The organism is Mycobacterium persicum, assembly GCF_002086915.1.
In the GTDB taxonomy this organism is placed as follows: Bacteria; Actinomycetota; Actinomycetes; order Mycobacteriales; family Mycobacteriaceae; genus Mycobacterium; species Mycobacterium persicum.
The window spans coordinates 5868657-5926327 of the sequence record NZ_MWQA01000001.1 but is presented as its reverse complement, the minus strand read 5'-3'; the positions used below and the strand labels follow the sequence as shown (position 1 = coordinate 5926327).

Here is a 57671-nt window from a genome sequence, read left to right as displayed (position 1 = left end):
ATGATGGGCGTCCGGCTGTTGGACGAGCGGCAGACACTCGCGTTCGAGTCCGCATGCTTGTCGGCGGGAGCCCGGTTCTGCGGTGGCGTACTCGCTATGTCGGCAGTTGCCGAACATGAATTGACCGGAACCGACGAGTTTCACGCCATCGTCCCCATCGACATTCGCCGCACCCAGACGGATTTCATGACGACGGGTTGGTTCACCGGCTTCGTGCCGCTCACCGTCCCCACCACCGGATCGTCGTTCGGTGAAATCGTCAAGGCGGCTCAGGAATGCTTTGATTCCGGCCGGGAATTGGCCGAAGTGCCGTTGGACCGCGTGCTGGAACTGGTTCCGTGGCTGCGGAAAGGCCAATGGGGAGCACCATTGCTCTTCTACCTCGACGCCGGCATTCCGCCGCTGTCGGCTCTGGCCAACTGCCACGTGGAAGGCCTACACGCCCGGCTGTGCCACGACGGCGGAATGATGGGGCAAATCGATATCCGGATTAACCGGTTCGAGAAAGAGACCCAGTTAACGGTGTTGTTCCCGGACAACCCGGTCGCCCGCGAGTCGGTCACCCGCTACGCGGAGACGCTGAAGGCAGCCTATGTCCGGGTAGCCGAGGGACGCGAAGTGATGCCGGCCCGGCGCCACAACGGCAGTCAGCTGCACCTCGCCTATAGCCGGCGCGCCTACGAACCCGCGACCGCGGTCCCCCCCTTGACCACCTGGCGCACCGGCTAGGCCGGAAATCCGGGTTTTACCAGGGAGTTTCGAATTGGCACGTTCTTCGGCCATGACGGACAACAGGATCGCCTTTCTCGACCACGCAGCCTTCCTTCGGTTGCGCGCAACCGGCGTTGACACCGTCGGCCAAGTTACCTGGATCTACGATCGTCCGGTTGACTTGGAAGCGTTGCGCCGGTTCAACCGCAACCTCGGCCATGGATGGCTCGGGCGCCGAATCGAACGTTCCCCGTTACCGTTTGGCCGTCCCCGCTGGGTCGCATACCGCGATGCGCCGGACATCGACGTCGCCCCGGCACCCCGATCTCGCGCTGAAATCATGGGCTGGCTGGATGAGCGTGCGCAGATTCCGGTCGACCCCGAATACGGTCCTTGCTGGCACCTGGGGGTCCTCCCGCTCCACGACGGTGGGACGGCGGTAACCCTAATCACGTCGCACTCGGTGGTGGACGGCGTCGCGTTGCATCTCGCTATCCACGAGGCCGTCAACGGCATCACCCGCGATTTCGGCTATCCACCCCCACGATCGCGCAGTCGTGGACGAGCACTGTTTGTCGATGCGTGGGACGCCGTTCGCGGATTGCCCCAGGTTTTTCGGGCGCTGATCGCCGGCATCATGCTCGTCCTCAACCGCGGCTCGAGTGCGAAGGCACCAACAGGCGCACCACCGGCTGCGTCGGGCCGCAGCGACGAGCCAATTGTCGTACCTTCTGTCGCATTTTCCTGTGGGCTGGCTTCGTGGGATGGCCGGGTACTCGAACTCGGCGGGTCCAGCAATTCGCTTTTCGTTGCTTTCGCGACCAGGCTCGCGCAACGCATGGGACGGCTGAGCCCGGCTGATAACGCTGTCACGATAACAATGCCGGTCAATGAACGCACCGCAGGTGATTCACGGGCAAATGCGCTGACGGCCATTACCTTCCAGGTCGACCCGGACCGCGTGGCGACGGATTTGCAGCTCATCCGCAACGAGATGAAACAGAGCCTGGCCGCACTCCACGAAACCCCAAACGAGCTGCTCAAACCGCTGCCGCTGGTCCCTTACACACCGAGGTGGCTGGCCAGGAAGATGGCAGCACTAGCCCTGGGTAGTTCGGATTTGCCGGTTTGCTGTTCGAATGTCAGGAACCTTAGTCACGATTTGAACCGTATCGACGGCACCGATGCCGACCATTTCTCCGCACGTCTGTTCAATCAGGGTGCGGCCAAACAGAATATCGAGCGGGAAAGCGGCCAGCTGTACCTGTTCTCCGGACGTCTGAATGGAAAAGTTTTCATCAGCGTATCCTCTTATCAACGTGGCGCGGAGAATTCGAACCGGCAGCTGCGCGGATTGATAGAACAAACGCTTGCAGATTATCGGCTAACCGCTGAGGTATTCGGATAGTTCGCAGTCACCGGACTGAGGTCGCCCGGGGGGCGGGAAGCAAAAGGTAGGGGACGCTGATGAAGTTCGCACTGGCGATCAACGGCACCCGCGGCGATGTCGAGCCCTGCACGGCCCTCGGTCGGGAGCTGCTGCGCCGGGGGCACGAAGTTCGCCTCGCGGTGCCGCCCAACCTGATCGATTTGGCCGAAGCGGCCGGACTGGATGCGGTCAGCTACGGACCGGACACTCAGGCGCTGCTGGACGACGAAGACAACTTGCACGAATTTTGGAAGCCGCAGACTTCGGTCAAGTTGGTGCGCGAAGGTATCGCGGACCTGCGTCAGGCCTGGGCCGACATGGCTGCGACCCTGAGATCGTTGGCAGCCGGCGCGGATCTGGTGTTGACCGGCATGATCCACCAGGGCATTGCCGCCAACATCGCCGAGTATTACGACATTCGGCTGGCGACCATGCACTTCATGCCCGCGCGGGTCAATGGCCAGCTCTTGCCAATCCTGCCGGCGCCGTTGAATCGCTCTCTAATTTCGGCGCTGTGGTGGGTGCACTGGCGCATCACGAAGAGCCCTGAAGACGTGCAGCGGCGAGAACTGGACCTGCCGAAGACAACCGCGTCGTCGTCGTCGCGCATTCTGGGCCGCCGGGCGCTCGAGATCCAGGCGTATGACGAGCTGTGCTTTCCCGGCCTGGTTACCGAATGGGCGCAATGGGCTGACAGGCGGCCGTTCGTCGGAGCGCTGACCCTGGAACTGCCAACGGATTACGACGACGAGGTGTTGTCGTGGATCGCTGCCGGCACGCCGCCGATCTACTTCGGCTTCGGCAGCATGCCGGTGGATTCGCCCGTCGACACCATCGCCATGATCAGCGCCGCCTGTGCGGAATTGGGCGAACGCGCGTTGATCTGCACCGGCCAGAACGACGTCAGCACTCTCGGGTGCGCGGACCACGTCAAACTGGTGCCCGGGGTAAGCCACGCCGCGGTATTTCCGGCCTGCCGCGCGGTGGTACACCACGGCGGCGCCGGAACGACCGCGGCGGGCATGCGAGCCGGCATCCCTACCCTAATCCTCTGGATCTGGATAGAGCAACCGATTTGGTTAGCCCAGATCAAGCGGCTCAAGATCGGCTCTGGACGCCGGCTCGCGGCCACCACGAAGGAGACGCTGGTCAGCGACCTCCGGGCAATTCTGGCCCCCGCGTACGTCAATCGGGCCCGCGAGATTGCAAATCAGATGACCAAACCTGGCGAAAGCGCCACGCGGGCAGCTGATCTTCTGGAAAATGAGGTGAGCCGGAATCAGTCCAGCCCGCAATTTCGTGACTGACTCCGGTGCGCACCGCCCACTCGAACAGGACGACATGACCGCGAAATGCTTCTTCAACGACAGAGCCCCGGGCGGTCGCCACCGCTTCCTATGCGTTGACGCAGTGTCGGTCAGCTGAAAGACGCGAACGGGAGGAGGGGGCAGATGTGGACCACAGTACTGATCCTCGCGCTGATCACAGCGACTGAGCCGGTGCGTCTGGGCGTTGCCCTCTTCTTGATCTCGAAGCCGCGGCCAATGGTCAACCTACTCGCTTTCTGGTTCGGCGGAATGGCGACGGGCGCAGCCGTCGCACTGGGTGTTTTGCTTCTGCTGCGCGACTTCGCACATGCCCTCGCCGACAATGTGACCTCCCTGGCGGCAAGCTCCACTGTCGGGCACATCCAAGTCGCGCTTGGTGTCGTGGCATTAGTGGTGGCCGCGCTGGTCGCCGCCGGAGTCTCGGTCCGTTCGCCCGCGCTGGTGTCCACCGGCGAGTCCTCGACGGTGCTGGTGCAGGAGCAGCCCTCCCGATTCTCGCGGCTGATGGCAAACGCCCAGAGTGCACTCGAGGGCGGATTTCCCTGGGTGGCGTTTGTGGCCGGCCTGAGCTCGGCGGGACCACCGCCGGTGGAGTACCTGGTGGTGCTCACCGCCATCGGCGCGTCGGGTGCGGCGTTCGGCACTCAGCTCAGCGCGACCGTCGCCTACCTTCTCGTGATGCTCGCGATCGTCGAGATCCCGCTTGTCAGCCATCTGGTCAACCCTGACAAGACCGAAGCCACCATGTTGCGGCTGCGCAACTGGCTACGGACGCATCGGCGCCAGATCCTCTCCGTTGCCTTCGCCGCGGCCGGGATCGCCCTGCTGGCAAGCGGCATGAACTGAACCCAGCATGCGGGGTTGCCAGCTGAGCCGATGACACCAGAACCCGGCCGCCTCGCGCGGTACTACCACCAAGCAGCGGCAGAGACGTTGCGGCTCATACCCACCGACGCACAACGGGTGCTCGATCTCGGCTGCGCGGATGGGTCGTTCGGCGTCACGGTCAAAGACCGAACCGGCGCCGAACTCTGGGGCATCGTGTCCGATGAGCACACCACCCGGCCCGCCAGCGCCGTCACCGAACGCGTCCTCACCGAAGACCTGGAGCGGGAGATCGCCCAACTGCCCGACGGCTACTTCGACGCGGTGATCTGCGTCGACGTATTGGAGCGGCTGGTGGAACCGGGCGCGGCGCTACACAAGCTGCGCACCAAGCTCAAGCCCGACGGCGTCGTCGTCGCCGCGGTTCCCAACTTCCGCTTTCTTCCCGCGCTGGGCCAGGTGCTGTTCCGAAAAGACTTCCCGCAAGAGGACTTTGGCCCTTTCGACCGCACCTACCTACGTTTTTTCACCCGCCGGAGCATTGTGCGAATCTTCAAGAAGGCGGGCTTGCGGATACAGCGGATCGAGGGCATCAACGCGTGGCCCGGCCCGCTGGGCGTGGCGATTGCCGTAGCCAGTTTGGGGTTCTTCGCCGACGGCCGATATCTCCACTATGTCTGTGTCGGGTCGCCGGCCGCGCCGAGGCCGGGGCTATTGACCGTGTTCAAAGCGGGCGCCCGCCAAGCTACGTGAAGCGCGTCGCACCGCCTCGGACGGGATCGGTCATCGGACGACCTTGTAGCCGCGGCGTTTTTGCAGCCGCCGCGGCAATATTTCGAAAGATGCCCACTGGAAATAAAGCCTCCAGTAACCAGTCGCATCGAAACGACGTGTCGAAGTGTAGACCGTAGGTGTCGGTACGTAGAAAAACTTTCCTAGTTTGCGCGCCTCCTTGATAAGCCGGACATCTTCTCCCATGATGAGATGCTCGTCGAATCGGAGTGCGGGAAAGAGTGATCGCTTCGCTATCTGGATGGCGTACGATCCACCCAACCGGTGCAATTGGTCGTAAATCGCGAACCAAATACGTGCGTCACGGCCGCCGCCGAGAGGCAAGACCTTGGTGGTGCCCACGGAGAGCGGCTTGCGCGATGCTCGCAGCCGAGCGTCCAGATCGAGAAGGAAATTGGGTTTCAGAATCGTATCCGCGTCCAAGAATACTACCCAGTCGCTACGAGGTGAAAGCCGGTCAATGCCGAGGTTCTTGGCGGCGGATACTCCCGCCTTATCATTCTCGAAGACGCGAACATTGCCGCCCTCGAATTGCTTTGCGATGTCAAGGGTGCGGTCCGAGGAGCCGTTCTCGACCACGATGACCTCAAACGATTCCTCAGGATAGGAAAGGCCTGTGGCGTGTTCGAGTGTGGCTCCGATATATTCCTCTTCATTGTGCGCAGGAATAATGATAGAAAAATACAGCTTCTGACCGCTGGCCATATCGGTATTACCCCCGGTTGAGACGTCACCCAACACGACACGATCGTAGCAGGGTTCGCATGGCGAAACGTGGATAACGGGCGCCCAGACCGCTCGGCGGTCCATTCTCGGGAACAGTTCGCGTGACAGGACGGCCAGGCATGCGCATCACAAGACAATCGCAAAATTGGACCTCGGATTACCATCCACACCGCCAGAGATGTTGCGGTCCGACGGCTGGGCAACGCGTACTTGACCTCGGCTGCGGGGTAAGGTGATATCACTCTAGCTGGTAAGTCGTATACGCGATCGAGTGTCGCGGTACCGCTTGCGGCAAGGTCCCCGGTGGAAATTGCTTGCGCCAATTACGACCATGCAATCGCCGCATTGCCCGCTCCATTGTCGAGTTTGCACCCAACAAATATCGAAATCTGCCAAAATGTGTATTGGCGGTCCTGCGGCCGAAGTGGTTGATATAACTCATCTCTGTTGTGTATAGCCCGAAATTAGCGGCTCGAGCCCGCAATGCCAGATCGAGGTCTACCCCCCACCCGTAGCGGCCGAACGTTCGCAGGTCCATTCCGCTCACGATCTGCCAGCATTCGCGAGATATCATGAGCGCCGTCCCCTCGACAGCACTTACCGCCCGATATTGCGATCGGGGAATGTAGTTAGCGGCGTCCGGCTTCTCGTCATCCTCCGCGCAGGGGAACCCATGATCGAACATCGGCCCAACAATTCCAGCATCAGCGGGCAGGCGTGGATCGAGCAGGCCGGCGATAAAACCCTTCGAGATGCGGGTGTCGTTGTTGAGTGTCATCGCGTGGGAGTAACCTTCGGAGAACGCAATTCGGAATCCAAAGTCGCTCCCCCCAGCCCAGCCGAGGTTTTCGCCGAAGGTCATGACACGTTCATTGCTGATCTTGGGATAATCGCCCCGGTTATCAACGATTAGATATTCAGCGCCTTCGCGCTCTAGGTCGTCGACGAGGGCATGGGTATACTCATGCTGCCCAAACACCGGGACAACAATCAGTACGGACATGAGGTTGACCGTACACCGGCGGGGGCCACCTCCCGAGCCATTCCGGGCAAGAGCGATGACGGAAAGCCGGTTCCGGCATGCTTGAACGTCGACGCCTCGGTGGAGGCCGTATACCGCAACGGGGCAACGGTGCAGCCAGGTTCCGGGGGGCTCAGTTGCTGATTCACGCAAGAATCGAAAAGATTAGTCGCCGTACAAGTTTGGGCTCCCAGCAGTAAACACACGCTGCTGGCCACCGGAGGGGCACTGGGGCGGTCACGTCAACGAAGCGATACGGCGGCTGGTCGGCCAGCCCGAGAGAAGCGCTCGCATCGGAGGCGCCGGCCAACACACCTGGCCGGCTTGCTGCGACGAGGCAGGCATTGGCCTCACTTCAGCCGGTGAGCCGACATTTCGTAACCGCCAGGGGCTCCAAGGTTTTGCCCAGCCGCGGAACACAGATAACTACGTCTGTTGCCGGCCAGCCCCTTGGAGCCAAGCGTCAGCCACGCCCGCTCCTGTGCAGGTCGAATACTTGCTATCCACCGGACTAGGCCCGGACTTCGAGCACACCGATCCGCCACAGCGCGGCGTAGACGTGCCGAATCGGAATGGTCAGCATGCGTGCCGCCCCGTCGACGAGGGGGTCTCCACCGGCGCCGAACGGCGGGTTGGCGACCCGACGCGCCACCTTCGCCTTCGCGGGCGCGGGCGTGGGCGTCTCAATCGGGGCACCCTCGCGCACCACCCGCAGCCGGGGAGCGGGGGTTGTGGTTACTACTTCGTCGTACAGAACAGCGGTCATGATCGGCTCCTAGAGGGGAAATCAAAGCTATGGACTGTTGGACAGACTTCGACAGGGGTAGTCCCGTCCCGTAGCGGTTCCGATCCAGCGGGGCTGATCTAGGTTTGACGACTCAGCACAGTACGTCGCGCCGGCGATCGGATCGGGACGAAACAGAGCCCGGATATCGGTCCGGACTGTCACCGGAACTCATGGGTCCCTCACCTCCTCGCGGTCGCGGCACGCGCGGCTAACCGCACGTTCTACGTGCACAACGGAGTATCGGAACGCCGACGATCGTCGGAACCCGCACCCCTCTCGTCAGAGCTTTGGCACCACACGACGTGTCCGGTATTCCGGAAGCCACCTGGGCTCAACCCTTAAGCCGGGAGGAGCTGTCCTGACCCGGGGCGTCTTTCGACGTTCGGGGTCAGTGGCCTGTGTTCGTGTAGCCGCCTCACCTAACGAGGTGCTTACCCGACAGATGATGCACCACCGATGCGAGTCGGTCAAACGAACCTGGCGCCCGTGTCCGAATCTTTACGCATTCACCATGGGCGTTGACAGGAATTCAGCAGGTTTACCTACTCTGAACTGGGCTTATACGATCCAAGCCGGCGTCTGTGGCGATGCGTCCGTCCGGCACCCGGCGCGGCCGCAGCCCGTCGAGCACCAGGGAAACGACGAAGTCCGCCACTTGCGCCGCGCTGACCCCGTCGTCGGTGCTCAGGCGCCGGTGCGCCAATTGGCCCACCAGCGCGGCCAGTGTGTAGGCAACCATCCGGGGCGGGGCCGCCACCACTTCGCCGCGCTCTTGAGCGGCGACGATGACGGTTTCGATGTCGTCGATGAACCGTTCGTAGATCCCGCCGAGGTGCTTTTCGAACCGGTCGCCGAGCGCATGGGCGTCGCGGAACAACAGTTTGACGGTGGCCTTGTCCGCTTCGAAGAACTCGAAGGTGGCCTGCACGCCGGCCCGGAACAATCTCTCTCCCCCGGCGCTGTCGGCGGACCCGCCGGCCGCGACCATTGCTTCGGCGAGATGCGTGCGCAGCGCATCCTCTTCGGCAGCCATCAGCGAGTGGAACAGGTCATCCTTGGACTCGAAATACCAGTAGATCAAGCCATACGCCAGGCCGGCCTGTTTGGCGATGTCCGCGATCGTGGTGGCGTGAAAACCGTTACGGGCGAATACTTCTTTGGCCGCGGCCATGATCTGGTCACGCCGTTGCGACTTGTCCTCGTCACTGACCGCCCGGCGCCGCCGGGTGGTGCTCACTTGTCGACCAGCCCCTCGAGCCGAGCGATGGTGTCGATGAATTCCTCGACCATCTCGAGCACCACCGCGCGGGTCGGCCGCACCCGGTTGAGCGAGCCGACGACCTGACCGACGAAGTAGGTTGCCAACTCCCCGGCCCGGTTGCCGGGCTGCCCGGCCGCTTGGTTGATGCGCAGCTGCGCCTCACCGATCAGGGCGGTCTGCAGCGGCATTCCGAGCGGATCGGGATTTTCCGGGCGCGCCCACTCGTCGGTCCAGGCGGTGCGCAACATCCGCGCCGGTTTGCCGGTCATCGACCTGGACCGCACGGTATCCGTGGAGCCGGCGGCCAGGAACTTCTCCTTGACCACCGGTGGCGTCTCGGCTTCCTCGGTGGTCAACCAGACCGATCCGCACCACACGCCCTCGGCGCCCAGGGCCAGGGCCGCAGCGATCTGGCGACCACGGGCGATCCCGCCGGCGGCCAATACCGGAAGCGGATCGACGGCATCGACGATCTCGGGGACCAGCACCATGGTCGCTACCTCGCCGGTGTGACCGCCGGCCTCGGTGCCCTGAGCGACGATCAGGTCGACACCCGCCGTGGCGTGCCGGCGCGCGTGTTGAGTGGTGCCGGCCAGCGCCGCCACCACGACGTCATGACCGTGAGCCCGCTCGACGAGGTCTGCGGGCGGCGGTCCCAGCGCGCTGGCGATCAGCCGGATGTCGTGGGCGAAAGCCACCTCGAGCAGCGGTTCATAACCCTTGGGTGAGATGTTGAGCCCTCCCCCGGGCGTCCGGGTTTGCTGCCCGGCGGGCTGGGTGATGCCGTAGCGGACCAGCAAGTCGTCGACGAATGCGCGATGCTCGGCCGGCAGCAGCTCGGCGACCTGCTGCCGGTCGATCCCGCCCTGCTCGGCGCCGACATACTTCGGCGGTAGCAGCAAGTCGACTCCATACGGTTTGCCGCCGGTCTGCTCCTCGATCCAGGTCAGCTCGCTGTGCAGCCGCTTGGGACTGTGCGCCACGGCTCCGAGGACCCCGAACCCGCCGGCGTTGGTCACCGCGGCAACGACATCGCGGCAATGGCTGAAGGCACAGATTGGAAACTCGACACCGAGCATTTCGGCGACTCTGGTCCGCATTTTTGTGACGCTAGGAGCTATTGATTGATATGTCAATCTAATGCGGTAGCCTAGCCGCCATGGCCGAGCCGTTGACCGCTGAACAGCAACACCAGCGCCGCCAGGCGGTGCGTGACCTGATGACCAGCACCCCGTTCATGGGCGGGCTGGGCATTGTGTTCGAACGGTATGAACCCGACGACGTCACGATCCGGCTGCCGTTCCGCGACGACCTCACCAACGACGGCACCTACTTTCACGGCGGGGTGATCGCGTCGGTGATCGATACCGCCGGCGCGGCGGCAGCCTGGTCCAACCACGACTTCGACAGGGGCATGCGGGCGGCGACCGTCGCGTTGAGCATCCAGTACACCGGCGCCGCCAAGCGCAGCGACCTGCTGTGCCATGCCCGCACCACCCGGCGCCGCAAGGAACTCACCTTCACCGAGATCACCGCCACCGATGCCGACGGCAGCGTTGTCGCCCACGCGATACAGACCTATCGGATCGTCTGATTCCCGACTATCTCGAATATGGCGCGCCTACGGCGAGACGCCGTCGGGCGGCCAGCTCGACACGCCGTCCTCCAGCGGGACTTCGAGGCTGTGCAGGATCGAAGCGACCATCCGCCACGCCCCGATGGCCGTCACGAGTTCAATGAGAACCGTTGTGTCGCCGTGTAATTCGCGTTCACAGGCGGCCCAGCTGTCGGCACTTACCGCGCCGTCGCGCACCACGTCGTCGGTGGTCGCCAGCACGGCCCGCTCGGCCGGCCCGAACCCGTCGTGGCGCTGCCAATCCCGTACCCCAATCAGATCCTCGGCGGACACGCCCAATCCCGAGGCGACGCGCCAATGCTGGGTCCACTCGTAGTCGCACCCGGTCAGCCAGCCGATCCGCATGATCGCCAACTCACGCAGCCGCGGGTCCAGAGCGCCATGCCAGAGCATGGTGGCGAGCAGGTCGTTGAAGGTGCGCGCCAGTCGCGGATGGTTCAGCAACACCTGAAAGATACTGAGCTCGGCCATGTAGTCGGGCACGCCGGCTTCATCGGCGGCCGCCTTGGCCTCGTCGACCGGCAACTGGGGTACCCGGGCTGGCTTCAAGGGTGGGGTCATGGTGTGAGCACTCCGTGTCGTTCAGAGGGATGCCATCGCGTTCGCCGGCCATGGTAGCCAGCAGTTCCGCAACATTGCCGCGGCGCGCGCAACGGCGTGGCGGCCACTGGTGCCGGCAACGACCGCGACGGGCCATGACCGGCGCGTCGAGCCGCGCCCGGGCCCCACACCACGTCGACATCTGCCGACGTGGCACTGAACCTGTTATTCCCCAAGGTATTTCGGCGCTGCAGGGGCTAATCGGGAGAGCCACTTGCGGACCGGCGTGACCAGGCACCTGCGGCACGGTCGCGCCCGGTGCCGGGAGGGGGCGTTCGGCGTTGTCCGACATACCAGCACACTATGGACGGCTGACAGGTCGGTCAATAGCGAGCAGTCATGTGCCCCCAGCAGGCCGGGATCGGTTGAACTCGTTGTGGCACAACGCTGAACTTCGCGGCCAGCCACCGGGGAGTCAACAGTACGACCGCCGGCGAAATCGGGACGCCCCGAAAAGCCAGCGGGGCTGCGGCGTTCGCCGTCGATGGACCCCGGCGAATTCGCAAAAACGTTAATGCGGACGCGGTGTGGCAGGTCTTCGAAGCCCCGGCAACCGGATACGCTGCGGTCACCTGAAGAGATGGCGATCGGGGGTCTCGCTGGGGAGGTGGCTGACCGTGGACGACACGTGTGCGGACCCGGTTGCGGTGATTGGCATGGCGTGCCGGCTACCGAAGGGCGTCGATTCGCCCGAAGCGTTATGGACGGCGCTGCTGCGCGGCGACGACTTGATTTCCGAAGTTCCCGCTGACCGTTGGGACGTCGACGAATACTACGACCCGGAACCGGGGGTACCCGGCCGGTCGGTGTCGCGCTGGGGCGGCTTCCTCGACGACGTCGCCGGCTTCGATTCCGAGTTCTTCGGAATCGGCGAGCGCGAAGCGACCGCGATGGATCCCCAGCAACGCCTGCTGCTGGAGACCTCGTGGGAGGCGGTGGAACACGCCGGTTTGCCGCCCAAATCGCTGGCCGGCACGCTGACCGGGGTGTTCATCGGCATCGCCCACAGCGATTACGCACACGTCACCGCCGAAGCGGGTGCCCTGGAAGACGCGTACGGGTTCACCGGAATTCCGTTCAGCATGGCCTCCGGACGAGTTGCATACGCCCTGGGGCTGCGCGGGCCCGCGGTCAGCGTCGACACCGCCTGTTCGTCGAGTTTGTTTGCGGTGCATATGGCTTGCCGCAGTCTCAACGACGGCGAGAGCGACCTGGCCCTGGCGGGTGGCTGCATGGTGATGTTGGAGCCGAGAATCGGCGCCTCCGCGTCGGCGCTGGGCATGCTGTCGCCGACCGGCCGCTGCCGCGCATTCGACGTGTCGGCAGACGGCTTCGTCCGTTCCGAGGGCTGCGCCGTAGTGCTGCTCAAGCGGCTTCGCGACGCGCTGCGCGACGGCGACCGGATCCTTGCGGTGCTGCGCGGCACCGCGACCAACCAGGACGGCCGCACCGAAAACATTTCGATTCCTTCGGCTCGGGCGCAGGCGCAGGTATATCGAGCGGCTTTGCGCGCGGCCGGTGTGGACCCCGCCACCGTCGGGATGGTGGAGGCGCACGGCACCGGCACCCCCGTCGGCGACCCGGTCGAATTCACAAGCTTGGCAAAGGTTTACGGGGTCGAGCGCTGCTGTGCGGTCGGCTCGGCCAAGAGCAATCTGGGCCACACCGAGGCCGCCTCCGGCGCGGTGGGGCTCGTCAAAGCGATCTTGTCGCTGCAGCATGGGGCGGTGCCGCCGATGCTGCACTTCACCCGGTTGCCCGACGAGGCGGCCGGCTTTAACACCAAATTGTTTGTGCCACAAGAAATTACATCCTGGCCCGAACAGGATGGCGCGCTGCCGAGACGGGCAGCGGTGTCGTCGTATGGGATGTCGGGCACCAACGTGCACGCCGTTGTGGAACAGGCTCCGGCCATCGCGACATGCCACCACCCGGCGGACTCGGCGGCGCCGTTGATGTTTGCGCTGTCGGCCACGTCGGCCGAGGCGTTGCGCGGCAGTTCGCGCCGGCTGGCCGAATGGCTGGCCGGACGCCAGGACCAGGACCCGGCGGCGTTGTCGAATCTGGCCTACACGTTGGCCCGCCGGCGCGGCCACCGGCCGGTCCGTACCGGAGTGCTCGCCCATAGCCGGTCCGAGCTGATCGAGCGCCTGCACCAGGTGGCCGCGGACGAACGCCCCTATCCTGCCGCAGTCGGCCACGACGACCGCGGCCCGGTGTGGGTGTTCTCGGGCCAGGGTTCGCAATGGACGGCGATGGGCGCCGAGCTGTTGACCAGCGAACCGGTGTTCGCCTCGACCGTCGCCGCGCTTGAGGCGGTGATCGCCGCGGAATCCGGCTTTTCGGTCAGCGACGCGATGTCCGCCCCGCACACCGTCACTGGCATCGACCGGGTCCAACCGACGCTGTTCGCCGTTCAGGTCGCTCTTGCGGCCACGATGTCGTCGTACGGAGTCCTTCCGGGCGCGGTGATCGGCCATTCGCTCGGCGAGGTGGCGGCCGCCGTGGTCGCCGGGGCGCTGTCGCTGCACGACGGGGCGCGGGTGATCTGCCGCCGGTCGCGGCTGTGTCTGCGCGTCGCCGGTACCGGCGCGATGGCCGCGGTGGAATTGCCTGTCCAACGGGTACGCGAAGAACTCACCCGCCGCGGCGCCGCGGCCCGTGACGTCGTCGTCGCCGTGGTGGCCTCACCACAGTCCACCGTGATCGGCGGGGCGGCCCAGACGGTTCGCGACCTCGTCGCGCAGTGGCAGGAGCGCGAGGTGCTGGCCCGCGAGGTAGCCGTTGACGTGGCATCACACACCCCGCAAGTCGACCCGATCCTGCACCAGCTGGGTATGGATCTGGGCGACCTCACCCCGAGGAAACCGACCATTCCTTACTACTCGGCAACGTCATTCGATCCGCGCGAACAACCGTTTTGCGATGCGCGTTATTGGGTCGACAACCTGCGTCATATGGTGCGTTTCGCCGCAGCGGTGCGAGCGGCACTGGAGGACGGACACCGGGTGTTCGCGGAGCTGTCACCGCACCCACTGCTGACGCGGGCCGTCGAGCAGACCGCTTGCGGCCTCGACATTCCGGTCGCCGCGGTGGCCGCCATGCGACGTGAGCAACCGATGCCATGGGGACTGCGTCCGGTGGTGATCGATCTGTACAGTGCCGGCGCCGCCGTGGACTTCGCGGTGCTTCATCCCCGCGGGCAGTTGGTCGACGCGCCGCTTCCGGTGTGGACACACCGTCGGATGCTGCTGAGCCCCGACCGGGTGGGCGGCTCTTCGCGCGTCAATACCGTTGCGGTGCACCCATTGTTGGGCGCACACGTGCGGTTGATGGAGGAGCCGCCGCGTCATGTGTGGCACGGCGAGGTCGGCACGGCGGCGCTGCCGTGGCTGCGCGACCACCAAATCCACGATGTGGCCGCGCTTCCGGGCGCGGCCTATTGCGAGATGGCATTGGCAGCGGCCCACACCCTCTTCGGCGAACAGTCGCAAGTGTGCGATATCCGCTTCGAGGAGATGCTGCTGCTGGACGAGCGGACCCCGATCGGCGCCGTCGCGTCGGTGCGGGAACCCGGTGTCGCCGGCTTCGTCGTCCAGACCGAGCAGCAGAACCATAAGGTGCGACGAGCCAGCGCAGTACTGCGGGCGGCATCCGCGCAAGACCGGCCGCCCGCCCATGACGTGGCCGAGATACTGCGGGCTTATCGGTGCCGCCACGACGGTGAGGAGGTGCGAAAGCGGTTCGAGGAGCGCGGTATTCGGTTGAGTTCGGCTTTCGCGGGCCTGGCCGCCGCCCACGTCGCACCGCAGGCGGTCAGTGCCGTGCTCGCCGAGGTCGGCTTACCGAGTGTGATCCGCAGGCAGCAGGCCGACTACGGGGTTCATCCCGCGTTGCTGGATGCGTGTTTCCAGTCGGTTGCGGCCCACCCAGCAGTCCGGCAGGTGGGCAATGGCGGCTTGCTGTTGCCGCTCGGTATGCGCCGGCTGCGCGTCTACGCGTCCACCCGCAACGCCCGCTACTGCCACACGACAGTCACCGCCTACGGCACCAATGTCGAGGCCGACATCGACGTCATGGACGAAGACGGGAGCGTGCTGCTGGTGGTGCGCGGCCTGCAGATGGGCACCGGGCTCTCGGAGAGCGCCGATCGCGATCGGCTGCTGGCCGAGCGATTGCTGACCATCGAATGGCGCGAGCGCGAACCGGCCGGCTGCGATGGTGTGAGTGCTGTCGACACCGGAAAGTGGCTGCTGGTCAGCATTTCCGATACCGCCGATATGTTGGCGACCGAACTCACCGATGCGTTGAAGCGCTACGGTGCCGAATGCGCGACACTGTGCTGGCCCCGACAGGCAGAACCCGCTACCAACCTCGAACGGTTGAGCAAGCAGCTCGACTGCGGCGGAGTCACCGGCGTGGTCGTGCTGGCGCCCGAACCTATGGGCGGTGACGATGCGCGAAGTCCGCGCCGCGGCAGCGAAAACGTCAAGCAGCTGGTACGCATCGCGCGCCGGCTACCCGAAGTCTCCGGTTCCGTCCCCCGGCTGTATGTGGTGACCCGCAACGCGCAGCGGGTCCGATCCGATGACTGCCCCAATCTGGAACAGGCCGGGTTACGTGGTCTGCTACGGGTGGTCGGCGCCGAACACCCGTACCTGCGCACCACGCATATCGATGTCGACGACCACACCGACGCCGAGCAGGTGGCGCGCCAACTGCTGGCGGGCTCCGACGAAGACGAGACCGCCTGGCGACAGGGACAATGGCTAACCGCCCGATTGTGCCCGGCGCCGCTGCGGCCCGACGAGCGGGAAACCACCGTCGCCGACCACGACCGCCACGGGGTGCGCCTGCAGATCCGGACGCCCGGAGACCTGCGGACGATGGAAGTCGTGGCGACCGAGCGGATACCGCCCGGTCCGGGGGAGATCGAGGTCGCCGTGACCGCGTCCAGCGTCAACTTCGCCGATGTCTTGATCGCCTTCGGCAGATACCCCGCCTTCGACGACCAGTCGCCGCAGTTCGGCGCGGATTTCGCCGGCGTGGTGACCGCCGTGGGTTCCGATGTCACTGATCACCAGATCGGCGACCGCGTGGCCGGCATGTCATCGGCAGGGTGCTGGGGCTCGTTCATCACCTGCGATGCCCGACTGGCCACCACGCTGCCGCCTGGGCTCACCGACGGGCAGGCCGCCGCGGCGACCACCGCCCACGCCACCGCCTGGTACAGCCTGGTCGACCTGGCCCGCATCGAAGCCGGCGACAAGGTGCTGATCCACTCGGCCACCGGTGGAGTGGGACAGGCCGCGATTGCGATCGCGCGCTCCGCCGGTGCCGAGATCTTCGCCACCGCCGGCAGCCCCGAGCGTCGAGAGCTATTGCGCGACATGGGGATCGAGCATGTCTACGACTCGCGCGGCAGCGAGTTCGCCGACCAGATTCGCCGGGACACCGACGGCTACGGCGTCGACGTCGTGCTCAACTCACTGACCGGCACCGCCCAGCGCGCCGGCCTTGCGCTGTTGTCTTTCGGCGGGCGATTCGTCGAGATCGGCAAGCGCGACATCTACGACGACACCCGGCTCGCGCTGTTCACCCTGCGGCGCAACCTCACCTTCCACGCCGTCGACCTGGCACTGATGACGATCACCCACCCCGCCCGGATCCGGGATCTGCTGACCACGGTCTACCGGCTGGTCGCCGACGGCGCGTTGCCGATGCCGAAGCGCACACATTATCCGGTTACCCAGGCCGCCAACGCGATCCGGATAATGAGCGCCGCCGGGCATACCGGCAAACTTGTCCTCGACATCCCGCACACCGGGCGCAGCACCGTGGTGCTCCCGCCCGAACAGATCCCGGTCTTCCGGCCCGACGGCTCCTACATCATCACCGGGGGCCTCGGTGGCCTCGGGTTGTTCCTGGCGGAGCAGATGGCCGCCGCCGGCGCCGGCCGCATCGTGCTCAACTCGCGTGCCCAGCCGAATCAAAAGGCCCGGGAGACAATCGATCTGGTCAAGGCCACCGGGTCGGACGTGGTGGTCGAGTGCGGCGATATCGCCCAGCCCGCAACCGCGGGCCGGTTGGTGGCAACCGCAACAGCGACCGGGCTGCCGGTGCGCGGGGTGCTGCACGCAGCCGCAGTCGTCGAAGATGCCACCCTGGCCAACGTCACCGATGAGCTGATCGAGCGGGATTGGCGGCCGAAGGTCCACGGTGCCTGGCACCTGCACCAGGCGACCGCCACCCAACCACTGGATTGGTTCGCCGTGTTCTCGTCGGCAGCTGCCCTACTGGGCTCACCCGGTCAGGGCGCCTATGCGGCGGCCAACAGCTGGCTTGACGCCTTCGTCCAGTGGCGGCGAGCTCGTGGCCTGCCGGCGACCGCGATCGCCTGGGGCCCGTGGGCCGAGGTCGGCCGGGGTGCACGCCTCGCCGAGAACGGCGAGACCACGATGATCGCTCCCGACGAGGGCGCTTACGCGTTCGAGGCGTTGCTTCGACACACCCGCGCCTACAGCGGTTATGTCCCGGTCGTCGGATCACCCTGGCTGACGGCCCTGGCCGCACGCAGCAGGTTTGCCGAGGGTTTCCACTCCGCTATCCGGAATCGGCCTGGTGAAAGCACATTCCGTGCGGAGCTGCTGGAACTGGCGCACGAAGAGTGGCCGGGACGGCTTCGACGACTGATATCCGAACAAATCGCTGCGATTTTGCGTCGCAGTGTCGATCCGGATCGCCCGCTTTCCGAATACGGGCTGGATTCGCTGGGCAATCTGGAGCTGCGGACCCGTATAGAAACCGAGGTCGGGATACGCTGCAGCCCCACCGATGTCACCACGGTTCGCGATTTCGCGGATTACCTGTGTGAAAAGCTGGCCGTCAAAGAAACGATCCGGTGACGATGTGCGGCATATTCGATGACATGAAATATCCTGGGACCGGGCGTTGAGCCAAAGGAGTTCAATTGGTTGTGGTGGGCAATCTCGGTCTGGATAACGTCAGGAATTGGCTGCCCGAGCCGGGTGTTGTCTGGCTGTGGCAGCCGTCGCCGGCGACTGTGGCGAACGCCCGGGACGCACCGATCAGCGCCGTGCCGCCGAGCTACATACAGGCCCGGCATCTGCGCAGGTTTGCTGAGCAAACGGCCAAGGGCCTCGACATGTCACGGCTTTTGGTCATTGCCTTCGATATGCTCGGTCACTGCGATATCCGCACGATGACCTACGTCATCAACGCCCACCTTCGTCGCCATGACACCTATCGCAGCAGGTTTGCGATCAGCGGCGCGCGTCAGATAGTCCGCCACACCATGACCGATCCCGGTGCTATCGAAATGCAACCGGTTGAGCGCGGTGTGATGACGCCGAACCAATGGCAGGAATACATCTTGAGCACCCCGAGTCCCCTGGATTGGGATTGCTTCAGATTCGGCGTGATCCAGCATGACGACCACTTCACCGTCTGCATCAGCATTGACCACATACATTTCGATGCGACATTTCTCGGCACCATCTTCTTGGAGATCCGCGAGATGTACAACACTCTCATGGACGGCGGTGAGCCTATTCCGTTGTCGAAGGCCGGCAGCTACGCCGAATACTGCCTGCGCGAGCACGCATACACCTCCGCGTTGACATTAGATTCGCCGGAGGTACGTCAATGGATCGAATTCCTGGAAAACAACGACGGATCCTTCCCCGCCTTCCCACTGCCGCTGGGCGACACGTCGCGGCTCACGGCGGGCGAGGTGCTTTCCCTGCAGCTGCTGGATGCCCACCAGACCGCCGATTTCGAGGCCGCGTGCACCCGGGCCGGCGTCAGGTTCAGCGGCGGAGTCTTCGCGTGCGCCGCCCTCACCGAATACGAACTCGCCGGTGCGGAGACCTATTACGCGGTCACGCCCACCGGCACCCGAAGCACGCCGGCGGAGTTTGTCACCAGCGGATGGTTCATCGGCCACCTTCCGCTTGCCGTGCCGGTCGGGGACTCGTTCGGTGAGACCGCGCGCGGCGCACAAGCCGCTTTCGACTCGCGCGCCCACCTGGCCAGAGTGCCGTTCGAACGCGTGCTGGAGCTGGCGCCCCGGCTCGCGGCGCCGCTGTCGCGAGGATGCTTTCCCATGCTGTCGTTCCTCGACGCCGGGGTACCGCCGCTTTCCGCGGTGTTCGCGCCACATATCCGAACAGCGAATACCAGGGTCTTCAGTGACGGTCGCATCGCGGCCCGGGTGTGCATGTGGGTCAATCGATTCCACGAAGAGACCACGGTAACGGCATCCTTCCCGGATAGTCCGATCGCCCACGAGTCGGTGCGGCGCTACCTGGAGGCCATGAAATCGGTGTATGTGCGCGTTGCCGAGGGCCGCGGCGATGTCCGGCAACGTCGTGCCACCGCGCTCAGCTTCAGTGGCAACGGAAATGACGGCCTGTTCCCCGGTTGATGGGCGTCGGAGTGAGCGGTGCCCGGACCGCGGCCTCGCCGAGTGGCCCAGACGCCGGGGCAATGCGCTGTTTACTGTCAAGTCAATAGCCGGGGTGTGCTGCCGGATTACCCGAGAACAGCCGACTTTCTGCACTTCGGACAAAAAATTTTTGTACGTTGGCACGATTTTTCCACGGGCCGAAGATCAACGGGCTACCCTGTGGTGCACTAGCAGAATTGAGGATGCCCGGCCGTTGCGGACCGAGATGTTGGGGGGCTGAGTCGACGTGCGATGCCCCCGGACCGGGCGCCTGAACACCACCGAAAAGAGGTGGCTGGACGTGAATAGAACCGCTGCCAATCCAGCCACTTTCGTCAGCCCACGCGACCAGTTGTCGGCGGTGCACTCTGCGGATCGGCTTGACGGGCTTTATCGGCCGAACCGCTGTGGCGTGGAAGGGTGTCGCGACTGATGAGCGATTCGGAAGCAGCCCGCCCCGGCGGAGTTTTCGACCGACTCGGCCAATTGGTCGTTCGGGCTCCGGCGCTGGTCATCGCATTCTGGATTGCGCTGGCAGCGGTGCTCGCTGTGACTTTCCCGCCGCTGATGGAAGTAGCCGGTAAGGCCGGCGGAGACGCTTTGCCCGATGATGCCCCGACGATGGTCACCGGCAAAGAGATGGGCAAGGCCTTCGGCGACAGCGGCAAAGGCTCGCAGTTGTTGGTGATCCTGACCGACGAAAACGGGCTGAGTCCCGCCGACCTAGAGACTTACCACACGCTGGTCGACAGGCTGCGCCAGGCAGACCTGTCGGTTCAGGACTTCATCAGCACGCCCGGCTTGCACGACGTTTTGTCGAGCAAGGACAACAAAGCCTGGAACGTGCCGGTGATGTTCCAGACCGACCCGCAGGACCCAGCCACTATCGCGGGGTACAACAAGACCCGAGAGATCGTTAGCCAGACCCTCGCCGGTTCGACACTGACCGCCAACTATGCCGGCGGTCTGGTCACCATGTCCGACCTCACCGCCATCGGTCAGGAAGACGCACATCTGATCGAAATCGGCACCGCGGTCAGCGTGCTGATCATCCTGCTGATCATCTACCGAAACGTGGTCACCATGTTGGTGCCGCTGGCCACCATCGGTATCTCTATGGGGACCGCCCAAGGCACGTTGTCCGCGCTGGCAACAATCGGTCTGGACGTGCAAACGCAGACGATCATTTTCATGAGCGCGGTAATGATCGGTGCCGGAACGGATTATGCCGTCTTTCTGATCAGCCGATATCACGACTATGTGCGGCAAGGCTTGGCTTCGGATCTGGCTGTCCAGAGAGCGTTGATGTCGATCGGCAAAGTGATCGCGGCGTCGGCGGCGACCGTGGCGGTCACATTCATCGTGATGGTCTTCTGCAAATTGCCGGTCTTTTCCACGGTGGGCCCGGCGATTTCGGTATCGATCGTCGTCAGCTTCGTGGCTGCGGTGAGCCTGCTGCCTGCCATTCTGGTGCTGATCGGGCGCCGCGGCTGGATCAAGCCCAGACGCGACCTTACCCATCGCTTGTGGAGGCGCACGGGAACACGGATCGTACGGCGGCCCCGGATCCATCTGGTCGCCAGTCTCGTCGTGTTGGCAGTCCTGGCGGGATCCAGCTTCTTGGTGCGCTTCAATTACGACGATCTGAAGGCATTGCCGTCCGACGTCACCAGTGTCGCGGGATACGAGGCCATGAGTCGCCACTTCCCGCAGAACATGATGACGCCGATGATGCTCTTCATTAAGTCACCGCGTGACTTGCGGAACCCGAGCGCGCTCGCCGATCTCGAGATGATGTCGCACCGGATCAGCCAACTACCCGACATCACCGCGATACGCGGGTTGACCCGGCCCAACGGCGAACCGCTGCAGCAGACGAAGGTGTCCTATCAGGCCGGCGAGGTGGGCGGCAAACTCGACGAGGCCGGGGATGCGATCAGGGACCATGGCAGCGACTTGGACAGGCTGGTCAACGGCTCCAACGATTTGGCCGGCGCCCTGGCTCAGGTGCGCGACCAGGTCACTCAAGCCGTCGGCAGCGCCGGCACGCTGGTGAGCGTCCTTACCACGATGAAGCAACTGATGGGCGGCGACAAGACGCTCAACGACCTCGACAGGACGGCCAAGCTGGTGGGCCGCATGCGGGCGCTCGGCGACGCCCTTAGCGCCAACATGGTGGATGTGGCGAATACCGTCGCCTGGGCCAGTCCGCTGCTGAAGGCGCTGAACTCGAGTCCGACCTGCAATGCCGACCCGGCCTGTGCGGCCTCGCGGAGCCAGCTGCAGGCGCTGGTCCAAGCACAGACCAGCGGAACCCTCAACAGCATCACCGATCTGGCTCGCAGCCTGCAGCAAACGAAAGAGGTGCAGACCGTCAGCCAGACGATCGACAAGCTGCAGCAAAACCTGAACCAAGCGGTCAGTACGTTGCGGTCGATCGACGGACTGCAGAACCGGCTGAATCAGATGCAGCAGGGCGCCAATGCCCTCGCGCAAGGCAGCCGTGCGGTCGCCGACGGCGTTGCCGCACTGGTCGACCAGACCAAGAAGATGGGCAGTGGACTCGACGAGGCGTCGGCCTTTCTGTTGGGCCTCAAGCACGACGCCGAACGACCGTCCATGGCCGGCTTCAATGTCCCGCCGCAGGTGCTGGCCGCCGACGAGTTCAAGAAGGCCGCGCAGATTTTCATATCCAGCGACGGGCACGCGGCACGGTACCTGATCCAAAGCTCGCTCAATCCGTTCACCACCCAGGCCATGGATCAGGTGAATACGATCCTGTCGGCGGCGCGGTCCTCACAACCGAATACCGAGTTGTCGGACGCGACGATATCGTTGGCGGGTATTCCGACCGGGCTGGCAGATACTCGGGACTATTACAATAGTGACATCAATTTCATCGTGTTGGCCACGATCGTTATCGTCTTCTTGATCCTGGTCATGCTGCTACGAGCGATTATTGCGCCGCTATACCTCATCGGTTCGGTCCTGGTTTCCTTTTTCGCGGCCCTGGGCCTGGGTGTCATCGTTTTCCAGCTGATACTCGGCAAAGAATTACATTGGAGCCTGCCCGGGCTGTCATTCATTCTGTTGGTTGCGGTTGGCGCTGACTACAACATGCTGCTGATCTCGCGTATCCGTGACGAATCACCCCATGGCGTGCGGGTCGGTGTTATTCGCACAGTCGGTTCGACGGGCGGGGTGATCACCTCCGCCGGCCTCATTTTCGCCGCGTCGATGTTCGGCCTGCTGGCCGCCACCATCAGCACCATGGTGGAAGCCGGCTTCATTATCGGCGCCGGGATCTTGATCGACACTTTCATCGTTCGCACCGTCACCGTGCCGGCGTTGGCTGCGCTGATCGGCCAGGCCAACTGGTGGCCGTCGAAGCTCGCTACATCTAGCAAGAAGCAGCAGGCGAGCCGTCGCAAAAAGACGCGGGGCCAAGCTCAGCCAGCACGGGCAAAGGCCGTCCCCGCCCGTAAGACCGGCGGCGCGACGCGCCCACCGTCGAAGGTTCGTGCCGTTCCAGCCGGCGATACACCCAGAGTCGTACGCCGCCGTCCCGGCAAAGACGTGCCGCTGCGGAAGTTGGACTTCCCCATCGCGGCTAATGGCAAGGACCCGTTCGCCGATCTCGGCGAGCACGCTCTTCCGCTATTCGGTTCCGTCGTGCTGCGGGCCAAGTCGGCCACCTCGAATGGGCACGAAGCAGACGTCGCCGATGGTGGCGGCGATCGCATCCAACACTCCCTGCCGCTGTTCGGCCCCATCGAACTGCCGGCCCTGATGACCAATGGCAATGTCCACACCAATGGCAACGGCCATGGCAACGGCCATAGCAATGGCCACGGGGTCGCCAACGGCAACGGCCACACCAACGGCAACGGTCACACCAACGGCAACGGTCACACCAACGGCAACGGTCACACCAACGGCAACGGCCACACCAACGGCAACGGCCACACCAACGGCAACGGTCACACCAACGGCAACGGCAAGCAACCCGTCGACACGGGAAGCGCCGTTCCCGACAGGTCAGCAATCACCTAATACCCTGCTCGTTGTCCGCCGTCGGAATGATATAAGGACCGGGATCGGGTCTATCTGAATCACTGCCCACCCGAAGGCGCCGAGTGTGAACCATACGACGCGACACGCCGAGAAAGCGTCGTGAGATTCACGCTCGCCGCCGCAACTCTGAGCGAACGTCAGCAGCAAACGGGTGAGCGCGAAAGATTAAGCGTCCAGCCGGGTGAACTCGTCGTGCCGATACAGCTCGACACATTGCGCCCGTCTGATCTTGCCGCTTGTGGTTATCGGAATCGAGCCGGGCGAGACCAGAACCAGATCCGCCACGCTCAGCCCATGCGACTTCGAAATTGCCGACGTGACTTCCCGCTTGACGACCTGTAACCTGTCAGCCAAATCCTCGTCCGTGTCCGGGCGCTTCTTGAGCTCGATGATTGCGACCAGCTTCTCAGCGCCACGGTCCGGAACCGATATTGCCGCGCATCGACCCGGAGTGACCTCCTGGATCGTCGCCTCGATGTCGTCTGGAGAGTGGTTGCGGCCGTACACGATCAAGAGGTCTTTGATACGGCCGATGATGAACAACTCTCCGTCGAAGTAGAAGCCGGAATCACCAGTTCTGAGCCAGGGACCTTCCGGGGTGCCGGCCGAAGGGTTGACAATGCGCGCCTGGAAGGTGCGCTCGGACTCGACCGGCTTCTGCCAGTAGCCGGCGCCCACGTTGGGCCCGTGCAGCCAGATCTCGCCGACCGCTCCCTGCGGGCACTCGACACCGGTGTCGGGGTCGACGATTCGCACTGTCATCTGCCGCGGGTGGCCATAGCTCACCAACCCGGTACCGGTTCCGGGTGCGCACCGCTCCGCCTCACCCGCGGGCAGTTTCGCGGAATCGAAATACACGACTTTCGGCGGTTCGCCCGGTTCACGAGTCGCGATATAGACCGTTGCCTCGGCCATCCCGTATGACGGCCGAACCGCCGCGGGATCAAGGTTGAATTTTGCGAACCGGTCGGTGAAGCGCTTCACGGTGACGGGCTGCACTCGCTCACTGCCGCTGAGGACATGCAGCACTTCCCCGAGATCGAAACCGTTCATATCGTCGTCGGAAGTCTTGCGCGCTACCAGGTCGAACGCAAAGTTTGGCGCCGCCGTAAATACCCGGCCACTAGTTGCCATCAATTGCATCCACCGAGCCGGTCTCTGCAAAAACCCCGCCGGACTCGTCAGGACCACGGGAATGCCCGCAAGAATGGGAATGATAATTCCAACAAAGAAACCCATATCGTGATAAAACGGCAGCCAGGACACCACACCACTGCCGGGCGGGGGAACCTTCCCGTACTTCGCGTAATAGCCGTCCATGATTTGTCCGAAATTGACGAACAAATTCTTATTCGAGACCACCACCCCCGCCGGCGTGCGGGTGGACCCGGAGGTGTACTGCAAATACAGCGCATCCGGCATCTCTGCGCTACGAGAGCCCGGCCGGACCGACGAAGCCGGGCGAGCGTCCAGGTCCAGCAGATCGATTTCGACAACTGCGGGTGCAGATTGTCCGGGTTGCGGTTTCGCGTACCCGGAGACATGGTCGCTCACCGAGGAAGTCGTCAGGATGACCGAGGGTGACGTATCAGCCAGCACGGAAGTGGTGCGCTCGTCATGAACACCGGAATAGGGAACCGATAGCGGAACGGCGGTCAGCCCGGCCTCGAGCGCCCCGAGGAAACCGGCGATGTAGTCGAGGGTCTGCGGCGCAAGTATCACTGCCCGATCGCCAGGCGATCCGCATTGCCTGAGGCGCTGACCAACGTTGAGCATGCGCCGATGCAGCTGCGCCCACGTCAGCCTCTCCGGGACACCTTCCCAATCCTGCTCGTAATCAATGAATGTCATCGCTGTGTCGTTGGGCTGCAAGCTCGCACGCTCGCGCAGCACAGCGGGAATCGAAGACTCAACCACGGGCCTCACACTACCTCGGATGCTCGTAGCTGGTGCCAAATCTGCTCGTCACAGGGGTAACACGCGGATTGTCCGCCGCCGGCCCGGCCACACGGTTCTCGCCGGCCCGCGGGTTGCCGTCGCGCTCAGGTCATAACTTCTGCCACCTCGATGGCTCTCGATATGAATGCAAACGGCGGCCGCATACGGGGGTGTTGGGCGCATATATAGTCGTCAATTGGGCGCGCTGGCGGAGAGCCGAGTAAAGCGCCCGGACACTGCTTTTTGCGGACATCCGGCGTCACTCTTAAGCCATCGACCTGCCCTTTCGCCCTTATTCGACAGAATTTTTTGTACGTACGCACAGTTTTCCCACATTGGTGAAGCTGAGGGGCTACGCTGCTGTTCACCTGACTAGTTGGGTCGGATGCGATCAGGGGGATCATGGCGCGGTGCACGATGCGCCGGCACCGACAGCCCGGATCGACATTCGATGAAGTCTCCTTGAGACAGGGGGAAAAGAAGAGGTGACGGCGGTGAACGAACCAGGTGTGACTCCGGTGGCTGTGATCGGGATGGCATGCCGGCTTCCTGGAGGAGTCGACTCCCCGAAAAAGCTGTGGGAGGCGTTATTACGGGGAGACGACACGGTCACCGAGGTTCCCGCTGACCGCTGGGACGCCGACGAATACTACGACCCCGAGCCCGGCGTGCCCGGCCGGACCGTCTGCAAGTGGGGTTCCTTCCTCGACAACGTCGGCGACTTCGACCCCGAGTTCTTCGGGATCACCGAAAAGGAAGCAACAGCGATCGACCCGCAACACCGCTTGCTTCTGGAAACCGCCTGGGAGGCCATGGAACACGCCGGTCTGACACCGGAGAAGATGGCCGAGTCGCTCACCGGCGTCTTCGTCGGTCTCAATCACGGCGACTACCAGTTCGTGCACATTGACGCGGAGGCTTTCGACGGGCCGTACGGCAACACCGGAACCAACTCCTGCTTTGCGTCGGGACGGATTTCCTATGCTCTGCGGTTGCACGGGCCCGCGGTCACGGTGGACACCGCATGCTCGTCCAGCTTGTTCGCAACCCACCTGGCCTGCCGCAGCCTCACCGACGGCGAAAGCGATCTGGCCTTCGCGGCTGGCGTCTACGTGATGATGGAACCGCGCAGGTTCGCCTCGGCGTCGGCGCAGAATATGTTGTCGCCCACCGGACATTGCCACGCATTCGACGCCGCGGCGGACGGCTTCGTGTCCGGCGAGGGCTCGGTGGTGCTGTTGCTCAAGCGGTTGCCGGACGCACTGCGCGACGGCGACCAAATTCTGGCCGTCGTCCGCGGAACGGCCGCCAACCAGGACGGCCACACGGTCAGCATCGCGACGCCGTCGGTGCAGGCCCAGTCGATGGTGTACCGCGCGGCGCTGGCCGCGGCCGGAGTGGAGCCGGGCAGCGTCGGCCTGGTAGAGGCGCACGGCACCGGCACCCCCGTAGGTGACCCCATCGAATACGAAAGTCTGGCTGAGGTGTACGGCATCGACCGGCCCTGCGCGCTGACATCGGCAAAGCCCAATTTCGGACACACCCAAGCGGCCGCCGGGGCACTCGGGCTGATGAAGGCAATTCTCGCGCTGCAGCACGGTGTGGTTCCGCGAAACCTGCACTTCACCCGGCTGCCGGACGATATGGCCCGAATCAACACCAAACTCTTTGTGCCACAGGACATCACGCCGTGGCCCACGAATGGTGAGCAGCTACGACGTGCGGCGGTGTCGTCGTACGGCATATCCGGGACGAACGTGCATGCCATCGTCGAGCAGGCACCCGAAATCACTGCTCACGACGACGTGCCGACCACCCCGGCTGAAGGCGAGCTGATCTTCCCGCTGTCGGCGACGTCAGCCGACGCATTGCGGCAGACGGCCGGGCGGCTCGCGGACTGGGTCGATGCGCAGGGCCCGGAATGGTCGTCGGTGTCGGACCTGGCCTACACCCTGGCCCGGCGGCGCAGTCATCGCCCGGTGCGGACGTCGGTGCTGGCCAGGGGTGCGGCGGAGCTTTCCGCGGCCTTACGCGAGATCGCCGACGACGAGACCCCCTACCAAGCCGCCGTCGGGCAGGACGACCGGGGCCCGGTATGGATATTCTCCGGCCAAGGTTCACAGTGGGCGGCGATGGGCGCCGACCTGTTCGCCAACGAACCGGTTTTCGCCGCAACCATCGCGGAGCTGGAGCCGTTGATCGCGCAGGAGTCCGGATTCTCGGTGACCGAAGCGATGACCGCACCGGAGACCGTGACCGGAATCGACCGGGTGCAGCCGACGCTGTTCGCCATGCAGGTGGCGCTGGCCGCCACCATGAAGTCCTACGGGGTGCGCCCCGGCGCAGTTATCGGGCACTCGCTCGGAGAGTCGGCGGCGGCCGTCGCGGCGGGCGCGCTGTCACTTCAAGACGGGGCGAAGGTCATCTGCCGCCGCTCCCGGCTGATGACCCGCATCTCCGGTTCCGGAGCCATGGCCTCGGTGGAACTGCCTGCCCAGCAAGTGCTTTCCGAACTGATGGCCCGCGGCGTCAACGACGTCGTGGTCGCGGTCGTCGCTTCGCCGCAGTCGACGGTGATCGGCGGCGCCACCGAGGCCGTTCGCGAGCTCGTCGCGGCGTGGGAGCAGCGCGAGGTGATGGCCCGTGAGGTGGCCGTCGACGTCGCGTCGCACTCCCCACAGGTGGACCCGATCCTCGACGACCTGTACGAGATTCTGGCCGATCTCGAGCCGCTGACGCCGGAAGTGCCCTACTATTCCGCGACACTGTTCGACCCGCGCGAGGAACCGTACTGCGATGCCAACTACTGGGTGGACAATCTGCGCCACACGGTGCGCTTCGGCGCGGCGGTGCAAGCGGCGCTCGAGGACGGCTTCCGGGTCTTCGCCGAACTGGCGCCGCATCCACTGCTGACCCGTGCCGTGGAAAAAACGGCCGAGAGCCTCGACATACCGGTGGCGGCGTTGGCCGGCATGCGGCGCGAGCAGCCGCTGCCGCACGGGCTGCGCGGCCTGCTGGCAGATCTGCACAGCGCGGGCGCCGCGGTGGACTTCTCCGTGTTCTACCCCAGCGGGCAGCTCGTGGAAGCACCGCTGCCGACGTGGACGCACCGATCGCTGTTGTTGAACCGCGCCGGTCACGACCACCAGACCCAAGGCGGCTCGTCGGTGGTCGTGCACCCGCTGCTGGGAGCTCATGTGCGGCTGCCGGAGGAACCGGAGCGGCATGTGTGGCAGACCGATGTCGGCACCGAGGCGCTGCCCTGGTTGGCTGACCACCAAATCCACAGTGCCCCAGCGCTTCCGGGCGCTGCGTATTGTGAGATGGCGTTGGCGGCAGCTCGCACCATCCTCGGCGAGGCGTCCGAAGTCCGCGACATGCGCTTCGAGCAGATGCTGCTGCTGGATGAAGAAACCCCGTTGTCGGTGGTCGGATCGGTGAAATCGCCCGGGGTCGTCGACTTCGTGGTGGAGACCTTCCAGGAGGGCGGGTCGATCCGGCGCGGCGCGGCGGTGCTGCACGTCGTCGAGGACGAGGACCAGCCGCCCGCCTACGACGTCCCCGGCTTGTTGGCCGGCCACCTGCGCACCGAGGAGGGGACCGAACTACGGGAACGGTTCGATGAGCACGGCGTGCAATACGGTCCCGCCTTCACCGGACTGGGCGCCGCGCACATTGCCGACGGGGCTGTCAGCACGGTGCTGGCCGAGGTCTCGCTGCCCGGCGCGATGCGGTCACAGCAGCGGGCTTATGCCATCCACCCCGCCCTGTTGGATGCCTGTTTCCAGGCCGTCGGGGCTCACCCCGACGTGCAGGTCGCGGGCAACGGCGGTCTGATGTTGCCACTGGGTGTAGGCCGGATCCGTGCCTACGCCTCCACTCGAAATGCCCACTACTGCTATGCGCGGGTGACAAACGTCGACGCCGCCGGGGTAGACGCGGACCTCGACGTGCTCGACGAGCACGGGACCGTGCTGGTGGCCGTGCGTGGGCTACGGCTCGGCACAGGGGTTTCCGAGCAAGGCAACCGGGATCGGGTACTCGGCGAGCGGCTGCTGACCATCGAATGGCAACAGCGTGAGCTGCCCGAGCCGGACCTCGCCGACGCCGGAACGTGGCTGCTGATCAGCACCACCGACGTTGCGGACCTATTGGCGACCGAGTTGACCGACGCGTTGAAGTCGCACGGCGCGCAGTGCGCAACCATGAGCTGGCCGGAACACACCGACCATGCCGGGGCCGCCGAACGGCTGCGAAACCAGCTCAATGCCGGCGGTTTTCACAACGTGGTCATCCTGACCGCGCCGGACAACGGCGATCGCGACGAGAAGAGCGCGGTCCGCGGCGTCGAGTGCGTCCGGCACCTGGTGCGGATCACCCGCGAGCTGCCCGAAATCATGGGCGAGGCCCCTCGCTTGTTTGTGGTAACCCGTAATGCGCAGACCGTGCTCGCCGCAGACAGCCCCAACCTCGAGCAGGCCGGGCTGCGAGGTCTGTTGCGGGTCGTCGGTGCCGAGCATCCACACCTGCACACCACCCACATCGATGTCGACGAGCACACCCACGCCGAACACGTAGCGCGCCAACTGCTGTCCGGCTCGGAAGAAGACGAGACTGCCTGGCGAAACGACGAGTGGCACACCGCACGCTTGTCGCCCGCGCCGTTGCGTCCCGAAGAGCGCAAGGCGACCGTGGTGAATTACGAATCCGCCGGCATGCGCCTGCAGATCCGTACCCCGGGCGATCTACAGACCATGGAATTCGTTGCCTTCGACCGGGTTACGCCGGGGCCCGGCGAGATTGAAGTCGCGGTCACGGCGTCCAGCATCAACTTCGCCGATGTCCTGGTCACATTCGGTCGCTACAACTCTCCGGACGGCCGGATGCCGGAGCTGGGCACCGATTTCGCGGGTGTGGTCACTGCCGTCGGGCCCGACGTCACGACGCACCAGGTCGGTGACCACGTCGGCGGCATGTCACCCCACGGCTGCTGGGCAACATTTGTCACCTGCGACGCGAACCTGGCCACACCGATTCCGCAGGGCCTGACCGACGCCCAGGCAGCGGCCGTGACCACCGCGCACGCCACCGCCTGGTACGGGCTGCACGACCTGGCCCGGATCAAGGCCGGTGACAAGGTGCTCATCCACTCCGGAACCGGCGGCGTCGGCCAGGCCGCGATTGCGATCGCCGGCGCGGCGGGAGCCGAGATCTACGCGACCGCGGGCAGTCCGAAACGCCGGCAATTGTTGCGCGACATGGGGATTCACCACGTCTACGACTCGCGCAGCATCGACTTCGCCGAGCAGATCCGCCGCGACACCGACGGCTACGGCGTCGACATCGTGCTCAACTCACTGACCGGCGCGGCTCAGCGAGCCGGGCTGGAATTGCTTTCGTGGGGAGGGCGTTTCGTCGAGATCGGCAAGCGTGACATCTACGGCGACACCAAGATGGGCCTCTTCCCGTTCCGGCGCAACCTGTCCTTCTACGGTGTCGACCTGGGAATGATGTCGCTCACCCATCCGCAGTACATCCGCGAGCTGTTGAGCACGGTGTACCGGCTGACCGCCGACGGCACGCTGCCGATGCCCGAGAGCACCCATTACCCGTTGGCCGATGCTGCCACCGCGATCCGGGTGATGGGTGCCGCCGACCACACGGGCAAGCTCATCCTCGATATTCCGCGTGCCGGGAGCAGCAGCGTGGTCTTGCCGCCCCAGCAGGTGCCGGTCTTCCGTGGTGACGGCTCCTACATCATCACCGGTGGCCTGGGCGGCCTGGGACTGTTCCTGGCCGAGAAGATGGCCACCGCCGGCGCCGGGCGAATCGTACTCAGCTCCCGGTCTGCGCCCAGCCAAAAGGCGTTGGAGACAATCGAACTCATCCGCTCGATCGGATCCGATGTGGTGGTGGAGTGCGCCGACATCGCCCAGGCCGGCGCCGCGGAGCGGCTGGTGGCCAACGCCACGGCCACCGGACTCCCGCTGCGCGGTGTGCTCCACGCGGCTGCCGTGGTCGAGGACGCCACCCTGACCAACATCAGCGACGAGTTGCTCGACCGGGACTGGGCGCCCAAGGTGTATGGTGCCTGGCAGCTGCACCAGGCCACCGTCGATCAGCCGCTGGACTGGTTCTGCTCGTTCTCGTCGGCGGCGGCGATGCTGGGCTCGCCGGGCCAGGGCGCCTATGCGGCGGCCAACAGCTGGTTGGATGCCTTCACCCATTGGCGGCAGTTGCAAGGTCTGCCCGCCACCTCGATCGCCTGGGGTGCCTGGGCCGAGATCGGGCGCGCCATCGCGCTGGCGGAGAGCACCGATGCCGCGATCGCTCCCGAGGAAGGCGCCTACGCGTTCGAGGCGATGCTCCGTCACGACCGCGCCTACACCGGCTACTCCCCCACCGTCGGCGTGCCATGGCTAGCCGCGTTCGCGGAGCGAAGCAAGTTCGCCGAGGCGTTCAAGGCATCGGAGCAAGGGCGTTCGGGTTCAAGCAAATTCCGCAACGAGCTGGCTTCCGTGCCGGTGGAGGAATGGCCGGGCCTGCTGCGCCGCCTGGTCTCCGAGCAGGTCAGCCTGATCCTGCGGCGCACCATCGATCCGGACCGTCAACTCTCCGAGTACGGACTCGACTCGCTGGGCAACCTGGAACTGCGCACCCGCGTCCAGTCGGAGACGGGGATACGGATCAGCTCCACCGACATCACCACTGTGCGCGGTCTGGCCGACCACCTGTTCAACCAGTTGGCCCCGGAAGAAGCCACCACGTCTTCGTGATGCCGCTGAGAAGAGCTGCGGCCCAGGATAGTTCGTCCTGCGAGGTGGCTGAGTGATGCGAATCTTGCCGGAATCCAAAAGCGTCACCGAGTACTACGGCCACAAACGGCCGGAGATGCTGAAGTTCATCCCGGCCGATGCGCAACGCGTGCTCGAACTTGGATGCGGGCAAGGAGTTTTCAGCGCCCAACTCAAGAAAAGCCGGAGCGCGGAGGTCTGGGGCATCGAGTACAACGAGGAAGCGGCCCGACGCGCCGGCGCCATCCTCGACCATGTGCTGGCCGGAGACGCGAATGAGCGGATTGCCGAGCTGCCTGACGGCTACTTCGACGCGATCGTCTGTAATGACCTATTGGAGCACCTGGTCAATCCGCTCGAGACGCTGACGCAGCTTCGGGGCAAACTCAAGCCTCAAGGCGTCGTTGTCGCCTCGATTCCCAACATCCGCTACCTGCCCGCGCTGGGCAAGGTGGTGTTCCGAAGAGACTTCCCCCAAGAGGACTTTGGCATCTTCGACCGCACCCACTTGCGCTTCTTCACACGGGGCAGCATCGTGCGGATGTTCGAGGACGCGGGCTATGCCATCCAGCGCATCAAAGGCATCAACCCTTTTGTGGGGCCCTTTGGCGCGTTGTTCATCGTGCTGAGCGGGGGGTTCTTCGCCGACGGGGTTTTCCTGCAGTACGCCTGTGTGGCATCGCCGGCGGTGTGAGGTCTACCGGCGGCATAATTGCTACGGCAATTACTCCGTCGGCGGGGCACTCGATGCGCCCGGCTCACAGCGACAGCGGGAGTATAGGCGCCGCGAAAGTGCAAGAGGAAATGTATTTTGGAGTACCTCCGCAGATACATTCGCGACACTTTTCGCCCACAAGTGGTGGGTGCACGGCGGCGCACCTGACTTCGAAGCGTTGGCTGCCTGCCGTGCCGCGTCCGTGTGTCAGTCCAGCACCGCATAGGAAATTTGCGGCGTAAAAGGAAAGCGCCTGATACGGAGATTCCTGATCCCGGCCGACTCCAGTACGGCAAGGGTTTCGCCGGGCCAGTATTTTTGGTTGAGCTCGTCGAAAGCGAGTACGGCACCTTTGGGCATTCTGGGCAGGAAAGTCCTGATCGCCGCCAGGGTCGGTTCGAACAGATCAAAGTCGAGGTAGAGAAGCGCAACCACCGTGTGCTGGTTGTCTGACAGATACGCAGGGATCGTCTGTTGTGCGTCACCCTTGACGAGTTCGACTCGATCGATATGCCCCAGTGGACGATTGAGGTCGTACAACGAGACTGCGTGCCGAATGTCGTCCTCGATGCCTTGAACCGCCAAGCCACCGACTTTGGCGAATGACAGACTCGCGTCCTCGGTAGTTGCGTCTTGATCCGCGAGGCTGGGAAAACCGGCGAAAGTGTCGAACCCCACGATTCGTCGTGTGTGATTGTAGGGCTCGTAGATCGCCGAGAGCTGCGCCCACGTCATCAAGCCGCCCCCCATGAAGACGCCACACTCAATGATATGGCCGTGAACATCCACGATTTGCTTGAAGATCTCGTTCTTGGCCAGGAACGTCGCCATTGTTTGGCGCGGAACGAACTTCGCGAAGTTCTTCAGTTTGGCGAGAATGTCACCTTCGCCGGCGCTGAAGAATTCCTGGATTCTCGTGGCGTATTGCTCATCTGCGGAGGTTTGTGTGCGCGCGTCGAGCATCGAAAAGCGGTTATCCATTACTCACCTTTTCCGGTCTGTATTTCGGGTGAAGCGGCGCACGCAAGCGCGCGGCGCAGCCCGTCACTTAGGGTGGTCGTCGGCCGCCAGCCCAATTCTTTCTCCGTTGCTGACCAATCAAGGAAAACGTTCGCAACGTCGTCATCGATGTTCGTCTCCTCGATCGCAGCATGGCACCCGAGGATCTCACCTATTTTGCCGATGATTTCGCGCGGTTCATGAAAGAAATTGCCACCCAGATGATAGATCGGAGCGTTTCGTTTCTTTTCGATAATTCTGGCAAGCCCCTCCACAGCGTCATCAATATAGAGCAGCTGCAGGCTAGGCAACCCGTTGCGATAGCGGTGGGTCACGATCGGTCGTCCTTCTTTCAGGCGGAGATGCGCGAACCTTATCAAGCGTGGCCGCAAGCTTTGCGGACCAAAAGTCGGTGAGATTCGAACGACAGTGGAATTGACTTCACCGTTGGCCCGCGCATTTTGTACGAGGACTTCTTCGAGAAATTTTGTTTCGCCGTATACCCCCCGAGGACGCATCGTTGTGTTGACGTCCGCAATCATCGAGCTCGACCTGTAGGCCGAGAACACCACGGCGCCTGACGGTAGGACAAGGTGAATTCCGAGCGATTTGCAGACGTCGAGAATCCCCCGCAGTATGGTCAGGCTCTGGCCCATAGCATCGTTGTTGGTGTAGATCCGCGGGTAGGCGAGATGAATGATCTTTCCTATTTCGTTGTCGCGGCAATAGCGGTCAAGGTGAACTACGGGACCTAGTAGGTCTACCGTCGCACGGTCGGGCGCGACGACACGATGTGAATCAGCGAGGCGGTCACGCAGGGCAGTGCCCAGAAAGCCGCTGCCGCCGGTGATAAGGATGCCGTCCTGGCGGACCGACGTGGCAGACTTGCGCAGTACCGCGCGCAGCGAGTCAACCATCTCAAGCTTGACGGCCTGCTCTCCGGTCGTCGCGATGACCTGGGCCACCGCCGCGTCAAATTCCATGCCACGCCATTCGGCGAGAATGCCGGCCGCGATCGTGTTGCTGCGAGACACGCCGAAATCGCAGACGACCACGACGGAGCCGCCACGCTCGAGCTCCGCGACGCCCTCGCGGATCGTGGCGAGCAGCTCATCAGCCGAGTTGCCGCGCTTGTCGACCATGGCTCTGGTATCAACCACGTGATACGGGCCGCCATGCGCGATGCTGTCACCCGGCGCGGTCCCCAGTCGGCCTTGGACGATCCATCGGATCATTTCACCACCTGCCCGAGCGGAACGGCGACCTCGCTCAGCGTTCGCAAATACCATCCCGGGATGATGCCGAGTGCACCCGGCGGCGCCAGGCCGAGAAGGTGTCGGACGTACCAATCGACCTCGTTGAAGCCCGCCAGTGTCCTCAAGTAAGTGCTGGCGGAGAACCGGGCGTTGATTTCGAAGGGAACGAACGCGCCGTCGGCGGCGACGCGCCCCTGGATGTTCAACGGGCCGGTGCTGCCGAGGCGCCGGGCGATCAGTTCGGCGGTCTCGCAGATGGCCGGATACTCGTCGATCAGACCTTGGCTATATCCGCTCGAGATGAGGAAATCCGGGCCACGCATAGAGACGGAAAGCTTGCTGTGAAACGCCCGCTTGAGGGCTATCGCTCCGGCGCAGCTGCCGTCGGGCAACGAAAGAACGCCGACCGTGAACTCGCCTCTGTCCTCTGGCAGATACTCCTGGAGTAACGGGGTACGGCCATTGTTGTGCAGGTAGGTGCAGTACAGGCGTGCTTCCTCATGGCTTCTGACAAAGAACACAAATACGCTGCCGCCGCTCGCCAACGCCGGCTTTACGATGCATGGCATCGGGAAGCCGCTGATGTCGGTCCCCGGACCCACCGTTTGGGTCCGGGGCGTTCTGACACCGACGCTCTCAAGAATCTCGAAGCAATGACCTTTGTGAGCAAGGCGCTCGGTGAGCCCCGGGTTGTTTTGCCCGAGCCGTATCCCGGCACGCGCGAAAAGCTCGTGGTCTCTGCCTATGAGGATGGCCGGCTCGTCGCCGCCCGCGATGATGCAATCGACCTGCTCGCGGACGCAAAGGTCGAGCAGATTTTGAGCGTAGCCTTCGCGATCGACGAGGAATGTCGAGGCGAAACGCTCGTCATAGTGCCCGAAAGCAAGCGGGGAGATGTCGCATCCGAGTACGTCATAGCCGCCGGCATGGTTGAGGGACTTGGCAATCTCAGTCCCAAGCGAGGCACCCGCGATTCCGGCGATAAGCACTCGCGGACTCTTCTCATGCAACGCAAATCTCCCGGACAACTTGCACGACTCGACACTGCTCGATCTCGGTGATGTCATGGAAACTGGGAACATTGATTGCACGGCCCGAAATATTGCCGGCCCATTTGCCTCCAGGCGATCCCGCAAACGGAGGGGTCGTGGATAGCGGATGAAAGAAAACCCGGGCGTCAATGTTTTCGGCCGCGAATGCAGCGGTAAGACGCTCGGTCGTTATTCCGGTCGACTCTTCGAATACGACAGTCGGCATCCAGAATCCATTTTGCGTCCCCGCCGGCTCAGGGTTCATCGATACCCCCATCACGCCGGCCAACCCACCCTTGTATGCCCGAAATATCTGTCGCTTTCGTGCAATCAGTTCATCGACACGCTCCATCTGCGCGCAACCAATGGCTGCCTGGACGTTCGACATTTTGTACTTGAAGCCCACCATATCCGGCCAGAACTGCTTGGTCTGACTGCGAGCGCGGCCGTGGTTGCTGAGCGTAAGAACTTCCTCGTACAGGTTGTCGTCGTTGGTGACGAACATGCCGCCCTCACCGGTGGTGACCGTCTTGGTGCCGTGAAAGGAAAAGGTCCCAAAACGACCCAGGGAGCCGGCGCGCTTTCCGTGGTAAATCGAACCAATCGCCTCGGCCGCGTCCTCGATTACCGGGATACCGTGCTTTTGACCTACTGCCAGGAGACGGTCCATCTCGCAAAGATTGCCATACAAGTGCACAGCGACAATGGCCTTGGTGCGCGGAGTGATGGCGGCTTCGGCCAGTTCCGGGTCAATGCACCAACTCTCGGGCAAGATGTCGACAAAAATGGGTCTGGCGCCGAGATGAACGATGGGCGCTGCCGTGGCGATCCAGTTGGTGTCGGCCATGATGACCTCGTCGCCCGGGCCTATTCCGAGCGCGGCCATACCCATGTGCAGCGCGCCGGTGCAACTCGAGGTGGCGATCGCGTGCTCGACCCCGAGGTGTGCCTTGAAGGCGCTTTCGAAGCGCTTGATGTAGTCGTAACAATGCTCGCCCCAGCCGTTCGCGGCGGCATCGGTGGCGTAGCGCACCTCCAGCTCGGTGATCGAGGGCTTGGTGTAAGCGATGCGGGGCTTCACAGAAAGCTCAATTCGGGTACCGCCATCACGAAACGTGTGCCGCTGTTGACAAGGTCAGCTAACTGGGTCCGCACCTCATGGGCGATGTTCCAGGGCAAAATGATCACGTCGTCTGGCGGGTTCTCGCGCAGCACCTCAGGCGAATGGATGGGAATGTGGCTTCCTGGCATAAATTTTCCCTGCTTGGACTGCGCGGCATCGCAAACGTACGGAAGCAGGTCGGGCCTGACGCCTGCGTAGTTCAACAAGGTATTACCTTTCGCCGCGGCACCGTAGGCCGCCACACGCCGACCAGCACGCTTTTGTTCGATGAGGAAGGCCACGAGGTCATCCTTCACCCGATCCGCACGAGACTGGAAGGCTGTGTAGATGTCGGGCCGGGTCAATCCGAAGGCGTCCTCCCGCCTCAGCAGCGAAGCCACGCGGTCCGTGGTGGAGTTCGCTGCCCCAGCATGGCAGCCATACACTCGCAGGCTGCCGCCATGGGTAGGCAACTCTTCCACGTCCCACACACGCAAGCCGGCCTCGGCAAAGATGCGCGCCACGGTCGTCAGCGACAGGTACGAGAAGTGCTCGTGATAGATGGTGTCGAACTGGGTCCGGTCGATCAACGGCATCAGATGGGGAAATTCCAGCGTGACGGTGCCTTCGGGCTTAAGTACGGCGGCCAGGCCACGGGTGAAGTCGTTGATGTCGGGCACGTGAGCGTACACATTGTTACCCGCCACCAGATCCGCCGACCATCCTTCACTGGCCAGTCGATGCCCCACGGCTTCCCCGAAGAATTCCCGCTTGACCGGGATGCCCAGTGCCTCGGCGGCATCGGCCGTGCTCGTCGTCGGCTCGATGCCCAGGCAGGGGATCCCCGCTGCCATGAAGTTCTTCAGTAGGTAGCCATCGTTGGAGGCCACCTCGATGACAAAGCTCTCAGGCCCGAGTTGCAGCCGTTCGGTGATCATGGCCGCATAGCTGGCCGCGTGCTCGAGCCAGGTGCTCGAGGTGCTGGAGAAGTAGGCATAGTCGGCGCTGAACAGTTCATCGGGACGGGCATAGTCCTCGGTCTGCACCAACCAACACCGGTGGCACACCAGCACACGCAGGGGGTAATGCACCTCCGGGTGACGCAGGTCCTCGGCATGCAGGTAGGCGTTGGACGGTGGCGCAAAGCCCAGGTCCACGAAACTGTGTTCCACGGGTGCCCCGCAGTGTCGGCATTTCACAGCGCGACTCCGGTGAAATCAGCATCCAGCAGCGGATGGGCCAGATCACGAGGTGACAGGTCTTGCGGCGGCAATGGCCACGTGATCGCAAGCCGCGGATCGTCGTGACGCAGGCCGCCCTCGGAAGGCGGGTGATAGAAAGCCGTGTGGAGGTATAGCAATTCGCTGTCACGCTCCAAGACCTGGAAGCCGTGGGCGAAGCCTTCGGGGATGATCAGCATCTGCGCGTCGTCTGCCGCCAGTTCCTGGGCGTGCCACCGAAGAAAGGTCGGCGAGCCGGACCGCAGGTCCACCGCGACGTCCCATACCCGGCCACGAAGGCAGCGGACCATTTTCATTTCCGCATGCGGAGGATTTTGAAAATGCATCCCCCGCACGGCCCCTGCATGGCTGGTTCTGGAGTGGTTGATCTGCGCGATCTGGCGGTGGCCCAGCAGGGACTGAAGTTCGTTGGCGCAAAAGAGCCTGACGAAAGCTCCGCGGGCATCACTGTGGGGCAGGGACGTCACAATCTTGAGATCGGAGATCGGGGTGTCGAGGATATTCATGCCGTGGCCCACGTCAGTTCTGAAGTGACTGCATCGGTCATGTAGGCGTCCAGTTGGTCGGCGCTTCGCACTTCACCAAGTTCCAGCCATTGGCGATACCAGTTGGCTGTGTGGCAGATCGCTTTTTCAAGATCCCAGACGGGACGCCACCCGAGATGCATTCTCGCCTTGGCACTGTCGAGTTGCAGCAAGCCCGCCTCGTGCGGCTGTGGATCGGTTGTCTCTTGCCACCGAAGCTGCGGCCACGTGCGAGCAAGGTCACCGAGCACCTGCTCTACCGTACGGTTTCCTTTCTCATCGGGACCGAAATTCCAAGCATCAGCGCAAGTTTCGTCGCCCGCCAGGAGTCGCTGGCCCAGTAGCAGATACCCGCTGAGGCAGTCGAGCACGTGTTGCCAAGGGCGCGTGGCGCGCGGCGACCGAATGACCAGTCGCTCGCCGGCGACGACGGAGCGCACTAAGTCGGGGATCAGCCGGTCCTCAGACCAGTCGCCACCGCCAATCACGTTGCCGCCCCTAGCGGTTGCGAGCAGCGGGGCCGGCGAGTGTTGCAGAAAGGCAGTCCGGTAGCTCGCCGCCGCCAACTCGGCCCCGGCCTTGGACGCACTGTAAGGGTCGTGGCCGCCCAGCCGATCTCTTTCTCGGTAGGCCCACGGCCATTCGCGATTCTCATAGCACTTGTCGGTCGTCACGACCACCACGGCGCGCACATCTGGCGTGGCACGGGCAGCTTCGAGTACATGCACGGTACCCATCACGTTGGTTGCCCAGGTGGCCACTGGCTCGCGGTAGGACCGGCGCACCAACGGCTGAGCAGCCAAGTGGAAAACTACCTGCGGACTTTCAGTAGCGAAGATCCCACGGACCGCAGCTTCATCGCGAATGTCGACGCGATGATCGTTGATCGATAGCTTGAGCAGGCCCCAATGGTTCGGCTCGGACGCCGGGTCCAAAGCAAGCCCGGTCACCTCAGCGCCCAGAGCATGTAGCCACAGACACAACCAGCTGCCCTTGAAGCCCGTGTGGCCGGTGACGAGGACCCGGCGCCCGCGATAAGCAGTTCCGAATGCGTTCAATGCCAGCATTTCCACGGCGCTTTGCCGCTACTCCACAGTTCTTCGAGCAGGTTCTTCTCTCGAAGCGTGTCCATCGGCTGCCAGAAGCCGGAATGCTCGAAAGCCATCATTTCGCCGTCGGCTGCCAGACGAGCCAAAGGTGGCCCCTCCCATGCGACTTGATCGCCGTCAATGTAATCAAGTACTGCCGGAGACAAGACGAAAAATCCGCCGTTGATCAGGCCGCCGTCGCCACGCGGCTTCTCGGCGAAGCCCGTGACTTGGTTGCCTACGCACTCGATGGCGCCATAGCGCCCCGGCGGAAGCACCGCCGTAACCGTGGCGTGACGACCATGCTGACGGTGGAATTCGACGCTCGCGCCGATGTTCACGTCGCTGAGTCCATCACCGTAGGTGAAGCAAAACGCCTCGTCATCTTGGATATAGGTAGCCACCCGCTTCAGCCGCCCACCCGTCATGGTTTCGTCGCCAGTATCAACCAGCGTCACCCGCCAGGGTTCCGCGTGGTGCCGGTGGACTTCCATCTTGTTGAGGGACATATCAAAAGTCACGTCCGACATGTGCAGGAAATAGTTAGCGAAATATTCCTTAATGACGTAACCCTTATAGCCACAGCAAACGACAAAATCGCGAATACCGTGATGCGAGTAGAGTTTCATGATGTGCCACAGGATGGGTCGCCCGCCGATCTCCACCATGGGTTTGGGGCGGATCGTGGTTTCCTCACTCAGGCGAGTACCGAGACCCCCGGCCAGGATTACGGCTTTCATTGTGCTCGCTTGTGTTTGGAAGGATACCAAAGCAACCAGTTCCTTGGCCGATCTGTTAATGCATGAGAGCAACTCAAGTTACCTTCTAATATGGCAGTCATATACTCCAATACATCGGCAGGAGCGTTTGGATACTTGTCCCGTAAGATGACGAATAAGAAAGAAAGACCCCCAACGGTTAGATACCTTGCGCCCTCGCACTCAGGTCGCCTTCGAGCGCATGAGTCTACTCTGGCTGCCCGGCACCGGGACCGTAATCACCGGGACGCGCGGCGTTACGCCGGCGATCTCCCAGCCGACGGCCGGACCCGCGAGGCAGAACCACAATTGGCATCACTTTCCCGCTTATCCATCGGTACAGTCACTTCACTGGAGCCGTATGTTGGGGAGGCAACGCGTGACTGGTGACCGTCAGTTGGGCCGTGTGGATTCGGTCAGCGTTGTGATCCCGGTCTATAACGGAGCCGCGACTTTGCCTGGTGTGGTGAAGGAGCTCGCGCAGCTGCGTTCGACTCAGCAAACCCGCGACGGTCGTGAGTTCCGCGTCGACGAGGTGCTCCTGGTGTGGGACCGGGGCATTCGCGGCAGTGAAGAAGTCGTTCGTGAGTTGGCTGGGCACGACGAATGGGTGCGCCCGGTGTGGTTGTCTCGCAACTTTGGGCAACATCCGGCGACACTTGCGGGCATGACCTCGTCGGGCGGGGACTGGATCGTCACGATGGACGAGGACGGGCAGCACGACCCGGGCTATATCGGTGACTTGCTAGACACGGCGTACCGGGACCGCACACAGCTGGTGTATGCCTCGCCGAGAAATCGACCGCCGCATGGGGTGTTGCGCAACGCGGCGTCTCGGATAACGAAGTGGTTGTTTGTGCATGTCTTGGTGTCGTCTGACGGGCCCAGTGCATTCAACAGTTACCGATTGGTCCTGGGCGAGGCCGGACGAAGTGTCGCAGCCTACGCCGGCGCGGGCGTGTTTTTGGATGTCGCTCTTTCTTGGGTTGTCGCCAACCCGTCGACCTGTCCGGTGATGATGCGCCAAGAAGGACGACCTGCAAGCGCCTACACCCTGCGTCGCCTGGTGTCGCATTTTTGGCGGCTCGTCATCTCTTCGGGCACCCGGCCGCTGCGTTTCGTGTCAATGATGGGCATTTTGTTCGCCCTTCTCGGTTTTGCTGTGGCGATCTACAGCATGATTCAGAAGTTGGTCGGCGATATCACCGTGCAAGGGTGGACATCGGTGTTCGTGGCTGTGCTTGTCGTCGGTGGGGCCACCTTGTTCGCCCTGGGGATCATCGCCGAATACATCGCCGCTTCAGCCACCATGGCAATGGGCAAGCCGGTGTACGTCATTGTGCGAGATCCCGCCGACATATTCGACAGTCCGGCGGACTGACGGATGCTTACCTGGATCGTCGGTCGTGGCGGACTTCTCGGTAGCGCCGTGTCGCGGGCGATCGGTCCGACGTTCCCGCATCTTTCGGTGCCGTGGACGGATCACGATGCGGCGGTCGAGGTGCTCGATTCCGACCTCAAGCGATTCATCCGAACGGCCCAAAACGACGATTGGTCGATTATCTGGGCCGCCGGCAGCGGCGTGGTCGGTTCCACGGCCGACAAACTCGCCGCGGAAACGCGCATCATGTCGCATTTCGTCACAAAGCTGCGAGACATGCGGCCGGCTGGCAACGGCGCGTTCTTCCTCTCATCCTCCGCGGGCGGCGTCTATGCCGGGTCGACTCAGCCCCCGTTCAGTGAGTCGACGAAGCCACGGCCGCTGAGCCCCTACGGCGAGACGAAGCTCGCTCAGGAGGAGATCCTGCGGATGACGCTTAAAGGCTGCGTCCCACTCGTCATCGGGCGGTTCTCAAACCTCGCCGGGCCCGGTCAGAATCTTGCGAAACAGCAGGGTCTGGTCAGTCAGCTATGTCGAGCCGCGGTCACGCGACAATCGTTGAACGTTTTCGTGCCGATGGAGACACTGCGCGACTACTTGTACGTCGATGATGCCGCTGCGATGGTGTGCGCGTTGGTCGAGAATGTGGTGCGTGACCAGCCCTCGGAGCCGGTGCTGCGCAATATCTCATCTCAACGACCCGTCTCGGTCTGTACTGTCGTGCGGACGGTTCAGCAGGTCGCACACCGCTCCGTCCGCATCGCACTCGGGACCAACCCGTCCTCGCGCTATCACGTTCGGGACCTGAGGATTTGCACAGACTTTCCGCGCGAATTCCAAAGCGTGGGAATCACGCCGTTTCCCGTGACAGTCAAGCGCGTTTATGAGTCGGTACTAAGGCAACAAGCAATGTGCTAGTTGCCAAGCCGACCGCCGACTGCCACATTCGATCCCCCAGTACTACGGGGAAACGTCGCCTCAGGCAGTGTATGGGCAAGGGAAGGGCAGGAATTCGTTTCCACAGCGGTCTGCCATTTCGGTTCCACCCAAAGGGGTTAACGCGTCTTGTCGACGTCGTGCTGGCTGTCTGCAGCGGGGGGCGCGGGGCGCATTCGCCGCCCAAGCCAGCGATACACCACGTGGCGCCCGAGGGCGTTCATACGGGCTCGCGCGCTACCGACGGCCAGGTACCGGTGCTCGAGCAACCCGGGGTGCTCAGCTGCCAAAGCGCGAAAGAACCCGATCACTTCGCCGGCCTGGGACTGTATCTGCGTTCCAACACTCGCCTGGGCACCGCTTATTCGAAATGCCCAGAGGGGCCGGGGTACCGCGACAAGACTGCCATTGCTATGAAGTAGCACCGCGCAGTAGGTCGCCAGATCCATGAGAAAAGGGAAGCGAACGTCCCAACCACCGGCGTCAACAAAGGCCCTGCGCCTGAACAAGGCCGACGGCGGTTCGCCGAAAATGTTGGTGCCAGCGAGCACGCTGCGCCGGATAGCGTCAGGACCGGCGATTTCACCGCGGAGTCCGGCCAATCCGCGGTTGCGAAGCACGATCCTGCCCGTGGCATCGATAACATCTCTGGAACTGACGGCCACCACCGCTGAAGGGTGAGCCGTCAGCTCTTTCACCTGCACCTCGAGGTTGTCCGGATACAGCACGTCATCGGCACAGACTGCCTTGATGAATTCGCCAGTGGCTAGGTCGGTGACGGTCTTGAAGTTCACAGTTGGTCCAACGTTAGAAGCGTGTCGGATCAAGCGGACCCGGGGGTCGACGGTGTAACGCTGCAGTGCCTCCCAGGTGCCGTCGTTGGACATGTTGTCCGAAACCAGCAGTTCGAAGTCGCGGAATGTCTGCGCCAAAAGCGACTGCATCGTTGCATCAATCGTCGCGATTCCGTTGTACACCGGCACGACCACCGATACCAATGGCGTCACGACACCGTCTCCCGCTGCTCGACGAGTCGGCAGTCGGTGGAATCACGCCGAAACGAAGAGCCCCGATGAATGCACCAGTTGTGCAGGACGGTCGCGGCGACGATGACCAATCGCGACAGCGAGTTGAAAACCGGCGGAAAATCCACCACCGCCGGCAGCGCCGGGGCCAGGACCGCGGTCATGGGCAGCAATTTAGTTCCTAACTTACTCGGGCGCTAGGCTTCTCACATATTGCGCGGCACGTCCGCGATCGTGGACCAACATAGTACGAATATGTGTCTACACCACCGTAAACACCGCTTGCTAATAACGGAGAGCGAGTCATGATCACTTTGAACCCGGTTAGCGTGGCGGCGGCGGTGAAAGCCCGAGTGGGGCGACCTGTGCTGCTCAACCTGCGCCCGCCACGCGACCGACGCGCTGACCAGGCGGGCCGTTGCGTGGTCTGCGGCGCCGATACCAGGTTCACCTTCAATTCCTGGACCATCCCGGACGATGTGCACGCCTTTTGGGCAGATCCCACCGTGTCGCGGGCCAATATCTTGCGCGAGAGCATGTTCTGCCGGTTCTGCTGCAGCAACCTGCGAGTGAGGAGGATCGCCGAGGTCCTCATCGCTCTCTACGGTCCACCCGGGTGTGGGTCGTTCGCTGAACTGATCGAGGATCCGGCGTTTCGCGCCCTGGAGGTCGCTGAAGTAAACACGATCGGCTCGCTCGGATCGCTGCATGCCCTGTTGCGTCGGCTGCCGCGGCTGTCCTTCTCCGCCTACCGGGGGCCGCTCCGTCTGGGCGAGATCATTGACGGCGTCCGCAACGAAGACATGTGTCGCTTTACCTACCCCGATGCATCCTTCGACCTCGTCCTGTCGTCTGACACTCTGGAACATGTCCCCGACTTCCGAACCGCACTGGCCGAGACTCGGCGGGTGCTGCGTCCTGGAGGCCGTCATGTCTTCACAGTTCCGGTCGTTTGGACGCGTGCGACTACGGAAACGCGCGCCCGCGTACGCGATGACGGCGAGATCACGCACCTGATGCCGCCCCTCTACCACGGCAGGGGTAGCGGGGCGTACCGGTTCATTCCGGTGGGGGAGGATTTGTTGGCTTTCACCGAGTTCGGCCGAGACATCGTCGATTACCTGCGCGAGGCGGGCTTCGAGGCCGAGGTCTACGACGTCACCGACGACGGCACAGGCGCCCAGACTGTCTTCGCTGGGCACGTCCCCGGGTGACCGGGTTGCCTGAAGTCGAGATGATGGGGTACTTCGCATGTTTTGCTGTGAGGAGCGCTCCGACAACGGGGTGAGGGTGGAATGGCACGGCTGGGATAACGGGCTGACTTGGGCGATGCCGTGGCATGAATGACCGACCGGGAGGGGCGTACGCATGTCGACGCCGACGCTTACGGGTGAGCCGCAAGCACTGCCCCGGCGGAAGGCGTCGAATGACTGAATTCGACCTGCCGCCCGAATCGGCGCCGCCGGGGCCGTTGATCCGGCTTATCCGCGACCAGCGGGTCGCATTCCTGGTGGTCGGTGGAGTCAACACCGTCGTCGGCTTCGCTATCTTCGTCGCCTGCTCGCAGACCGTCGGCCACCTCGTCGACCGCCGGTTCGGCACAGTCGCCGGGTCACTGGTGACGGTCGGCGTCTCGCACGTACTGAGCGTGCTGTTCGCGTTCGTGATGCATCGTCGGTTAGTGTTCCGCGTTCGCGGCCACGTGCTGCGTGACCTCGTGCGGTTCGAGAGCGTCTACCTCACCACGTTTGGCCTCAATGCCGTCGCCCTGACTGTGTTGGTCGAGCTCGGCCTGCACCGCATCCCGGCGCAAGCGATCATCTTTGTGCCCATCCTGGTGCTCAACTACGTTGGCCACCGGTACTTTTCCTTCCGGCGCGGCGTCGCCGACGCTCACATCGTCGACGCTCAGGACGAGACTTCGCGCACGTAGCGCGTGCTGCCATTACGGCCGGCGCCAACCTCGTTGCAGGAGAGGCAGGTTCACTTTCCATCCGCCGGCGACACCGCGGCCGGTATGGGTTCGCCCACCGCCGTAGTGGTGGTAGGGATATTCGCCTCGTCGCTGGCCGCCGGTCTTCGCACATACGAGACGATGATCGCCGCGCATGCGATCAGCCACAACAGCGGCGCCAACTCCGCCGTGGTGTGCACAATCGGTGTGTAGCCGACGATCCCAACCGCGCCCAGCTGACCCGCGAGCGGCGACATCATCGGCGGGCCAGGCAACGGGATGCGGACGATGGAGAGGGCCGCGGCGAGGCTCACACAGATGCCGATCGCGCGGCGGCGGTCACCCAGAGCCGCGAACCCATCGAAAATCCCGGACTCCGGCGGCCCTTGGGGATCGCGGACCACCAACGCCGCGATCGGTAAGGCGAACACCAGGTAGTAGTTGAATACCAGACCCGGAAACAGACAGGCCGTGGTGAGCAGCGCGATGCCCCCCATGACCGGGGGGATGCGTCGCCCGAGAGCCAGCACGGAGACTACGACCAACAAGAGCAGGACATAACCGATCAGCGATCGGGTGACATCAAGAAAGTCGTTCGACACATAGCCCCACCGGGGGTCTTTGAGCTTATCCGGAATGAAGAAAATTCCTCTTGCGAAAGACACATTATACGGGCCTACGAGCGTGTCGACCGAACTGCTGTAATTAAGGAGACTGCGGGCCGACTGCGCGATGGTTTCCGGAAAGTCGCGGGGCCACAACAGATATGGGACAAAGTTGGAAATCACAACCCCGACGGCAGCGATGCCGCCCATCCGCCATTGTCGAGCCGCTAACAACGCCACACCGAGTAGCACGAACTGTGGTTTCAACAGCGCGGCGAGAACCACCATGATCGCCACCAGTCCCCACCGTTGACGGCGCAGCGCCACCAGAAAAACCAGCCCGATCGGCGCTATGAACCCCACTGAGTTGCCTCGATCGATCACGCCCCACACGGGAATGGCCATGGCGCCCAACGCCACAAAGACCACCACCCGCTCCAGTCCGCGAGCGCCGCGCGCCGCCCAGACCGCGGGGGTAAAGACAGCGCCCGTCAACAGCAGCTGGTAGCCCCAGAACCCCAGCCGGGGGGCGTGCAGCCATTTACCGAGGACCCCGAACAACATTTGCGACAGCATCCCCGCCGGCGGGTAACCCGCCCCGCCTCCCGCCTCGTAATTGTTCCAAGGTAAGCGCAACGGGTAGGGATCCCAGGGATTGGGCCGCATCCCGAAGCCCACGGTCATTCCGTAGTCGCTGAAGCAGTGCGTGCCCATTTGCATACCCCAGTCAAGCCAGCAGTCCTTGGCGGCCATAAAGAGAGAGGTAAGCACGTCGATCGAGTAGTACTGGGCCAGAACGAAGCCCACTACCGCCGATAACGCCGACCCCAACAAGACAGTGCCGAGCAGGAGCGTCCGTTCGGATTGGCGACCGACCGCCAACGCGTGTTCTCGAGTCGCGGTAATCGCGCCCCGCAGCACCTCGACAAATCGACTCACGCGCACTCCCCTCGGTTCCGGGCGAAACTGCAGCAAAGCGAGCTGCCGAGCCTACCCCCGGAGACAAATATAGTGAATGCGTTGTCCCGCTACCGAGAAAGAGGAGTATCGGCTGACAGCGTTCCCCCAAATCGCAGTCGTTCCGTCGCCGGCGAGCAACCACTCTGAACGGCGCGGCTGGGCCGCGGGCTACGGTCCAACGCCCATCTCATAAAAGCGCAGTCGTGCAGTGACTAAGGGCTCATTGAGGTTTACGGTGCGGCCGACACCAATGGTGTGGGCGTGGATCTGCAGATTCGTGTCAGCGACCGAAGCCGGGGTGTTGACCAGAAACGGCTCAGGGGCGTTCTTCCCGATCAGGCGGTAGGTGACCCCATCGACCACGAGCGTGAAGGTGCTCAGTGGCGCAATCTTTCCGTGGAAGTACCGGTCGCCGAAGGTCTCATCCAGATCGATTGCAACGAGCACCGCCCTATCCGGTGCGCTGGGGGCGGGAATAGGAACCGCATGGTCTTCCCGCACGGGTGCGTCCGACAATTTGGTGAGCGGTCCGCAGTGGGGGCCGGTGTGTTTGAACAGCGCCCAGCGGTTTTCGATGCCGCTCAGCGTGTAGTTGCACAGCAGCGCACGCGAATACAGCGGGGATTCTTGCACGCCAAGCCGGCCGTCGATACCGACGGCGGGCAGCGCCGGCGATAGCCGCGACAGCACGAATTGCGGCCCGTTAGCGAGTGATTCGCCGTTCAGAGCATCGAGCATGGGGGTGAGAGCCTGATATGTCTGGAAGACCGGTGTCGGGTGCCACGCGAGATCGTAGGCCCACACCGCCGAAATCTCGTGGGGGTCGACATGGACCGTGCTCGACCCAATGGTCTGGATGAAATGGTCCGGGATGCCATACAGCGCACGCTGGCGTGCCTTGGCTTGTTCGATTTTGCGCTGCACATGACCCGGCGAAGCGAACGCGACCATGCGGTCCACCGCTTGCACCGGTGCCCGCATCGCCAGCACCCCGCGGTCGGACAGTGCGGGAATCCCCCCGAGGTCGACCACGACAACCAGAGCGACTGCCACCGCAGCCAGCACCAATGCACGACGGCGAGCCCGCGGCCATGGGGTGATGGCCAGCGCAACAACCATCACCCCGACCAGAATGGCGAAGTGCCACGGTTCGAAGCGTCCGAACGCGGCCTTTCCCGCGATCAGGGTCGCGAGTCCGACAAGTAACAGGTAGCGGCGCGGTATGTTGTCTCTTCCGCGAACGAACACCACGCAGAGCCAACCCATCCAGGCGACGCTCAATACGACTGACGGTAAGGCCCACTGTGGGAGGGGCGCGGTCGCCATTCCGTCGGTGTAACCCGACGCAATCGCGGCGCTGCCCCGAAGCCATGCCGGAAGATTGCCCGGCCGTTGGCCGGCAAGCACCCACGAAACAACGGTAGAAACCGCGAATCCGGCTACCGTTGCGCAATGCCGGCCGACAGCTTTCCACCCGAGCAGCACCGACGTGGCCAACGCAATGACCATGATCGCAAGGCCGGTGTTGAATTTCATTAACAGCTGAAACCCTGCGGCGGCGCCGAGCACGACGCAGGTCGTGAACACCCTCGACCGCTTGGGCTCGCGCTGCAACAGGGGCACGCTCGCCCAGACGAACGCCGCGAGAACCCCCAACTCGGGGTACATCATTTCCAGGGAGGAAGAACCTCGCAGGGCCAAACCATGACCGAGGTGCAGGACGGTGAGGATGCCGGTCATCACGAACGCGCCGACAAGCGACGGCAGCGGCGGGTGGCGCAGGCGCAGGGCTGACGCGATGCCGAGGAAGAGTGCGGCGATGACGATCAGCTGGGAGATCGTAGCGAGCAGCGACTGCTCGAACGAGTAGTAGGCGCTGGTCCGCAGGAAGCCAAGCGGCCCGTACGTAAATACCAACTCGCGACCCCACGCAATATGGTCAATTCGCGCCAGAGCGAGCCCAGCCTGCCAAGACGGATCGAGCCCAACACTGGGATCGACCGATGGCTGCGGCCAGAAGACGACAGCAGCGATGGCAGCCACCAGAACTCGTTGCCACAAGGCAGAGCCCCATGTTGTCGTCGAGAACCACGTTCGCACTCGCCGCGACGCCGCCAAGGCACCGACGAGACCGCGGCCATGCCCGCGAACTACCAACGAGTCCAAAGTAATTCGCAGTTTTTTTCGGTCGTCGCGACGATCTCCAAGGAGTTCGTCGCTGCGCTGCGGGCAACTCGTCTCCGAGTTGTCCGGCGAGCTACCAGCACACTGCTCACCCGCATTTGTGGGGCCCGCCTCGCGGGCCGCATCAACGGCCATCGGCAAATACCCAACTAATCGGGGCACAGCGCGACACGCTGACCCAGGAATGGATCGTCACCCGAGTCCCGTGACGCTCGGGACATGCACCATCTGCCAGGTACCGCAGTTTTGCGTCAAGAACGCGGTGTCACTCTCCTGGATCTGGATTCGTTGCGGACCGCTGCCCTTCCAGCTATCGATAATGTCGCCCGTATCAAGGCTTCGCAGCCGCGCCCAACTACATATCGCCCCACCGGTTGTGTGATACATCCCGGGCATGATGTCCACCCCGACCAGATACGTGCCGTCCTTGTCGATCACACCGGTATATGTGCCGAAGGGGTCAATAACTGTCTTGGAACCCGTAGGTGGCGGCGGCTTGAGACCATCCACCGGTTGCGGGGGGGCGGCCTGCACGGTGACAGTTTGCGTGACGGTCACCGTCGAGGCGGTGGGGTGAGCGCCTCCTGCGCACCCTGAAAGCAGTAGTGCACCGGCAACCACCGCGACGGGCTTCATGCAGATGAAGTGTAGACGGAGCCAACTAGAAATATGGCCACTTTCTGCTAAAACAGTTGACCATTTAGCCGGCAGGAAACGAGCAATTACCCGCATGACGTGGCGGTGGTTGGCACCGCTGGGAGCCCCCTTGGGTTAGCCTCAATTCCCTTTAGCCACGGGGCTTTTCGTGTTGAGCTCGGTCAGAGTCGCCCAGTCGATGTCGGCGCACGAGCTGTGCGGCTGCGATCGCTGCCAGCCCACTGCCCGTCCAACGCAACACCGGTCGCCGCATGGCCAGCCCGTACCAGTGCAGATAGGAAGGCAGCCAACCTACCAAGTCGAACTTGCTGGTGCCGGCTGTTCGGTCCTCCCAGCTGCTGGGCACCTCGTCGACCCGATAGCCGAGCAGATGCGCCTTCGTCGTAAGTTCCAGACCCACCTCGAACCCCCGCAGACTCTCCACGGGAACGTCGTCGAGGAAGCGGCGGCTGTACGCGCGGAAGTTGGTCGTCGCATCATGCGTCGGCACACCACCGACGTAATGCAAGCTCAGCCCGGCCGTGCGAGACATCAGGGTCTTCAACCGCGGTCCGCCGGTTTGCGAGCCGCCGGGCATGTATCGCGATCCGCTGACAATGTCGGCGCCCTCGTCCCGAATCTTTGCTGCCATCAATGGAATTGCCGCTGGCGGGTCCGACAAGTCGGCCATGCTGGTCACCACGACATCCCCCCGCGCGGCCGCAAAGCCCGCGATCAGCGCGTTGGCCACGCCCTTGCCGATGGAGTTGCGAACCAGCCGGACGGTGGCCGGCTTGTCGGGCATGGCTGCCAGCGCCGGCAACGTGGTGTCCTCGTCGAAGTCATAGCAGACCAACAATTCATGAGGCAGGTCCGCGAGCGCCGCAGCGAGTCTGCGGACGCAGACCTGAATGTTCTCGCCCTCGTTGTAGACCGGGATGACCACACTGACCAGCCGCTCGCTTGTGGCCGCTACCCGTGCCTTGCGAGCGCGGATCACGAACTGCTTACCGAAGATCGGCCAGGCCATTCTGGAGCGCAGGTACAGCTGCACCAGTACCGGCGCCTGCGGCCACGGCGACCTCGACGTGTACGGCAGGAACCGGTCATAGGTGTCGACGATCTTGAGCTGGTTGGATTCCAGCAGCTCGATCAGCGAGCGGTCGCTGATCGGCACGGTGTGGTCCCAGAAGTCCCAGTAGTCGCCGCCGACGAAGCGAATATTGGGTCCCATGGCGATGAAGTGCCCACCCGGTTTCAGCACCCGGCGAGCCTCGGCGATCGTGCGTTCGACTTCGGCCTTGCTCGGCAGATGCTCGAGCAGGTTGCTGGTGAAGACCACATCCACCGAGTCATCGTCGAGGAAGCTCAGATCATCCGCACTGCCGTGGTGGAACTCGACGCCGGCCTCGAGCATGCCGGCACTGTCGGGGTTCAGGTCGACGCCGATCCGGCGAGCGGCACTTATCTGGTTGAGGAATTCGCCGTAACCACAACCCAAGTCCAGGACCGTGTCGCTGCGCCTGATCCATGCCTGGAAGAAGTCGCGGACCAGCACGCCCCAGATGGCCGATCGCGCTTCCCGGGCATGTCCGAAACGGTTGCGGTAGAGCTGTTGAAGATCGGGCTCACCCGCGATACGCATGGCGTCCTTGCGGATACAACCCACACACGTCAGATGGTCCCCGCCTTGACGGCGTCGACAACCCAGGGTATGACCTCGTCGAGCATGGCATCCAGGGTAGTTGTCGCCTCGAAGCCGAGTACCTCCGACGCCTTGTGGACGTCGGGCGAGCGCAGCTGCACGTCATGCTCGAACGGCGGATCGCTTTCGTAGCGAAACGGGGTGTCGGGCCGCATTTTGCGCCAGATCACCTCGGCCAGTTCCAGCACCGTGGTGGCCTCGGGCGTGGACAGGTTGAAGTCGCCGTTGAGCGCGGCCGGGTGCTCCATGCAGATGCGGATGCCGCGCGCCAGGTCACCACCGTAGGTGTAGTGCCGTATCTGGGTACCGTCGCCGAGAATGTGCAGCGGATCCTGACCCTTGGCCACCTTCTGGATCAGATCCGGCACCACATGGCTCATCGCGAGTTTGACGTTCCCGCTGGGGATTTCGTGCCCCCCCAGCGCCCGCTGCTCGCCGGTGCCGACACAGTTGAACGGGCGGATGATGGTGTACGGCAGCCCATACTGCTCGTAAGCACCGTGGGCGAAGTACTCGCAAGCCAGCTTCTGGAACCCGTAAGTGCTTGTCGGAGGCGGGCATTCGGTGATGTGCTTTTCCGGCGTCGGGAACACGGTGGCGTTCTCGAATACCATCGACGAACTGATAACGTTGATCTTCTTCAGCCAGCCCTTGCGATACGCGTAGATCGCGGTATCGAAGTGGGCGGCCGCAATTCGCTCATTTTCGGCCAGCAGGTCGTAGGCGTACTCGTGGAAATAGGTGATACCACCGATACGGGCCGCGCTGGCCACCATCTGATCGCAGCCTTCGACCAGCCGGAACATCAGGTCGACGTCTTTGACGTCACCCTCGACGAAGTGGTACCGCGGGTGGTCGTCGTAGCTTTTCGTAACCGGCCCGTATTTCGAGTAGTTGTCGATCCCAACGACATCGTGGCCGGCGCGCAGCAGCTCTTCGACGACATAGCCGTTGATGAATCCGGCGCTGCCGGTTACCAGGATCTTCACCGGGCCACCGCTTCCGGCCCCAAGGTAGCCAACTGGACTCCGTTGAGCGCTTCGGTGTCAAGCTCGCTCACATCCAGGCATCCCCAGACATCTTCGACGATCTTGCCCCGCGGTACCGAAAGGCCTCGGTAGGCCGAGTGGGGAACGCCGACCACGATGACGTCGGCACGATCCACCACGGTGTCCAGCGGGTAGTAGTCCTTGCCCTCCAAGAACGGATCGTGCAGCAGCACGTCCTTGGCTTCCAGCATCAGCAGATGCCGCAGTTTGAAACTGAGCGAGTCGCGGGTGTCGTCGCAATCGGCCTTGAACGTCATACCCAGGATGCCAACGGTCTTGTCGCGCAGGTTAACCCGGCGCTTGAGCATGTTGACGATGAACTGCGGCTGGCCCTCGTTGATGAGCATGGCCGCATGGCCGAGCATGAAATTGTTGTTGCTGAACGCCGCAAGCTGCATGGTGTCCTTCAGCAGACACGGGCCGGCCGCAAGCCCGGCCCGCGGCAGGCTGTCGACCCGAAAATTCTTGTAGGTGGCCGCATGGTGGACTCGGTCGAAGTCGAGCCCGGCTTCGCGGCTGAGCAGATAGAACTGGTTGGCAACCGCGAACTGGATATAGCGGTAGCTGTTGCAGAACAGTTTGGCCAGCTCGGCTTCCTGCGGCTCCACCTCGATGATCTCACCGGTGATTCGCGAGAAGAGCTCGCGCACCACCCGCCGACCCTCGGCGTCGAACCCGCTGATGACCTGCGGAATGATCCGCAGCTCCCGGATCGAATGTCCCTGAGCGATCCGCTCGGGACAGAAGGTGACGTGAACGCCGATCCCACGCTCGGTGAACATGTCCTGGACGCGCTGACTCAGTCCCGGGTAGACCGTGCTTCGCAGGACGAGCGTCTGGCCGTCGTGGAAGTAGGGGCTGATCTCGTCGATAATGCGAAAGAACGTGTGCGCCTGCGGTGTCAGGTATTCGTCGACCGGTGTGCCGACGACGCAGATCACGATGTCGGCATTCCTGACCACCCAGGAATCGGTGCTCGCGCTGATCCGCCCGGTCGGCAACAGCCGCTTGAGCAGATCCTCGGCGCCATTCTCGATGAAAGGCATCCGGCCGGCCATGATGGTCCGCAACGCCTCGGCGTTGGTGTCCAAGATGTCGACGGTGAAGCCCTCGTCCGCCAACACCAGCGCCAGTGGTAATCCGACATGCCCGGCGCCACCGACAATGCAAATACGCTCAGCGGGTTGAGTCGTCACGTGAACCGTCGCCTCCCCTTCCTGTTCCCGGTCTGGTCCGGGGTGCTGGACCATAACACCAACTGTCGTCTGTATAGATGGTGTTGGAGCCTACGAGACCAACGCCCGATTACGCGGTATTTCGCACGAACTAACAAGGCCGATCCCCCGCGGCTCCGTTGACGGCGGCAGCCTTTCGCCACAGCATTTCACGTAGGCGTCGACTTGTCTTTTGAATGACAAAGTTCCGGCACTCCGATTCTCTGGTTCTGTCCCGAGGCGACGCGAGCCCTAGTACCTTGGTCCACCATGGAGCTCGCGGGGGGCTTGGTAGCGCACACCAACACCGCCTATACCAACGAAGCGCGCAAGAAGTTGCGCTACACGGCCGTAGCGCTGGTCTTTCTGCCCATCGGACAAGGTCTCATCCAGGTCTTGGGTCCCTGGCTGAACAGCTACACCATCGCTTCGCTGCTGGCAGCAGCCATCGCCACGGTTCCCAACTTCTTCGCCAACAAGCACTTCGTCTGGCGTGTGGCGTCGGGCAAGAAGTCCGCGATGAACCTCCATCAACAGGTGCTGGTGTTCTGGACGGCGGTGATGCTGGCAGTCGGACTGGCCACCTACTTCACCTATCTGGTCGACAACGCGATGGCCGGTTACAGCAGACCCGTCCACGGCAGCGTGGTTTTCCTGGTTCAAGTGCTCGGCTTCGGCCTCGTATGGATCGGCCGCTACCTGATCCTGGATCGATGGCTGTTCCGCGAAATCCGCACCTGAATCGATAGCTTTCGGGAATGGTGACAACGCGCGCGGGACGCGTCAAGACATGGTGTTCAACGGCCGGTTGGGGGTCGGCTCGTTGGCAACGGTGCCTCGCCGCGCTGGTGACCGCCGTCCTGTTTTGGCCGCAGTCGTCGGTCGACGCCGATAGTGGGCTCGATCCGTCCTGGGAGGCCGCGGTCGCGCTGGCCCGGATCCACCACCTCGCATGGGGCCCCGAGATCGTTTTCACCTACGGGCCGCTGGCATTTCTGCAGAACACCGGCTATTACTCGACCCAGCAGGCGGTGCTCGCCACGCTTTACCAGGTAGCCGTCATCGCCGCGCTGTTCCTCGGTGTCACAGCGGCCATGCGTCGGCGCTACCCGGCGGCGACGGCGCTTCTCGGCGCATTCGTGACGACCGGAATCACTGCCATCCTGTTGGGTTCGATGTACCCCGAGGTGGTTGTTCTAGCCGCGTTCGCGTGGTCCGCACCGCTGCTCTTGGATGATGACGTGAAGCGGTCGACGACATTCATCACTTGTGTCGTGGTGGCCGCGGTCGGCGGCTTCGAGCTGCTGGTGAAGTTCAACACCGGACTCGTCATCGCGGCCATCGCGCTGACGGCGTCAATCTTGCGGGACTGGCGAGCCGTGGGGCGCCACTGCGCCACGGTGACCACTTTCGCGGTGTCCATCCCGATCTGGTGGCTGCTGGCGGGTCAACGACTGGGTAACCTGCCGGTCTGGCTTCGATACAGCGGCCAGATCGTCTCCGGCTACATCGAGGGGCAGGCCGTACCCATCCCACTCGATGCCGTCGGCGCGGTGCTGCTCACCGTTGCATGGCTCGTGGTGGTTTGCGCAATGCTGGTGCACGGCGGCCGACGGATCCCGCGCAATTACGCGGTGCTCGTCGCGGTCACGTCGGCGCTGATCGCCAAGAGCTCGTTCGGACGTTACGACACCAATCACTTTGCCGCGCTGTTGGGCCTGATGGTTGTCACGGTCGCCATCACCCCGCTCTACGGAATTCTCCGGCCTCGGTTCGAGATCGCCGTGGTGCTAATCCTCGTCGTGTTCCTTGCCGGGACCCTGGTCATCGAACAGCGGCCAGTTGCGGTGCTACAGGCTCCCCTGCGCGCCATGGATCGCCTGGCTACGCTCGCTTTCCCCGGTCGCGCGGCGGCGCACATCCAGCACAGCAAAGCACGCCAGCGCCGGCATTACGGCATTCCCGAGCGCTTCGTCGAGACCATCGGGTCTGCGCCAGTCCACGTTGACCCCGACGAGGCTTCGGTCGTATGGGCGTATGACTTCGACTGGCGCCCCGCACCCGTTTTCCAGACCTACTCGGCCTATACACCCGCGTTGGACAAACTGAACAGCGGAACCCTGGCAGACGGGCCACAATTCGTGGTGTCGCGACAATCCCCGACCTCGCCCACCACCGGCATCAACGGCCGGCTCGGCGTGCAGGAAAACCCGCTCTATTCGCGTGCGCTGCTGTGCGACTTTGCCGTACGCGGCGCGGAAAACCACTGGGAGCTGCTGGCACGCAGTCAACCCCGCTGCGGACCGCTCGTCTCGCTCTCGGAAGTCATTGTGCGCGACGGTAATCCGGTTACGGTGCCGGCACCGACCGGCCCCCAAATGGCGGTTTTAGTGGGCATCGACCTGGATCGGACCATCGTCGACAGGCTCTTCATGGGATCGCTCATACCACTGACCACTTTCACGGTGGTGCTCGACGGGGCCAGCTACCGTCTCACCGCCGGCAACGCCGCCGAGCCGTTTCTGGTCAGCACACCCGGCTTGGTCGATGCCACCAACCTCGAGATCCACTCTCGCACTATCAGCGTCGGCCGTAGTCGATCCTTGGGTCAGCACAGCCCCACCGCCCGCCTGCGCTTCTACGAAATGCGCATCGGCCCGTAATCACCACCTGTCCAGGCCTGCACACCGTCAGCGGCCGAGTTCGAGGCTTCTCCTCAGCGGGCAGGCGCGTCGGCACCGCACCCGGCCGGCAGTGCAGCAAGATGATGCTTCGAGCCCTCGGGGCCTTCAGGACCTTCAGGGGCGCCGTCAACCACCGAACACAAGGGGATGCGATGAGCAATCACACCTACCGCGTTATCGAGATCGTCGGAAGTTCACCCGACGGAATCGACGCGGCGATCCGCAATGGTCTGGA

General features: G+C 63.5%; 41 protein-coding genes and 1 riboswitch (2 of these 42 cut by a window edge). Of the genes, 18 read left to right on the top strand and 23 right to left on the bottom strand.

Annotation, left to right across the window (positions count from 1 at the left end):
* The 5 genes from B4U45_RS26905 to B4U45_RS26885 all read left to right on the top strand — a co-directional run.
* Nucleotides 1-729: the 3' portion of a condensation domain-containing protein gene (locus B4U45_RS26905; RefSeq protein ID WP_082275310.1), read on the top strand. It extends 780 nt beyond the left edge of the window; the window shows 729 of its 1509 coding nt (coding positions 781-1509); the start codon falls outside the window, past its left edge; the stop codon is at nt 727-729.
* 52 nt (nt 730-781) lie between these two features.
* Nucleotides 782-2119 (top strand): condensation domain-containing protein, encoded by a 1338-nt coding sequence (locus B4U45_RS26900; protein ID WP_075546137.1) that lies wholly within the window; start codon nt 782-784, stop codon nt 2117-2119.
* Between the two features lie 59 nt (nt 2120-2178).
* Entirely contained in the window at nt 2179-3447 is a 1269-nt protein-coding gene (locus tag B4U45_RS26895; protein WP_075546136.1) for a glycosyltransferase, read from the top strand.
* 144 nt (nt 3448-3591) lie between these two features.
* Nucleotides 3592-4314 (top strand): GAP family protein, encoded by a 723-nt coding sequence (locus B4U45_RS26890; RefSeq protein WP_075546135.1) that lies wholly within the window; start codon nt 3592-3594, stop codon nt 4312-4314.
* Between the two features lie 30 nt (nt 4315-4344).
* A complete protein-coding gene (locus B4U45_RS26885; RefSeq protein WP_075546134.1) occupies nt 4345-5046 on the top strand; it encodes a class I SAM-dependent methyltransferase in 702 nt (233 codons plus the stop codon).
* A gap of 30 nt (nt 5047-5076) precedes the next feature.
* Here the strand turns inward: B4U45_RS26885 and B4U45_RS26880 are convergent, their stop codons facing one another.
* From B4U45_RS26880 to B4U45_RS26860, 5 genes are all read right to left on the bottom strand, one after another.
* On the bottom strand, nt 5077-5826 hold the full coding sequence (locus B4U45_RS26880) for a glycosyltransferase family 2 protein (RefSeq protein ID WP_240316636.1): 750 nt from the start codon (nt 5824-5826) through the stop codon (nt 5077-5079).
* Between the two features lie 223 nt (nt 5827-6049).
* Nucleotides 6050-6814 (bottom strand): glycosyltransferase family protein, encoded by a 765-nt coding sequence (locus B4U45_RS26875; RefSeq protein ID WP_075546132.1) that lies wholly within the window; start codon nt 6812-6814, stop codon nt 6050-6052.
* Between the two features lie 529 nt (nt 6815-7343).
* The gene (locus tag B4U45_RS26870; RefSeq protein ID WP_075546131.1) at nt 7344-7598 is read right to left on the bottom strand and encodes an Rv1535 family protein; all 255 of its coding nucleotides are present in this window, start codon (nt 7596-7598) and stop codon (nt 7344-7346) included.
* Nucleotides 7599-7883: 285 nt separating this feature from the next.
* Nucleotides 7884-8053: riboswitch (M-box (ykoK) riboswitch) on the bottom strand.
* A 104-nt stretch (nt 8054-8157) separates the two neighbouring features.
* Nucleotides 8158-8856 (bottom strand): TetR/AcrR family transcriptional regulator, encoded by a 699-nt coding sequence (locus B4U45_RS26865; RefSeq protein WP_082275309.1) that lies wholly within the window; start codon nt 8854-8856, stop codon nt 8158-8160.
* A complete protein-coding gene (locus B4U45_RS26860; protein WP_075546130.1) occupies nt 8853-9980 on the bottom strand; it encodes an NAD(P)H-dependent flavin oxidoreductase in 1128 nt (375 codons plus the stop codon). Before B4U45_RS26860 ends, B4U45_RS26865 begins: the two co-directional genes overlap by 4 nt.
* A gap of 59 nt (nt 9981-10039) precedes the next feature.
* Between B4U45_RS26860 and B4U45_RS26855 the strand changes: the two genes are divergently transcribed.
* Nucleotides 10040-10474: a PaaI family thioesterase gene (locus B4U45_RS26855; RefSeq protein WP_075546129.1), complete on the top strand. Its 435-nt coding sequence runs from the start codon at nt 10040-10042 to the stop codon at nt 10472-10474.
* A 27-nt stretch (nt 10475-10501) separates the two neighbouring features.
* Here B4U45_RS26855 and B4U45_RS26850 read toward each other — a convergent pair whose 3' ends face one another.
* On the bottom strand, nt 10502-11065 hold the full coding sequence (locus B4U45_RS26850) for a carboxymuconolactone decarboxylase family protein (RefSeq protein ID WP_116671221.1): 564 nt from the start codon (nt 11063-11065) through the stop codon (nt 10502-10504).
* A gap of 668 nt (nt 11066-11733) precedes the next feature.
* On the opposite strand from B4U45_RS26850, the gene pks2 (B4U45_RS26845) reads away from it, so the two are divergent.
* The 3 genes from pks2 (B4U45_RS26845) (at nt 11734) to B4U45_RS26835 (ending at nt 23636) form a co-directional block, all read left to right on the top strand.
* Nucleotides 11734-18021, top strand: coding sequence for a sulfolipid-1 biosynthesis phthioceranic/hydroxyphthioceranic acid synthase (gene pks2, locus B4U45_RS26845; protein ID WP_259641767.1), 6288 nt, complete (start codon nt 11734-11736; stop codon nt 18019-18021).
* Nucleotides 18022-18092: 71 nt separating this feature from the next.
* Complete coding sequence (locus B4U45_RS26840; RefSeq protein WP_240316635.1) at nt 18093-19562, top strand: condensation domain-containing protein; 1470 nt, start codon at nt 18093-18095, stop codon at nt 19560-19562.
* 453 nt (nt 19563-20015) lie between these two features.
* Nucleotides 20016-23636, top strand: a complete 3621-nt coding sequence (locus B4U45_RS26835) for an MMPL/RND family transporter (RefSeq protein ID WP_122526436.1) — start codon at nt 20016-20018, stop codon at nt 23634-23636.
* A 186-nt stretch (nt 23637-23822) separates the two neighbouring features.
* Here B4U45_RS26835 and B4U45_RS26830 read toward each other — a convergent pair whose 3' ends face one another.
* Nucleotides 23823-25574 carry an AMP-binding protein gene (locus tag B4U45_RS26830; RefSeq protein WP_075546126.1) on the bottom strand — a complete coding sequence of 584 codons (1752 nt, stop codon included), beginning with the start codon at nt 25572-25574 and terminating at the stop codon, nt 23823-23825.
* 515 nt (nt 25575-26089) lie between these two features.
* Between B4U45_RS26830 and pks2 (B4U45_RS26825) the strand changes: the two genes are divergently transcribed.
* Entirely contained in the window at nt 26090-32371 is a 6282-nt protein-coding gene (pks2, locus tag B4U45_RS26825) for a sulfolipid-1 biosynthesis phthioceranic/hydroxyphthioceranic acid synthase (RefSeq protein WP_083154233.1), read from the top strand.
* Nucleotides 32372-32426: 55 nt separating this feature from the next.
* Nucleotides 32427-33083: a class I SAM-dependent methyltransferase gene (locus B4U45_RS26820; protein WP_075546125.1), complete on the top strand. Its 657-nt coding sequence runs from the start codon at nt 32427-32429 to the stop codon at nt 33081-33083.
* A 228-nt stretch (nt 33084-33311) separates the two neighbouring features.
* On the opposite strand, the gene B4U45_RS26815 is transcribed toward B4U45_RS26820, so the two are convergent.
* Genes B4U45_RS26815 through rfbF form a run of 8 tightly spaced genes read right to left on the bottom strand, consistent with a single transcriptional unit; the run spans nt 33312 to nt 41085 of the window.
* The gene (locus tag B4U45_RS26815; protein ID WP_075546124.1) at nt 33312-34085 is read right to left on the bottom strand and encodes a TylF/MycF/NovP-related O-methyltransferase; all 774 of its coding nucleotides are present in this window, start codon (nt 34083-34085) and stop codon (nt 33312-33314) included.
* Nucleotides 34085-35338, bottom strand: a complete 1254-nt coding sequence (locus B4U45_RS26810) for an NAD-dependent epimerase/dehydratase family protein (RefSeq protein WP_075546123.1) — start codon at nt 35336-35338, stop codon at nt 34085-34087. The genes B4U45_RS26815 and B4U45_RS26810 overlap by 1 nt, the downstream gene beginning before the upstream one ends.
* Nucleotides 35335-36348: an ATP-grasp domain-containing protein gene (locus B4U45_RS26805; protein ID WP_198929513.1), complete on the bottom strand. Its 1014-nt coding sequence runs from the start codon at nt 36346-36348 to the stop codon at nt 35335-35337. The genes B4U45_RS26810 and B4U45_RS26805 overlap by 4 nt, the downstream gene beginning before the upstream one ends.
* A 13-nt stretch (nt 36349-36361) precedes the next feature.
* A complete protein-coding gene (locus B4U45_RS26800; protein WP_075546121.1) occupies nt 36362-37471 on the bottom strand; it encodes a DegT/DnrJ/EryC1/StrS family aminotransferase in 1110 nt (369 codons plus the stop codon).
* Nucleotides 37468-38691, bottom strand: a complete 1224-nt coding sequence (locus tag B4U45_RS26795; RefSeq protein ID WP_075546120.1) for a class I SAM-dependent methyltransferase — start codon at nt 38689-38691, stop codon at nt 37468-37470. Before B4U45_RS26795 ends, B4U45_RS26800 begins: the two co-directional genes overlap by 4 nt.
* Nucleotides 38688-39239: a dTDP-4-dehydrorhamnose 3,5-epimerase family protein gene (locus B4U45_RS26790; protein ID WP_075546230.1), complete on the bottom strand. Its 552-nt coding sequence runs from the start codon at nt 39237-39239 to the stop codon at nt 38688-38690. The genes B4U45_RS26795 and B4U45_RS26790 overlap by 4 nt, the downstream gene beginning before the upstream one ends.
* The gene (gene rfbG / locus B4U45_RS26785) at nt 39236-40324 is read right to left on the bottom strand and encodes a CDP-glucose 4,6-dehydratase (RefSeq protein WP_240316760.1); all 1089 of its coding nucleotides are present in this window, start codon (nt 40322-40324) and stop codon (nt 39236-39238) included. The genes B4U45_RS26790 and rfbG overlap by 4 nt, the downstream gene beginning before the upstream one ends.
* Nucleotides 40312-41085: a glucose-1-phosphate cytidylyltransferase gene (gene rfbF / locus B4U45_RS26780; RefSeq protein WP_075546118.1), complete on the bottom strand. Its 774-nt coding sequence runs from the start codon at nt 41083-41085 to the stop codon at nt 40312-40314. The genes rfbG and rfbF overlap by 13 nt, the downstream gene beginning before the upstream one ends.
* Before the next feature lie 397 nt (nt 41086-41482).
* Between rfbF and B4U45_RS26775 the strand changes: the two genes are divergently transcribed.
* Together B4U45_RS26775 and B4U45_RS26770 are read left to right on the top strand one after the other, a co-directional pair.
* Entirely contained in the window at nt 41483-42484 is a 1002-nt protein-coding gene (locus B4U45_RS26775; RefSeq protein ID WP_240316633.1) for a glycosyltransferase, read from the top strand.
* 3 nt (nt 42485-42487) lie between these two features.
* Nucleotides 42488-43402 carry an NAD-dependent epimerase/dehydratase family protein gene (locus B4U45_RS26770; RefSeq protein ID WP_075546116.1) on the top strand — a complete coding sequence of 305 codons (915 nt, stop codon included), beginning with the start codon at nt 42488-42490 and terminating at the stop codon, nt 43400-43402.
* 137 nt (nt 43403-43539) lie between these two features.
* On the opposite strand, the gene B4U45_RS26765 is transcribed toward B4U45_RS26770, so the two are convergent.
* Both B4U45_RS26765 and B4U45_RS26760 read right to left on the bottom strand, forming a co-directional pair.
* Nucleotides 43540-44409 carry a glycosyltransferase family 2 protein gene (locus B4U45_RS26765; protein ID WP_244899424.1) on the bottom strand — a complete coding sequence of 290 codons (870 nt, stop codon included), beginning with the start codon at nt 44407-44409 and terminating at the stop codon, nt 43540-43542.
* A 14-nt stretch (nt 44410-44423) separates the two neighbouring features.
* On the bottom strand, nt 44424-44609 hold the full coding sequence (locus B4U45_RS26760) for a hypothetical protein (protein WP_075546114.1): 186 nt from the start codon (nt 44607-44609) through the stop codon (nt 44424-44426).
* A 141-nt stretch (nt 44610-44750) separates the two neighbouring features.
* Between B4U45_RS26760 and B4U45_RS29645 the strand changes: the two genes are divergently transcribed.
* Both B4U45_RS29645 and B4U45_RS26750 read left to right on the top strand, forming a co-directional pair.
* Entirely contained in the window at nt 44751-45659 is a 909-nt protein-coding gene (locus B4U45_RS29645) for a class I SAM-dependent methyltransferase (protein WP_082275305.1), read from the top strand.
* Between the two features lie 212 nt (nt 45660-45871).
* On the top strand, nt 45872-46378 hold the full coding sequence (locus B4U45_RS26750) for a GtrA family protein (RefSeq protein ID WP_075546112.1): 507 nt from the start codon (nt 45872-45874) through the stop codon (nt 46376-46378).
* Nucleotides 46379-46428: 50 nt separating this feature from the next.
* Here B4U45_RS26750 and B4U45_RS26745 read toward each other — a convergent pair whose 3' ends face one another.
* The 6 genes from B4U45_RS26745 to B4U45_RS26720 form a co-directional block, all read right to left on the bottom strand.
* Nucleotides 46429-47943: a glycosyltransferase family 87 protein gene (locus tag B4U45_RS26745; protein WP_075546111.1), complete on the bottom strand. Its 1515-nt coding sequence runs from the start codon at nt 47941-47943 to the stop codon at nt 46429-46431.
* A 189-nt stretch (nt 47944-48132) separates the two neighbouring features.
* Complete coding sequence (locus B4U45_RS26740; protein WP_240316632.1) at nt 48133-50007, bottom strand: hypothetical protein; 1875 nt, start codon at nt 50005-50007, stop codon at nt 48133-48135.
* 333 nt (nt 50008-50340) lie between these two features.
* Nucleotides 50341-50784, bottom strand: coding sequence for an Rv1352/Rv1906c domain-containing protein (locus tag B4U45_RS26735; RefSeq protein WP_219859555.1), 444 nt, complete (start codon nt 50782-50784; stop codon nt 50341-50343).
* A gap of 151 nt (nt 50785-50935) precedes the next feature.
* Nucleotides 50936-52429: a glycosyltransferase gene (locus B4U45_RS26730; RefSeq protein WP_075546228.1), complete on the bottom strand. Its 1494-nt coding sequence runs from the start codon at nt 52427-52429 to the stop codon at nt 50936-50938.
* A 29-nt stretch (nt 52430-52458) separates the two neighbouring features.
* The gene (locus tag B4U45_RS26725) at nt 52459-53478 is read right to left on the bottom strand and encodes an NAD-dependent epimerase/dehydratase family protein (protein WP_075546109.1); all 1020 of its coding nucleotides are present in this window, start codon (nt 53476-53478) and stop codon (nt 52459-52461) included.
* Entirely contained in the window at nt 53475-54734 is a 1260-nt protein-coding gene (locus tag B4U45_RS26720) for a nucleotide sugar dehydrogenase (RefSeq protein WP_075546227.1), read from the bottom strand. The genes B4U45_RS26725 and B4U45_RS26720 overlap by 4 nt, the downstream gene beginning before the upstream one ends.
* 288 nt (nt 54735-55022) lie before the next feature.
* Between B4U45_RS26720 and B4U45_RS26715 the strand changes: the two genes are divergently transcribed.
* From B4U45_RS26715 to B4U45_RS26705, 3 genes are all read left to right on the top strand, one after another.
* On the top strand, nt 55023-55493 hold the full coding sequence (locus B4U45_RS26715; RefSeq protein WP_075546108.1) for a GtrA family protein: 471 nt from the start codon (nt 55023-55025) through the stop codon (nt 55491-55493).
* A 17-nt stretch (nt 55494-55510) separates the two neighbouring features.
* Complete coding sequence (locus B4U45_RS26710) at nt 55511-57415, top strand: hypothetical protein (protein WP_075546107.1); 1905 nt, start codon at nt 55511-55513, stop codon at nt 57413-57415.
* Between the two features lie 173 nt (nt 57416-57588).
* Nucleotides 57589-57671, top strand: partial view of a dodecin gene (locus tag B4U45_RS26705; RefSeq protein WP_023373419.1) — the beginning only. It continues 130 nt past the right edge of the window; only the first 83 of its 213 coding nucleotides appear in the window; the start codon lies at nt 57589-57591; its stop codon lies off the right edge, out of view.

Excerpts from the sequence above, each read along its gene's own strand:
- B4U45_RS26855 (WP_075546129.1), top strand. The coding sequence starts at position 10,040 with ATGGCCGAGCCGTTGACCGCTGAACAGCAACACCAGCGCCGCCAGGCG.
- rfbF (WP_075546118.1), bottom strand. The coding sequence starts at position 41,085 with ATGAAAGCCGTAATCCTGGCCGGGGGTCTCGGTACTCGCCTGAGTGAG.
- B4U45_RS26895 (WP_075546136.1), top strand. The coding sequence starts at position 2,179 with ATGAAGTTCGCACTGGCGATCAACGGCACCCGCGGCGATGTCGAGCCC.
- B4U45_RS26885 (WP_075546134.1), top strand. The coding sequence starts at position 4,345 with ATGACACCAGAACCCGGCCGCCTCGCGCGGTACTACCACCAAGCAGCG.
- B4U45_RS26875 (WP_075546132.1), bottom strand. The coding sequence starts at position 6,814 with ATGTCCGTACTGATTGTTGTCCCGGTGTTTGGGCAGCATGAGTATACC.
- B4U45_RS26735 (WP_219859555.1), bottom strand. The coding sequence starts at position 50,784 with ATGAAGCCCGTCGCGGTGGTTGCCGGTGCACTACTGCTTTCAGGGTGC.
- B4U45_RS26835 (WP_122526436.1), top strand. The coding sequence starts at position 20,016 with ATGAGCGATTCGGAAGCAGCCCGCCCCGGCGGAGTTTTCGACCGACTC.
- B4U45_RS26790 (WP_075546230.1), bottom strand. The coding sequence starts at position 39,239 with ATGAATATCCTCGACACCCCGATCTCCGATCTCAAGATTGTGACGTCC.
- B4U45_RS26890 (WP_075546135.1), top strand. The coding sequence starts at position 3,592 with ATGTGGACCACAGTACTGATCCTCGCGCTGATCACAGCGACTGAGCCG.
- B4U45_RS26900 (WP_075546137.1), top strand. The coding sequence starts at position 782 with ATGACGGACAACAGGATCGCCTTTCTCGACCACGCAGCCTTCCTTCGG.
- B4U45_RS26770 (WP_075546116.1), top strand. The coding sequence starts at position 42,488 with ATGCTTACCTGGATCGTCGGTCGTGGCGGACTTCTCGGTAGCGCCGTG.
- B4U45_RS26730 (WP_075546228.1), bottom strand. The coding sequence starts at position 52,429 with ATGCGTATCGCGGGTGAGCCCGATCTTCAACAGCTCTACCGCAACCGT.
- B4U45_RS26750 (WP_075546112.1), top strand. The coding sequence starts at position 45,872 with ATGACTGAATTCGACCTGCCGCCCGAATCGGCGCCGCCGGGGCCGTTG.
- B4U45_RS26815 (WP_075546124.1), bottom strand. The coding sequence starts at position 34,085 with ATGGATAACCGCTTTTCGATGCTCGACGCGCGCACACAAACCTCCGCA.
- B4U45_RS26870 (WP_075546131.1), bottom strand. The coding sequence starts at position 7,598 with ATGACCGCTGTTCTGTACGACGAAGTAGTAACCACAACCCCCGCTCCC.
- B4U45_RS29645 (WP_082275305.1), top strand. The coding sequence starts at position 44,751 with ATGATCACTTTGAACCCGGTTAGCGTGGCGGCGGCGGTGAAAGCCCGA.
- rfbG (WP_240316760.1), bottom strand. The coding sequence starts at position 40,324 with ATGCTGGCATTGAACGCATTCGGAACTGCTTATCGCGGGCGCCGGGTC.
- B4U45_RS26710 (WP_075546107.1), top strand. The coding sequence starts at position 55,511 with ATGGTGACAACGCGCGCGGGACGCGTCAAGACATGGTGTTCAACGGCC.
- B4U45_RS26760 (WP_075546114.1), bottom strand. The coding sequence starts at position 44,609 with ATGACCGCGGTCCTGGCCCCGGCGCTGCCGGCGGTGGTGGATTTTCCG.
- B4U45_RS26820 (WP_075546125.1), top strand. The coding sequence starts at position 32,427 with ATGCGAATCTTGCCGGAATCCAAAAGCGTCACCGAGTACTACGGCCAC.
- B4U45_RS26810 (WP_075546123.1), bottom strand. The coding sequence starts at position 35,338 with ATGATCCGATGGATCGTCCAAGGCCGACTGGGGACCGCGCCGGGTGAC.
- B4U45_RS26860 (WP_075546130.1), bottom strand. The coding sequence starts at position 9,980 with ATGCGGACCAGAGTCGCCGAAATGCTCGGTGTCGAGTTTCCAATCTGT.
- B4U45_RS26715 (WP_075546108.1), top strand. The coding sequence starts at position 55,023 with ATGGAGCTCGCGGGGGGCTTGGTAGCGCACACCAACACCGCCTATACC.